Origin of the sequence: Kitasatospora sp. NPDC004723 (assembly GCF_040609255.1) — a bacterium.
Classification (GTDB): domain Bacteria; phylum Actinomycetota; class Actinomycetes; order Streptomycetales; family Streptomycetaceae; genus Kitasatospora.
The window spans coordinates 286,232-342,160 of sequence record NZ_JBEXJT010000004.1; the positions used below are offsets into that span (position 1 = coordinate 286,232).

The following is a 55,929-nucleotide window of genomic DNA, read 5'->3' on the forward strand; positions in this document are numbered from 1 at the left end:
GCTGCCGCTCGACGTGCTCACCCGACTGGCCGTCCGAGGCCGCAGCCACCCCGTCCTGGTACCCCGGATCGCGGCCGCCTCCCCCGCCGAGGTCGCACAGCTGGCCGCCTCCCCGATACCGGCCGTCCGGATGCTGGTCGCCGAGCGCCGCGACCTGCCGCCCGCCGTCCGCGATGCCCTCGCCGCCGACCCCGACGCCAAGGTCCTGAAGGCGATCGCCCCGCACCCCGGTCTGCCCGAGCCGCTGCTGCGCGCCATGCTCGCCCGGCACGGCGTCCGCGTCGCCGCCCGGATGGCCACCAACCCGGACGCCTCACCGGCCCTGCTCACCGACCTGGCCCACCACCGCCCGCCCGTCCGGACGGCCCTGCGCGCCATCGCCTCCCACCCCGCAGCACCGCTGCCCGCCCTGACCGCCTGCCTGGAGGACCGACAGGCCCGCCCGATCGCCGCCGCCCACCCCTCCCTCCCGCCCACCCTCCTCACCGAACTGATCGGCGACCCCGTCCCCCACGTCGCCGAAGTCGCCGCCGCCAACCCCGCCCTCCCGATCCCCCTCGCCCGCGCCCTCCTCACCCAGCTGACACCCCCCACCTGACCAGCCCGGTCATCGACCCGCCCGGTCGCTACTGCTGACGCGCCCAGGCGTGCCACGGCGGTCGAGGTCAAGCCCAGGCCTGCCGCGATCTCGGCGGCCTCACGCGCTCGGCGGCCGCGAGGAGCGGGTCACCGTGGGGGTGGCTCAGGCTGAGGCGGGTGAGGGCGGCGGCGAGGCGGGCGAGGTCGTGCGGTGGGGTCAGGGCGGCGAGGGCGGTGGGGGTGTGGGGCAGGCCGAGGTCGGCGGCGGCGCGCAGGGTGCGGGCGTCGAAGGAGGGACGCAGGGTGGGCCAGACGGCCTGGGCCTCGCGGCAGAAGATGCCCGCGCCGACCGGGCCGATCCGGGGGAACTCGCGGAGCAGTTCGGCGATGCGGTCCGGGTCGCCGCCGGCCTCGTCGCGCAGGCGGCGGAGGTCTCCGTGCCAGCGGCCGAGGAGCAGTTCGGCGCCGTGGCCGAGGGCGGTGGCAGTGCTCTCGTCGTAGCGGACGTAGTGGGCGCGGCCGAGGGCGTCGATCCGGTCCTGCCGGCGGGAGGCGGCCATCGCCTTCGGGGTTCGCAGGCCGGCCGCGGAGAGTTCCCGCGCAGCCGCGACCGCGAGGGCGGCGCCGATCCGCACCGAGCTGAGCGTGGTGAGGACCAGCAGCCGGTAGAGCGGCGACGGTGTGTCGCGGAGCCTGATGCCCGCCTCGTCGGCGTAGGTACGGCCGAAGCGTTTCAGCAGGGCGGCGACCGTCTCCTCGTGGCCCACGGCGGTCTCCTTTCCTCGCCCGTGCGGCGCCTGCCCCGGTTGCCGGCCGTCATGCGCGGGGAGGGAGGCGGTATGGACGACACCGACCGCCCGGCCACCGAGGTGGTGCGGCCGCAGTGGGCCGGCCTCGACCGGCTGGGGACGCTGGAGCTGCTGCGGCTGCTGAACGCCGAGGACCGTACGGTCGCCGGGGCGGTGGCCGGGCAGCTGCCGCGGATCGCCGTCGTGGTGGACGCGGTCGCGGAGCGGATGGCCCGGGGCGGGCGGCTGGTCTACGCGGGCGCCGGGACGGCGGGGCGGCTCGGGGTGCTGGACGCGAGCGAGTGCCCGCCGACCTTCAACACCGCCCCGGGTCAGGTGGTGGGCGTGATCGCAGGCGGCGCGCAGGCGCTGGTGCGCGCCGTGGAGGGCGCGGAGGACCGTCCGGAGCTGGCGACCGCCGACCTGGCGGCGCTGGCGCTGACCGCCGAGGACACCGTGGTGGGCGTCTCCGCCTCCGGTCGCACCCCGTACACGGTGGCGGCGGTGCGCAGCGCCCGCGCCGCCGGGGCGCTGGCCGTCGGACTGGCGGGGACCGCCGGGTCGCCGCTGGTCGCAGCCGCCGAGCTGGGCATCGAGGTGGTGACGGGGCCGGAGGTGGTGGCGGGTTCGACCCGGCTCAAGGCGGGCACGGCGCAGAAGCTGGTGCTGAACCTGCTCTCCACGGCGGTGATGGTCCGGCTCGGCAAGACGTACGGAAATCTGATGGTCGACGTCCGGGCGGGCAACGCCAAACTGCGCGACCGGGCGCGGCGGATCGTCACCGGGATCACCGGCGCGGACGAGGAGACGGCACGACGGGCGCTGGCAGCCACCGGCGGCGAGGTGAAGGACGCCGTGCTGGTCGTCCTCGCCGGGGTGGACGCCCCGGCCGCCGCCCGGCTGCTCGCCGCGGCGGACGGCCGGCTGCGCGAGGCGCTGGAGCTGGCGCGCGGCGGCGCCGACCGGGGCGGCGTCAGCCGAGGCTGAGACCGCTCCGGTCGACCACCTCGCCGAAACGGGGCAGCGAGAGGGCGACGGACGCCCGGTGCTCCTCCTCGGTCAGGGCCGTCATGGCCGGCTCGACGAACACCGCCGCGTAGCCGTGGTCGGCGGCCGACCGGGCGGTGGACTCGACGCCGAGGTTGGTGGCGATGCCGCCGAACACCAGGGTGTCGACGCCGCGCGCCTGGAGCAGCTCGTGCAGGCCGGTGCGGTGGAAACCGCCGATGGTGCGCTTGACGACGACCTCGTCGGCGAGGGCGGCGACCTCGGGCAGCAGGTCGCTCCCGGGCGGCTGCTCGGCGACGCCGGGGCGCTCGACGCGGATCGCGATCACCGGAGCGCCGGCGGCCCGGAAGGCCGTCGCGAGGTCGAGCGCCGTGGCGACCACCTCACTGCCGGGGCGAGGGGCGAGCGGCAGAGCGGCGATCCGCTCCATGAGGTCGACCAGGACGAGGGCGGTGCGGGCGGGGTCGAGAGTTCTCATGGACGGTCAACTTAGCGAATCGGTCCGGGACCCGGCCTCCCCGGCACCCGCGGTCTCGCGGGCGATCTCGGCCCGGAAGCCCTCGATCAGCACCCGCAGCCCGTACTCGAAGTCCGCGTCGTGGTCCGTCATGCGCAGGACGTCGGCGGCCTCGCGCAGCAGCGGAAGCCCGCGCAGCACCTCGTCCGGGAAGGGCGCGCCGTCCCGCTGTTCGGCGTCCTGCCGCCACGCCTGCTCCTCGGTGACCCAGCCCATGATGTAGCGGTCGATGGTCAGCAGCAGCCGCAGCGCGGTGCGCGGACGCAGACCGGCCGCGCAGAGCGCGCTCAACTGCGCTTCGACGGCGGGCAGTTCGTCGGCCGTGGGCAGGGTGCCGGCGTGCACCCGGGCGCCGTCGCGGTGGGCGAGCAGGGCGGCGCGCTTGGCCCGGGCGTCGGCGGCGAGCCAGTCCGGCCAGTGCGCGGGGTCGGGTTCGCGGTCCGGCGGCAGGGCCTCGGCCAGCATGGCCTCCGCCATCAGGTCGAGCAGTTCCCGCTTGTTCTTGACGTGCCAGTACAGGGCCGGGGACTGCACGCCGAGCTCGCGGGCCAGGCGGCGGGTGGTGAGTCCGTCGATGCCGACCTCGTCGAGCAGCCGCAGGGCGGTGCGCACCACCGTGTCCCGTGTCAGCGCCATCGTGCACCGCCCTTCCGCCGCCGGGGGCCGGCCCCCGGTTATTGCCTTGGCACCTCACTTTATCGCTGCTAAGTTCCGGCTCGGACTTTATCAGCGATAAGGAACCGTCACCGCGTCTCCGCGCCTCCCCGGAAGGGACCCACACACTCATGACGACCACCGGTACGGGCCCGGGCCGCCCGTGGTCCCGGCTGCTGCCGAACACCGCGCCCTGGCGGTCCTCCCCGGACTTCCGCCTGGTCTGGACGTCCGGCGCCGTCACCATGCTGGGCTCGGTGTTCACCCTCACCGCGATCCCGCTGCAGATCGCCGACGCCACCGGCTCGCCACTCGCGGTGGGCGCCGTCGGCGCGGTGGAACTGGTGCCGACGGTCCTGCTCGGCCTGTACGGCGGGGTGCTCGCCGACCGGCTCGACCGCCGGACGGTGGCCCTGGCCACGGAGATCGCGCTCGCCGTGCTCTGCGCGCTGCTGCTGCTCAACGCGCTGACCGGCGAGCCGATGACCTGGCCGCTCTATGCGGCGGCGGGCTGCGCCGCCGCGCTCCAGGGGATCCAGCAGCCCTCGCTGGAGGCGATGGTCCCCCGGCTGGTGCCGCACGACCAGCTGCTCGCGGCCGGAGCGCTGCTCTCACTGCGCTGGACCGTGGTCGGGCTGGCCGCGCCCGCCGCCGCGGGGGTGGTGATCGCGACCGCCGGGGTGCGCACCGCCTACCTCGTCGACCTGGCCACCTTCCTCCTTTCGATCGCGCTGCTCGCCCGGCTCCGCCCGCTGCGCCCGGCCCGGGAGGAGCAGGCCCCGGCGCTGCGCGAGCTCACCGAGGGCGCCCGCTACGTGGCCCGGCGGCCGGACCTGGTCGGCACCTGCCTGGCCGACCTCGCGGCCACCGCCTTCGCCCTGCCGACCGCGCTCTTCCCCTTCCTCGCCGACGAGCTGGACGCGCGCTGGGCGCTCGGCCTGCTCTACTCGGCCTCGGCGGCGGGCGGGCTGCTGGCCGCCGCGACCAGCGGCTGGACCGGGCGGGTGCACCGGCACGGGCGGTTCGTCCTGCTGTCCTGCGCGGCGGTCGGCGCGGCGACGGCGACGGCCGCGCTCGGCTCCGGCGTGTGGGCGGTGCTGCTCTGCCTGGCCGTCGCGGGAGCCGCGCACTGGGTGGGCGACACCTTCCGCGGCGCGATCTGGAACCGGTCCGTCCCGGACGGGCTGCGCGGGCGCGCGGCCGGGCTGGAGCTGCTGGTCGGCGCCGCCGGACCGGCTCTCGGCGACCTCCGGGCGGGCGGCCTGGCCGCCCGCTACGGCATCCGGGCCGCGCTGCGCACCGGCGGCCTGGCCTGCCTGGTGAGCGGCGGGGTGCTGGCCGCCGCGCTGCCGGCGCTGTGGCGGTACGACGACCGCACCGACCCGCACGTCGCCGAGGTGCGCGCGGAACGGGCAACGGCACCGGATCCGACCTGATCCCCCGACGCCGTTCGCGGCGCCGGGGGAGGCGCCGAAGGCGGCGGTCAGACCTCCTGGGTCTCCAGCCAGTGCAGCAGCACGGTGCGCTCGGTCTCGGTGCCGGCCCGGCTGGCCGGGTCGAGCGCCCAGGCGCGGATCCGGCGCAGGGTCTCCAGGTCGAGGTCCAGGTAGAGCCGCCAGTGCGCGTGGTGGCACTCGACGTCGCGGGGCTCGCCGCACTCCCGGCAGTGGGTGAAGAAGGCATCGACCAGACGGTGCACGATCGTCTCGACGGGCATGGGCGGCGTGGGTCCTCACTCGTTCGGCTACCGGGTCTGCTGGTGGGCCCGCCGGTCTTCGTGAACCGGCGGACCCGCATTCCAGGGTGCGGAACCCAACGGGGCGGGCGGCAGGGACCAACGTCACCTCCCCGGAGACCCCAGGTCCGCCCGACCTGCCGGGGCGGCACCCCCGCGGCACCCCGGCAGGTCGGAAGCGGGCCCGCGGCCCGGCCCCGGGACACGCCCGCCGTGACCGCCTCCTTCCCCCACCCGACGGCGGTGGCCACCCGTCGGGGACCTGAGCCGGGACGGGACGGCGAGCGCGGCCGACCGGGACGTGCCCGGGACACCCGGGACCCGACCGCCTCCCGGCCCGGGCGGAAACCCGGACCGGAAGGCGGCCGTCGCCCCAGGCGGACGGGACATCGGGCGGCCGACCTTGGGAGTCACGCCCGGTCGGCGCACCGGGCGGCCGTACCGGCCCCCGACCTCAGGGAACCCCCTCATGACCGCAGAGTCCGTCCCGTCCGCCGTCCTCCTCGACGCCGTCCGCCGCTCCCTCTGCCTGCCCGACCTGCTCCGCGCCCAGGCCGCCACCCGGCCCGACGCCACCGCCGTGACCGGCGAGGCCGGCCGGCTCACCTTCGGCGAACTGCGCACGGCCGCCGACGCCCTCGCCGCCCGGCTGCACCGGCTGGGGGTGGCCGCCGACGACTGCGTCGGCCTGTACACCGAACCGTCCCTGGAGCTGATGACCGGGGCCTGGGGCATCCTGCACGCGGGTGCCGCGTATCTGCCGCTCTCGCCCGAGTACCCGCAGGAGCGGGTGCGCCGGATGATCGAGTCCAGCGGGACCAAGGTGATCGTCGCCCAGGAGCACCTGCGGGTCCGGCTGGCCGAACTGGTCCCGCCGGGCACCCGGATCGTCACCCCGGCCGACGCCGCCGAGGACGCGGAGCACCCCGGTGCGCCCCCGATCCCGCACCAGAGCCAGGGTCCCGCCGCACCGGAGCCGGAGTCCCTCGCCTACGTCATCTACACCTCCGGCAGCACCGGCCGCCCCAAGGGCGTGATGATCGAGCATCGCAGCATCGTGTCGCAGCTGCGCTGGCTGGCCGACGCCGGGCACCTCGGCCCGGACGCCACCGTGCTGCAGAAGACACCGATGAGCTTCGACGCGGCGCAGTGGGAGATCCTGGCGCCCGCCGCCGGGGCGCACGTGGTGATGGGCGCGCCGGGCGTCTACCGGGATCCGGAGGCGCTGATCGACACCGTCCTCGCGCACGGGGTGACCACCCTCCAGTGCGTGCCCACCCTGCTGCAGGCGCTGCTGGACACCGAGCGGCTGGCGGACTGCACCGGTCTGCGCGGGCTGTACTCGGGCGGCGAGCCGCTGTCGGTGCGCCTGGCGCGGGCGCTGACGGCCGCGCTGCCGGGTGCGGCGCTGGTCAACCTCTACGGCCCGACCGAGTGCACCATCAACGCGACCGCCCACCGGGTCGACCCCGAAGCGCCGGGCGACCCGGGCGGCTCGGTGCCGATCGGCGTGCCGGTCGACCGCACCCGCTGCTTCGTACTGGACGGGGAGCTGGCGCCGGTGGAGGCCGGGGCCACCGGCGAGCTGTACATCGGCGGCGTCCAGCTGGCCCGGGGCTACCTCAACCGGCCGGATCTGACGGCCGAGCGGTTCGTCGCCTCGCCCCACCTGCCGGGCGAGCGGCTGTACCGCACCGGCGACCTGGCCCAGTGGAACACGGACGGCACGCTGCGGTGCGCCGGCCGGGTGGACAACCAGGTCAAGCTGCGCGGCTACCGGGTGGAGCTGGACGAGATCGCGCTCGCGATCGAGGAGCACACCTGGGTGCGGCGGGCGGCGGCCGTGGTCACGGACGACGCGCGGACCGGGCACCGGAACCTGGTGGCCTGCGTGGAGCTGAATCCCAAGGAGGCCGCCCTGATGGACCAGGGCAACCACGGCGGCCACCACCAGTCCAAGGCGAGCCGGCTCCAGGTGCGGGCGCAGCTGTCCAATCCGGGCGTGCGCACCCCGGCCGAGCTGGCCGGGCGGCCGGTGGTGGAGCTGCCGGGGCGCCGGGAGACCGGGCGGCAGCGGCGGGAGACCTTCGCCCGCAAGACCTACCGCTTCTTCGAGGGCGGCCCGGTGACGGCGGACGACCTGCTGGCGCTGCTGGCCGCCCCGCACCCGGCCCCGCCCGCAGTGCCCGCCGCACCCCGGGAGGCTCCCGTCACGCTCGCCGAACTCGGCCCGGTGCTGCGGTGGTTCGGGCAGTTCCACAGCGAGGAGCGACTGCTGCCGAAGTACGCCTACGCCTCCCCCGGCGCGCTGTACGCCACCCAGCTGTACCTGGAGACGGACGGCTCGCACGGCGCGCCGGCGGGCGTGTACTACCACCACCCGGTGGAGCACACCCTGGTCCGGGTCGGCGAGGCCGACCCCGCGGGGCCGCCGCTGGCGGTGCACTTCCTGGGCCGGCGTGGCGCGATCGAGCCGGTGTACCGCAACAACATCCGGGAGGTGCTGGAGTTCGAGACCGGCCACATGCTGGGCGTGCTGGAGGAGGTGCTGCCGGAGTACGGGCTGGCGGTGCGTCCGCTGGGCCACGAGCCGGCCGTCCGGCGACGGCTGGACGTCGCCGAGGAGGACTTCTACCTGGGCAGCTTCACCGTCGCCACGGACGACGGGCGACCGCGCCGGGACGACACCGAGCTGTTCGTCCAGACCCATCCGGGCGGGGTCGAGGGCCTGCCGGCGGGCCTGTACCGGTACGAGGGCGGCGAGCTGGTCCGGGTCTCGGACGAGATCGTGGAGTCCCGGCACGTCATCGCGATCAACCAGCAGGTGTACCGGCGGGCGGGTTTCGGCATCACCGCAGTGAGCCGGGCCGCCGAGCCGTGGCTGGAGTACATCGGCCTCGGCGCCCGGCTGCACCACCTGCAGCGCAACGGTCTCGGCTTCGGCTTCATGTCCTCGGGCTACAGCTCGCGCAGCGGCCACCCGCTGCCGTCCGCCCGGCGGATCGAGACGGTCCTGACCGGCTGCGGGATCCCGGCCGGGCCGTCGTACTTCTTCCTCGGCGGCCGGGTGAGCGAGGAGCAGATCCGCAGCGAGGGCATGCGCGAGGACGCCGTGCACATGAAGGGCCCGGCGGAGCTGATCAGGGACGAGCTGGCGGCGGTGCTGCCGGACTACATGATCCCCAACCGGGTGCTGGTGCTGGACCGGCTGCCGCTGACCGCCAACGGCAAGGTGGACGCCAAGGCGCTGGCCGCCGCCGAGCAGGTCCGCGACGCCGGCACGGGCGCGCCGTTCACGGCGCCGTCGACGCCGACGGAGCGCCGGCTGGCCGGGGTGTGGGCGGCCGCGCTGAAGTACGAGGCCGTCTCGACGGCGGACGAGTTCTTCGCGGCGGGCGGCAACTCACTGATCGCGGTGGCGCTGGTCAACCGGGTGAACCGGGAGTTCGGCACCCGGCTGCCGCTGCAGGTGCTGTTCGAGTGCCCGAAGCTGGCGGACCTGGCGGCGCGGATCGACGCGGCCCGGGCCGCCGGCGGGGCGGGCGGCGGCGGGCCGGTGTCCCGGCTGGTGCCGCTGGCCCGCGACGGCGCCGGGGAACCGGTGTTCTGCTGGCCGGGGCTGGGCGGCTACCCGATGAACCTTCGCCCGCTCGCCGGACGCTCGGGCCGGCCGTTCTTCGGGGTGCAGTCGTACGGGATCAACCCCGGAGAGACGCCGTACCCGACGATCCGGGAGACGGCCGCCGCCGACCTGGCGGAGATCCGGCGGATCCGGCCGCACGGCCCGTACACCCTGTGGGGGTACTCGTTCGGCGCCCGGGTGGCCTTCGAGACGGCCTGGCAGCTGGAGCGGGCCGGGGAGCGGGTGGCCGACGTCATGCTGATCTGCCCGGGCAACCCGGAGCTGCGGCGGGCCGACGGGGAGCGGTACGGGCGCGAGTCCTCCTACCGCAACCCGGCGTACCTGACGATCCTGTACTCGGTGTTCGCGGGGTCGATCGGCGGGCCGGAGCTGGCGCGGTGCCTGGCCGAGGTGCGCGACGAGGACGGCTTCGCCGGCTTCGTCCACGGGCTGCTGCCCGACCTCGACGGGGAGCTGATCCGCCGGATCGCCCGGATCGTCGGCGAGACGTACGAGTTCGAGTACAGCTTCCGGGAGCTGGCCGAGCGGCGGCTGTCGGCCCCGGTGACCGTCTTCAAGGCCACCGGTGACGACTACTCGTTCATCGAGGGCATCGAGGGCATCGAGGGCGCCGACGGCATCGGCGGCAACGGGGGCGGCGGCGAGGGCCGCGCCGGCCGACCGGTGGCCGCGCCGCGCACGCTGCGGCTGGCCGGCGACCACTACGGCGTGCTGCGGGAGCCCGGGGTGGCGGAGCTGGCCGCCGCGCTCGCCGCCGCGACGCACGGCTGAACCCGACCGGCCGTCACCACCCGCGCCGTCAACGCCTCCCGGGGCCCGGTCACCGGCTGTCGGTGTCCGGGCCCCGGGCCGGCCGCCGGTTCCAGTCGGCCGCGAGGCCGGCCAGCCAGCGCGCTGCGGAGTCCAGGGCGGCCGGGCGGACGGTGTAGCGCACCTCGCGCCCGGCCCGGTGCCCGGCGACCAGGCCGGCGGCGTCCAGCACCGCGAGGTGCTTGACCACGGCCTGCCGGGAGACCGGCAGCCGCCCGGCGAGGGTGGTCGCGGTGGCCTCGCCCTGGGCGGCGAGCAGATCGAGCAGCCGGCGGCGGGTCGGGTCGGCGAGGGCGCCGAGCACGCCGTCGACCGCCGCGTCGCCGTGGCCGCGGTCCACCGTCGCGGTGTCGTTCATGGGGCTGCTCCTCGGCCGTCGCCAGCGATTGCAACCTCATGGTTGCACGTGGCCGGGAGCAGCGGCAATCCGACGGCCGGCCGCCCCGGGGTCAGCCCCACCACTGCTCGGGGACGGCGGCCGGCTCGCGCTCGGCCCCCTCCGCCGCGACCACGGCCCGGGCGGGGCCGCCGGTGACGACCAGTCCGTCGGGGCCCGCCTCCGCCACCCGGTAGCCGGACTCGCGCAGCACCGCGGCGACGGCACCGGTGACCGCCGCCCGGATGCCCCGGGCGGGCGGCGGGTCGCCGGCCGCGCCGTCCACGGACGGCCAGCCGATCACCACCCCCTGCGACTCCCGGTCGATCCGCAGGCCCGAGGGCCCGCTCCCGGTGTCGAAGCCGGCCCTGGCCAGGTCGGCCGTCACGTCCTCGAAGAGTTCCGCGTGTTCCACCATTGGCGCAGCGTAGGCCCGGCCCCGCACCCTCCCCGGGTGCGGCGCGCGCCGAAACGCTTCACCGTGCCGCCAACAGCACCCGAGCGCAGCATCGGGGCCGCGGCGGGGGCCGGAACGGTGTGCCGCACCCCCCGGACGGGCCGACACGAGCGGCCGGACGGGCCGATGGACGTGCACAGTCGGCGTGCTCCCGACAGCATGACAGAGTAAGCGCTCCATCACTTTGAGCAACGGGGCGGCGGGTCGCCGGATCCGCGCGCCGGCCTGCCCGGCACCCCCGTATCGAGAGGTCCGATGATCACATCACTCCATCGGCCGGCCGTTTCGCGGCCGGGCGTCCAGGACGTGCCGCGGCGGACGCCGGGGAGCCCGTCGTGAGAGCCGACCGCAAGCCGGGCCCGGAGCCGGCCACCAGCACCCGCGCGGAGCCCGCCAACAAGGTCGAGGCCCTCGCCGACTGGACCGACGGACGGCTCGGCATCTACGCCCTGTCCAAGTCCAACCTGCGCAAGATCTTCCCGGACCACTGGTCCTTCATGCTGGGCGAGATCTGCCTCTACACCTTCATCATCATCATCCTGACCGGCGTCTGGCTGACCCTCTTCTTCGTCCCGTCCATGGGCGAGGTCGTCTACGACGGCAGCTACGTGCCGCTCAAGGGCATCCGGATGTCGGAGGCCTACGCCTCGACGCTGGGCATCAGCTTCGAGATCCGCGGCGGCCTGCTGATCCGCCAGATCCACCACTGGTCCGCGATCGTCTTCGTGGCCGCCATGTTCACGCACATGTTCCGGGTCTTCTTCACCGGCGCGTTCCGCAAGCCCCGCGAGATCAACTGGCTGTTCGGCGCGGGCCTGCTGATCCTCGGCATGTTCGACGGCTTCATGGGCTACTCGCTGCCCGACGACCTGCTCTCCGGCACCGGCATCCGGTTCATGGAGGGCGCGGTCCTCGCCGTGCCGATCGTCGGAAGCTACATCGAGATGTTCATGTTCGGAGGCCAGTTCCCGGGCTCCATCATCATTCCGCGGCTCTTCACCGTGCACGTCCTGCTGATCCCGGGCATCATGCTGGGCCTGCTGGTGGCCCACCTGATCCTGGTCTTCTACCACAAGCACACCCAGTTCGCCGGGCCCGGCCGGACCAACGAGAACGTGGTCGGCATGCCGCTGATGCCGGTCTACATGGCCAAGGCGGGCGGCTTCTTCTTCCTGGTGTTCGGCGTGGTCGCGGCGATGGCCGCGATCGCCACCGTCAACCCGATCTGGCTGTACGGCCCCTACCGGCCCGACCAGGTGTCCACCGACGCCCAGCCCGACTGGTACATGGGCTTCTCCGAGGGCCTGATCCGCATCATGCCGGGCTGGGAGATCGGCCTCTGGGGCCACACGCTCGTGATGGGCGTGTTCGTCCCGCTGATGATCTTCCCGCTGATCCTGGTGGCGATCTGGGCCTACCCGTTCCTGGAGGGCTGGATCACCGGGGACAGGCGCGAGCACCACATCGCCGACCGGCCGCGCAACGCGCCGGTGCGCACCGCCTTCGGTGCCGCCTGGATCGCCCTCTACCTGATCCTGCTCGCCGCCGGCGGCAACGACCTGCTCGCCACCCACTTCCACCTGTCCATCAACGCCATCACCAACGCGGCCCGGATCGGCTTCTTCGTCGGGCCGGTGATCGTCTTCGTGATCACCAAGCGCTGGTGCCTGGGCCTGCAGCGGCGGGACCGGGAGAAGGTGCTGCACGGGCGCGAGACCGGCGTCATCCAGCGGCTGCAGCACGGCGAGTTCGTCGAGATCCACGCGCCGCTGCCGCAGGACCGGCTCTACACGCTCACCTCGCACGACCAGCCGCAGCCGGTCGTCCTGCCGCCCGCGGTGGACGAGAACGGGGTACCCCGGAAGCTGTCCGTCTGGAAGCGCGCCCGGGCCAAGCTCTCCCGCGGCTTCTACGGCGAGGGCGCCCAGATCGCCAAGCCGACCGCCGAGGAGCACGAGAAGATCAGCAGCGGCCACGGCCACCACTGAGACCCGCGCACCGCGCGTACGGGCCCGCCGCGCACCCGAGGGGTGTGCGGCGGGCCCGTACGCGGCCGGTGGCGGGCCGTCAGGCGCGCAGCGCGGCCGGGAGGACGGCGAGCAGCGCCGCGGCGAACGCCACCGCCAGGCAGACCGCCGCCCAGCGGGCGCAGACCCGGCGGCACTCGGCGCGGTAGCGGGCGGCCAGCTCGCGGCAACGGCCGACGGCCCGGTCGACGACCTCCTCGGCGTACCGCAGCCGGTCGTCGGCGTAGGCGCGCTCCACCGCCTCGCGGTCGTCCTCGGGGAGCCACGAGAAGCGGTCGGCGAAGGCCCGGGCGTCCCGCTCGGCCGCCGCGACCTCCGCCTCCCAGGCGAGGTAGCCCTCCAACCTCGCGATCTCCGCCCCGGTGTCCGCCACCGAGCGGACGTTCCGCGCCTTCGGCGGACGCTGCCTGCCACCCATGACCGCTCCCTCTGCCGTGCCGTCCCCGGCTGTCCCGACCTCCACCCCCGGCGGATCGCTCCGCAAGCACGCCATCACTACCAGTGACCGTCCGCGATCCGGCCGCCGACTCGCCGGACCGCCGCGCACCGCCCCCGGGAGCCGCCCGGCCGGCAGGCGGCGCGCACCCGACCGCGCGCGCCGGGGCCGCTCCGGCGCACCGCGGCAGGCACACCCGGCCGACGGCTCCCCCGCGCCACCGTGGACACGCTCCGCACACGCCCGTGTACCATCGGCGATCGAGGCGGCGCCCCTGCCCGGCGCCGGAGCGGCCCGCCGTCCCCGGCCCCGTCCGGGACGCGAACCAGGAGGTCAGCCATGCCCGACGCCGGTCGGTTCAGCGAGTTGGGCGAGCAGGGCTCGCGCGCGGTGATGGAGGCGGCGGCCGTCCTGGAGCGCGAGCTGGCCGCTGGACTCGCCGACGCCAGGGCGGCGACGGAGCGGCTGACCGGCGAGCACCGCGTCGACCAGGAGGAGTTCGACCGGTTGGTGCGCCGGGTCTCGGAGAACACCCACCAGCTCATCGACGCGGTCAGCGAGCGGGTGCTCGCCAACACCACCGGTGAGGTCTCCGAGCACACCCAGCGGCTCACGGCCAACGCCCATGACGTCCTCGACCTGCTGCTCGGCCTCGGCTCGCTCGTCCCCGGCCTCGCCAACCGCGGGCTGCAGGACGCCTTCGGACCGCAGCGCACCGCACGGCCGGGCGACGGCGCCGGCCCGGCACCCGGCGCGGCGCCCGGCGAGCGGCCGGACGAGCGGCCGCGGGGGTGAGCGCCCCGGCCGCGTCCCCCGCCCTCGGCGCGCCGCTGGTCGAACACGTCCTGGCCCGCTACCGCGAGCGGACCGTCGCCGAACTCCTGCGCCACATCCCCGAGCAGAGCCCGCCGTACCTCTACGACCTGGCCGCCGACTACCCGACCCGCCCCTGCAAGGGCCTGCGCGGGGCACTCTGCCTGGCCACCTGCGCGGCCTTCGGCGGGCGCTCCGAACGGGCCCTCAACCCGGCCGTCACCGTGGAGCTGTTCCACAACGCCTTCCTCGTCCACGACGACATCCAGGACGGCAGCGAGCTGCGCCGGGGCGCACCCACCCTGCCCGCCCGGTACGGGGTCGAGGTCGCGCTGAACGTCGGCAACGCGATCAACCTGCTCGGGCTGCGCCGGGTGATGGCCAACCGGCGGGGGCTCGGCGGGGAGCTGGCCTGGCGGCTGTTCGAGGAGACCGAGCTGATGTGCCGCCAGTCGCTCGAGGGCCAGGCGCTGGAGATCGGCTGGATCCGGGACAACGCCTGCGAGTTGACCGCCACCGACTACTACCGGATGTGCCTGAAGAAGACCTCCTGGTACACCTTCCTCTACCCGTGCCGCTCCGGCCTGCTGGTCGCCGAGGGCGCGGGCGCCGACGCGACCCGGCTGGACCGGTTCGGCTGGTACCTGGGCGCCGCCTTCCAGATCCAGGACGACGTGCTCAACCTGACCGGGGCGGCCGAGGAGTACGGCAAGGAGATCGCCGGGGACCTGTGGGAGGGCAAGCGCACCCTGATGCTGATCCACCTCCTGGAGCGCGCCACCCCCGCCGAACGGGCCCGGGTGGTGCGCCATCTGAGCCTCACCCGGGCGCAGCGCGGCCCCGGGGCGGCGGCGGAGGTGGCCTGGCTGCTCGACCGGATGGCGGCGTACGACTGCGTGGCGAGCGCCCGGGAGGCGGCGGCCGGGCTGGTGGCGGCCGCCGGACGGGAGGTCGGTGCGGTACTGGCGGGGGCGCCCGAGCCGCCCGACGAGGAGGCGGCGCAGGCCCTGGCGTTCCTCGCCGCGCTGCCGGACTTCGTGGTGGCCCGCGGCCGTTGACCCTCCGTCCACTCCCCGCCCCGGACGATGTCACCCCCGTTGCGTAGGATCCGCGACACCGGTCCCGGAGGCAGGGAACCGGCCGCGCGGCGCTCCGCGTCACCGGGGGTGACGTCGCACAGGTCGAGCTGGGGGTGGGGTGGCCGATGTCCTTACGGTCAGGTCTGCGGGAACTCGAACGGCTCGCCGGGCGGTTGCCGGCCGGCGCCGAGCTGTACCGGCTGCGCCCCGACGGCCGCGTGCTGCTCGCGGACCGGGACGGCGCCCGGGAGTTGGGACCGCGGTCGGCGCACGGTCCGGCCGGGGAAGAACTGCTCCGGTTCATCGACGAGGGCCAGTTCGCCCACTACCTGGTCGGCGACGCCAAGACCTCGCCGGAGCGGCCGTCGAACGCCACCTACAAGCTCGGCATCGTCGCGCCGCGCAGCGCCTTCACCCCCCACGCGCACGGCGGCGAGCACCTGGTGCTCAGCCTCGGCCACGCCGCCTGCGGCCTCTACGACGCCGAGCGGCGCCGGGTGGTGGACGTCCCGCTGACGCCGGGGCTGCTGATCCGGATACCCGAGCTGATGCCGCACTCCTTCGCCAACCGGGGCCGCGAACCGCTCAACATCCTGGCCGCCAACACCGGGTACGGCATCGACCACGAGGACTACGCGATCACCGCGGCCGAGGCCGAGCGCCGCGCGGAGGCCGAACTCGCCGAGGCGCTGCGGGCGGTGAAGCGCGGTCAGCGGATCGGGCCGGTCGGCCGGCGGGAGCGGATGGCCGCGGGGCTGCGCAGGCTGGCGGCGGCGCTGGAGGAATCGGGCCGATGATCTGTCCGCACTGCGAGGCCCGGTTACGCGGCCGTGAACGCACCGGGCGGGTCTGCGGACGCTGCCGGAAGCCGTTCGCGCTGGAGCCGAAATCCACCCGGGGCCTGCACGACCTGCGGCTGCGGCGCACGGTGGAGCGGCTGGGCGACGGCGGCCGGGTCGTCCTGACGGTGGAGCAGCTGCGCTGGGCCTTCCACGAGCGGCGGCCGCCCGGGCCGGTGCCCCGCGAGAACCCGCCCGCGCGACCGAATCCGCCGAGGTTCGACCATCCGGTCGTCATCGCCGTCAACTTCGTCGTGGCTGCGGCGGCGATGACCGGTGTCTGCTACCTGCTCACCCTGTCGATCGGCCTGATCGTCTTCACGCTCCCCCTCGCCGCCATCGGCCTCATGGTGCTCCACGGGGCGGTGACCGAGCTGGTCCGGTGGTCCCGGCGGCACGGGCTGAGATCCGCCCACGAGCAGGCCGAACGGGCCTGGCAGGAACGGCGCAAACGCCTCAAGCAGGAGCAGGCCCAGTGGACCTCACCGCTCGGCAACGACTCCGCCTGGAACGCGGACATGTTCCGCAGCTCGGTCGTCGAGCGCTGGATCGCGGTCCACGGCGCGCTCCCGGAGGGCGTGGTCGAGGAGTCCGCCGTGCGGCCGGCCGAGCTGGACGGCCCGGCGGCGCTCGGCGTGCTCTGCCCGGATCGGACGGTCACCGCGTTCCTGCACGCCAACGGATTCCCCGCGCGGTACCGGGCGGTGCTTGTCGCCACGCCGGCCGAACTGCCGAAGGGCCTGCCGGTGATCGTCCTGCACGACGCCTCGCCGGCGGGCTGCCTGCTGGCCGGTGAGGCCCGCGCCGCGCGGCCGGACAGCCCGGTGGTGGACGCCGGGCTGTCGGCACGCACCGTCCTCGCGGCGGGCGCGCGGGCCGTCCAGCTGTACGAGCATCAGCTGCGCGAGCCGCTGAGGCGGCAACTGCGGCGCCTTCCCGCACTCACCGGGGCGGAGCGCGCCTGGTTCGCCCGGGGCCTGTGGAGCCCGCTCGCCGCCCTACCGCCCAGGCGCGTCCTGGCGACGGCCGAGCGGGCCGCCGACCGGGCGCTGCGCCGCGATGTCGGATTCCTCAGCTGGCCGGTACCGGAGGTGCCGCAATGATCTGCCCGCACTGCTCGAAGGACCTGCTCCAGCGCCAGCGCCCCCGGCACCGCTGCTCGTACTGCCGCAAGGAGTTCGCGCTCGACCCGAAGAGCGACGGCGTCGGCCTGCACGACCTGCGGATCCGCAAGGTGATCGCGAAGCTCACGGACGAGGGCCGGCTGACCGTCACCAGTGGACAGCTCAACTACGCCCTGCAGCACCGCGGGCGGCCCCCGGTGAAGTTCCGCGGCAGCCGGAGCGACGCGGCTGCGCTGTTCACCTTCGCGGTGATCGGCCTGGTGGTGTCCCTCGTCCTGAGCGGGACCGGTTTCGGCCGGTGGATCCTGCTGGCCGCGCTCGTCATGATCGGCTTCGGCATCCGCACCTGGGTCCTGGCCGACTCCCCCGTGCCGGACACCTCGGTGCACTCGCGCTGGACCGAGGAGCAGTTCCGCCGCACCGTGCTGGACCGCTGGCGGGCCGTCTACGGCGCCCTGCCGGCCGGGCTGGTGGAGGACGGGCTGGTGCAGCCCGGACCGCTGCCCGCCGACCCAGCGTTCGTCGTGCTCTGCCCGGACCGGACGGTCGGCGCGTTCCTGCACGCCAACCGCTACCACGAGCGCCACCGCGCGCTGGTCGTCACCGATCCGCGCGCCGTCCCGGCGGGCCTGCCGCTGGTGGTCCTGCACGACGCCTCGCCCTACGGCCACCTGCGGGTCGCCGAGGCCCGGGCCGGACGGCCCGGACTGCGGGTGCTGGACGCCGGGCTCTCGGTGCGCACCGTGCTGACCGACGAGCACAGGTACACGCTGCTGCGCGACATCCACCGCTCGGCGGAGCTGCCGGCCCGGCTGGAACGGGAGCTGCCCGAGCTGACCGGCAGCCAGCGCGACTGGTTCGCGGAGGGCTGGTGGACCCCGTTGGCGTCGCTGCCGCCCAAGCGGCTGCTGGCGCTCGCCGAGCGGGCCGCCGAGCGGATCACCGCGCCCCCGGCGCCCCGGGACCCGGCCGTCCCCCGGAGCGGACCGCTGCGCTCCCCGGCGGCGGGGCGGCCGGAGACCCCGGTCGAGACCCGTCGGCGGGCGCTCGCCGTGGGCTTCATGACCTGGCCCGAGCCCGGGCCGGACGGCACGACCGAGGACGGCGGCCGCCCCGGCGGCACCGACCTCCGCAAGGGTCCCGCGTGACGGCGGGGACGACGAGAGGCAGGAACCCCATGACGCTGCGTCCGCTGCTGGACGGCGCGCTGACCGTCGCCGCCGCCCGGGCCGGGGCGCCCGGCGGGCTGCGGTACACCGAGCGCCAGCTCTACTACGAGCTGTGCCGGGTGCTCCAGCCGCTGCACGCCGGACCGCGCCGGATCCCGTACACGCTGGCGCCGCCCGTGCGGTACGCCCGGTTCGCCGCCGCGCTGGCCGCGCGCCGCGAGGAGCTGCCCGGCCTGCTGCCGGCGCCGCCCGCACCGCGTCCGGCCGGTCCGGGGGCGGCCCGTCCGGGGGCGGCCGACGCGGCGGAGCCCGACCTCTACGACTACGGGCTGCCCCGGCTGCTGGTCTGCCAGAGCCGGGAGATCACCGCGATGCTGCTCGCCAACGACCTGCACCTGGAGGCCGCCTGCCCGATCGTCGCGGCCGGTGACCTCCCGCTGGACGCACGGCTGGTGGCCGCGCTGGAGCGGGCCGGGGGCGCCGTCGTGCACGTGCTGCACGACGCCAGTCCGTCGGGGCTGGCCTGCTTCGAGGAGGTCCGGGCCGCGAACCGGGAGGGCGGGACGGCGGGCGCGCCGCAGGGCGTCCGGGTGCGCTCGATGGGCCTGGTGCCGCGGCACGCCGCCACCCTGCACCTCACCTCCGGACGCGGCCCGCACGGCTACCGGGGGCCGCTGCCTGCCGGGCTGCGCCCCGAGGAGCGGGCCTGGCTCGGCAGCGGGCGGACCATCGAACTGGCCGCCGTCGCCCCGGCCCGGCTGCTGCACACGGTGATCCGCCAGGTCCGCGGCGACGGCACGGCCGGACCGCGCCGCACCCCGCTGCGCCGGCGCGTGCGCACCGCGCGCGGCAGCGGCTTCCTCAGCTGGCCGACCGGCTGAACCCGCACCCCCTCCCCGTCCCGTCCCGATCCGTGAGGACCCCGCACCCATGAGCAACGCACGCCACCTCGGCTACCGCGACGAACTGCTGGCGGACGGCCAAGTGCACCGCCGGTACGAGGACGGCCGCAGCGAGTGGCGCCGGCGCGGCACCGACCGGCAGATCCACTGGCACGACAGCCTCGGCCGCTCCGGCACCGACGAACCCCTCGGCCGCGACCTGGTCAAGCGGCGGCACGCGGACGGCGCCACCGAGTACGGCCGTGACATCGGCTACGGGCGCACCGTGTGGGGCGGCGGGCTGGTCACCCTGAACCGCAGCTCCTTCGGCGGGCGGCTGGGCGTGGTGGTCGGCGCGCTCGGCGTGGCCGGGGTCGCCGCGATCACCGCCGCGCAGCTGCCGCCGGACGAGCTGTCGGAGGCGGAGGAGGAGGAACTGCGCGCCGAGGCCCGGCGGCAGGCCGCCGGCGGCGGGGGCGGTGACGGGGGCGGCGACGTCTCCACCGGCGACGACGGCGACGACGGCCACCACGTGGATCCGGCCGCCGACGACGGGGCCGCCGACGACTTCGGCGACTGGAACGACTCCGACGACGGCTGGGACGGCGACGACTTCGGCTGAGCCACCCCGCCGCCCCGCGCGGCCCCCTGCACCACCCCGGCCCCGCCCCGGCGGGCCGCCACTCGATCGAAAGGCACCGCACCACCATGCCCCGCTGCTGCGCCTGCGCCGGTCCGGACGCCGACCGGGCCCGCACCCACCTCGCCGCCCTCACCGGCTCCCCCGCCCCCGACGGCGCGCAGGCCGCCCTGCTGCACGCCGAACCCGGCTTCGCCACCGGCCCGTTCACCGTCGACGGCACCACCGCCGTCGGCGAGGTCACCCTGCACAACCGCCCCGAGCTGCTCGCCGCCCTCGCCGCGGCCGGCTCCCCCGCGCCCGCCGACTGCCCCGACGGCGAGCTGCTGCTGCGGCTGTGGCGGCGGCTCGGCGCGGACGGCCTGCGGCGGGCCGACGGCATGTTCGCACTCGCCGTCGTCGACGGCACCGACCTCGTCCTGATCCGCGACCACGCCGGCACCCGCACCCTGTTCTACGCCCGCGCCGACGACTGCTGGGCCGCCTCCACCTCGCTGCGCGCCCTGCGCCGCTGGCCCGCGCTCGGCACCGGCCTCAACCTGGCCGCCGTCCGCTCCTTCCTCACCTTCGCCTACCTGCCCGGCGAGGAGACCCTGCTGCGCGGCGTCCACGAGGCGCTGCCCGGCCGCGCGCTGCGTCTGGCCGCCGACGGTTCCGCCCGTCAGGAGCCGTTCTGGGAGCCCGCCGAGCGCCTGCCCGAGGGCGAGGCGCCGCCGGCCGAGGCGTACGCCCGGGAGCTGCGCGGGCTGCTCGAACAGGCCACCGCCCGGCGGCTGCCGGACGACGGGCCGGTCGGGGTGCTGCTGTCCGGCGGTGTCGACAGCTCGCTGGTCACCGCGCTCGCCGCCCGGCTGCACGACCACCCGGTGCACACCTACTCGATCAGCTTCGGCGACCGGCTGCCCAACGAGCTGGGGTACTCCGGACTGGTCGCCGACCACTGCGGCACCCGGCACCGGATCCTCACCGTCTCCGGCGAGGAGGTCGCCGCCCGGCTCGCCGACACCGTCGCCCTGCTCGACAGCCCGGTCGGCGACCCGCTGACCGTCCCCAACCTGATGCTCGCCGAGGCCGTCGCCGCCGACGGGATCACCGTCTCGCTCAACGGCGAGGGCGGCGACCCGGTGTACGGCGGGCCGAAGAACCTGCCGATGCTGGTCCACGAGATGCACCGGGACGACCCGTCCCCCGAGGCACGGGCCGAGGCCTACCTGCGGTCCTACCGCAAGTGCTACGAGGACCTGCCCCGGCTGCTCACCGCCGACGCCCTGCACGCCCTGGCCGGCGAACCGCGGCCGCACCGCTTCGTCGCCCCCTACCTGGCCCCCGGGCCGATGCGGGCGCTGCTCAACCAGCTGCTGCACTGCAACCTGCGCACCAAGGGCGCGCACCACATCCTCACCAAGGTCGAGCGGCTCACCGCCTCGCGCGGGGTGCAGGGCCGCTCACCGCTGTTCGACCGGCAGGTCGTCGACCACGCCTTCGCCACCCCGCCGACCCTCAAACTGCGCGGCACGGTGGAGAAGTGGGTGCTCAAGGAGGCCGTGCGGGACCTGCTGCCCGCGGCCGCCGTCGACCGGCCCAAGAGCGGCATGCGGGTCCCGGTCCAGCAGTGGCTGCACGGCCCGCTGCGCGAACTCTCCGGCGAGCTGCTGCTCGGACGCACCGCCCGCGAACGCGGGCTGGTCCGCCCGGACACCGTACGCACCTGGATGCGCCGCGAGGGCACCCTGCTGCCCCGTCAGGGCGGCAAGCTCTGGCTGGTACTCACCCTGGAACTCTGGCTGCGCTCCTACGATCTGTGACCCGCTCGCCCACGTCCCCTGCTGCCCCGGCCCGGGAGGCCCCGCCATGGCACCGTCCACCGCTTCCGCCACCGACCTCGCCACTGATTCCGCCACTGATTCCGCCACCGCCGACTCCGCCGCCGCACCCGAGCTCCACCTGACCGACCCGCGCACCGGCCACACCCGGGGCACGCTCGTCCCCGCGCGCGCCGGGCAGGTCGCCACGACCGTCACCCGCGCCCGGGCCGCTGCCGCGCGCTGGCGCGCGCTCACCCCGCGCGAGCGCGAGCGCCGCCTGGACGCGCTCGCCGACCTGATCGAGCGCCACCTCACCGAGTACACCGTGCTGGAGCAGGCCGGCACCGGGAAGCCCGAGGCGGAGGCCACCGCCGAGATACGCGAGGTCGCCGACCTGTTCCGGTTCTACGCGGGCGCCGCGCGCACCGGCACCGCGCCGGCCGCCGGCCGCTACCTGCCCGGCCACGAGAGCTGGGTGCGCTGGGAGCCGGTCGGCGTGGTCGCCGCCGTCGTGCCGTGGAACTACCCGCTGCTGATGGCCGCCTGGCGCGGCGCCCCGGCGCTCGCCGCCGGGAACGCCGTCGTGGTCAAGCCCGCCGAGACCACCCCCGACTCCGCGACGCTGCTCGCCGCCCACGCCGCCGAGGCGCTCGGCGAGGACGTGCTCACCGCCCTGCCCGGGGACCGCGACACCGGCCGGCTGCTGGTCGCGGCCGAGGTGGACCTGATCGCCTTCACCGGCAGTGCGACCGCGGGCGCCGACATCGCCGCCCGGGCCGGGCACCGCCGGGTCAGCCTGGAACTCGGCGGCAACGGCCCGGTGCTGGTGCTGCCGGACGCCCCCGCGCACACCTGGTCCGCGCTCGCGGCGGCGTGCACCTACAACGCCGGGCAGAGCTGCGCCGCGCCCGCCCGGGTGATCACCCTCACCTCGAACTACGAGCGGACCGTCGAGGCCCTCGCCGCCGCGCTCGGCGAGCACGAGGCCGGCCGGGACTTCGGCCCGCTCAACAACCCCGACCAGGCCGCCCGCCACGACCGGATCCTCGCCGCCTCGGGCGCCGGGCGCTCGCTGCCCGCGCCCGGCCGGAGCGACGGCCTCTGGCGCCCGGCCCGGCTGCTCGCCGACCTCCCGGACGACGACCCGGCGGTGGTCGAGGAGGTGTTCGGCCCGCTGCTCACCGTCCAGCACGCCCCCACCGTCGACGCCGCGCTCGCCCTCGCCAACGCCGTGCCGCAGGCGCTCGGCGCGAGCGTCTGGACCGCCGACCTGTCCGCCGCTCTGGACCTCACCGCCCGGCTGGACGCCGGCGAGACCTGGATCAACTGCCACCTCGTCCAGACCGCCGAACTCCCGCACGGCGGCCGCGGCGCCTCCGGCCAGGGCACCGACCTCTCGGTGCTGGCCCTGCACGAGTACCAGCGCCCCAAGACGGTGACCGCCCGGCTCTGAACGCCGGCGGTGGCGGGTGCGCACCCGCCACCGCCGGGCCCGTCCGGGCCTGGCGCCGGATCAGACGGTCACCCAGTCGCCCCACGGGCCGGGGATCGGGCGGGTCTTGTACCAGCGTCGGCCGTCCACGCCCATGACCGAGATGGTCACCGAGGTCGGCGAGGGCGAGATGGCGATGTACGGGGTGTCGAGCGCCCACTTGCCACCGAAGTTCTGCCAGCTGCTCAGCCCACCCCCCGGGTAGGTCCAGCGCGTCCAGACCGCCCCGTCCGTACCGATCACGAACAGCTGGCGGGTCCCGTCGGCCAGGTTCCACCAGGTCTCGCCGTGGTTGGGGTCGGCCTGGTCGCAGATGAAGGCGCCGCCGAAGATGCCATCGGTACAGACCGTGATCGGCGCGGCCTGCGCCGTCGGCGCCACACCCGCGATCGCGCCCGCGACCGCGGCCGCCACCAGCAGCCCCTTGAACCGGTTCTTCATGATGTTCCCTCCCCTTGGTCGTTCTACCGAGAAGACGCGGAAAGACACCGCCGGCCGCGGAGTCCGCTCCCCCGCCGGCGCGTCCGTCCATGGTCGCAGGGGTTGACATGTCGTGGACAGACCAGCTTTCTGGGGTGCCGGATCACCCCGAATGAGAGTCAGGACTCCGCTTTCCCGGACTCGAGGGCCGGGGCCGTCGGGCGGGAACGACGGCGCCCCCGCCCCCTCCGGAGAGGGGACGGGGGCGCGTGTGCGCGGTTGGTACTACCGGCCGGTGGAGGCGTGCACCCGGTCGGCGGGGTCGTCGTCCTCGACCGGCTCCGGCTTGCCGGACGGGTGCGGCACCCGGACGGAGCCCGGGACGCTCCGGCCCTTGCGGGCGGCCTCGGCGAGGGCGAGCTGCCGGTCGGCCTCGGCCTGGATGGCGTCCTTGTCACCGATCTCGGCGTCCGGCAGCGCGTCCGGCAGGATGTCCTCCAGCAGGCGCAGCGGCCGGTAGGCGAGGCCGAGCAGGCCCCAGACGAAGAGCACCAGGCCGACCACCACGAGCAGCAGTCCGGCGCCGCGGCCCGGCCCGGTGCCGAGCACCAGGCCGACCGAGTCGGCCAGCGCGCCGCCGGGGCGCATCATCGGCTCGAAGACGTGGTCGGAGAGCGGGCCCGCGGTGAGGAAGCCGAGCGGCATCATCGACATGGCGAGCATCTGGTTGGTCGCCAGGACGCGGCCCTGGAGCTCCATCCCGACCTTGGTCTGGATCAGCGCCATCCAGTGCGAGTTGAGGATCATCATGGCCGACCAGAGGACGAAGAGTCCGCAGGCGGTCAGCACGGTCTCGGGCCGGCTGCCGGCCAGCACGGCGGCGAGGCCGACCACCGAGGTGAAGCCGATCATGCCGATGGTGCGGCGGCGGGTACCGCCCCAGAGCCCCATGACCAGGGCGCCGACCATGGCCCCGAGGCCGCCGAGCGCGGTGATGACGCTGAGCTGCAGGGGCGTGCCGCTGGCCAGCACCATCGGGGTGATCAGCACGGTGGCGACGGCGAACAGGTAGTTGAACACCACGAAGAAGACCACCATCGCGACCAGGCTGTGCCGGCGCGCGATGTACCGCCAGCCGGTGACGACCTCGCGCCAGAGCGGCTCCTCCTGCTTGTCGAACATGGCGTCCGGGAAGCGGACCAGCAGCAGGCAGGTGACACCGGTGAGGAAGGTGACCATGTCGAACAGCACGACGCCGTGCAGGCCGATCAGCGTGACCAGCACGCCGCCCGCGAGGATGGCCATCATGTCGCCCGCGCCGGTGCCGAGCTGGGCGAGGCCGTTGGCCTGGCCCAGGTAGCGCTTGGGCACGAGCTGGGTGATCGAGGCGAGGTAGGCGGGCCGTTGGAAGGCTCCACAGGTGGAGCCGATGCAGGCCACCACGTAGATGTGCCAGATCTCGAGCAGGTCGGCCCAGAGCAGCAGACCGAGGCCGAGCATGCCGGCGGCGGCCACGGTGTCCGTGATGATCATGATCTTGCGCCGGTCGACCCGGTCGGCGAGCGCGCCGGCGACCGGTAGCAGCAGGACGGCCGGCAGCACCGCGATGAACGAGATCATCGCGAAGTCGAAGGCCGAGTTGGTCTGCTGGTAGACCCAGACGCCGAGCGCGAAGGTCGACAGACTGGTGCCGATCATCGAGACGAACTGGCCGATCGCCACCTTGGCGAAGATCCCCAGCTCGGCCCGGGCGGCCGGGCGCTTGACCGCGGCCGGGGTGGATATCTCCCCGGTGGCGGCGAACTCCGCCAGCACCCGGGCGAGTTCGTCGGCCTGGTGCTTGAGGAAGTAGTGCCCGGCGCGCGGCACGACGGCGAGCTCGACGGTGTCGCCGAAGTGCTCCCACTCGGCGTACCGCTCCTCGTAGAGCAGGGTGGCGCGGTCCTTCTCGCCGACCACGCACAGGATCGGGGCGTCGATCTTCTCCGGCCGCGCGTCCCCGTAGGCGCGGGTGTAGAAGTCCTCGGCCTGCCGCACGTCGTGGCGCAGCGCCCGGACCAGGAAGTCCTGCTCGGCCTGGTCGTAGACGTCGGTGAAGCCGCCCATGGCGCGCAGGTACTCCAGGTAGCCGCGGTTGGACAGCACCCGGTCGCCCGGCATCCGGCGGGCCATCCACTCGGCGAAGCGTCCGGGCAGCCGGGCGGCCGGGAAGGTGCCGCCGAGCGCGAGGCCGCGCAGGTCGACGCCGGCCGCCTCCAGCCGGGCGCCGAGGGCGGTGGCGAGCGCGCCGCCCAGGCAGTGGCCGTAGAGCAGGACCGGGCCGTCGACCTTCTCCAGCACCTGGGCGGTCAGCTCGTCGGCGAGCCCGTCCAGCTCGGCGAGCTCGTCGTCGGGGCGGCTCGGGTCGTGGCCGGGCAGTTCGACGGCGTACAGCCGGTGGCCGGCGGGCAGCGCGTCGGCGAGCGGCTGGAAGGTGATCGGGCTGCCGCCGCCGTAGGGGACGCAGACCACGTTGATCCCGGCCGGGGCGTTGCCGCGGGTGAGCTTGTGCAGCAGGCTGCGCGGGCCCTCGTCGGCGGTGCCGCCGGCCCGGGCGTCGATCAGCGCGGCCAGCTCGTGCACGGTGGGGTGCTGGAAGAGGTCGATGACCGACAGGCCGTCACCGATCAGGCGCACGGCCTTCACGGCGGAGAAGGAGTCGCCGCCGAGCGCGAAGAAGTCGTCGGCCGCGCCGATCTCCTCGGCCTCCAGCACCTTGCGGTAGACCTCGGCCACCGCGTGCTCGGTGTCGGTGGTCAGCTCGCCGCCGCCGGAGACCGGCTGGGCGGCGACCGGCTCGGGCAGCGCGGCCCGGTCGACCTTGCCGTTGGCGTTCAGCGGCAGGGCGTCCAGGACGACCAGGGCGGCCGGGACCATGTAGTCGGGCAGCCGGGTGCGCAGCGCGGCGCGCAGCTCGCCCGGGTCGGGCGCGGCGGCCGGGTCGGCGGGCACCAGGTAGCCGACCAGGGAGCGGGCGGCGCCCTCGCCGCGGGCGACCACGACGGCCTCGCGCACCTCGGGGCGGGCGGTCAGCTCGGCCTCGACCTCGCCGATCTCGACCCGGAAGCCGCGGATCTTGACCTGGTGGTCGATCCGGCCGAGGAACTCGATCGCGCCGTCGGGGCGGCGGCGGGCCAGGTCGCCGGTGCGGTAGGCGCGGTGGCCGTCCACCTCCAGGAAGCGCTCGGCGGTGAGGTCGTCGCGGCCGAGGTAGCCGCGGGCGACGCCGCCGCCGGAGACATACAGCTCGCCGGGGACGCCGAGCGGGACGGGGCGCCGGTGGGCGTCCAGCAGGTGGGCGCGGACGTTGCCGAACGGCCGGCCGAGCGGCGCGGTGGCCGCGTCGCCGAGGTCGGCGGGCACCGGCATGCCGAGCATCGAGACGGTGGTCTCGGTGGGCCCGTAGTGGTTGTGCAGCGGCAGGTCGGGCCGGGCGGCGCGGATCCGGGCCACCAGGTCGGGCCGCAGCGCCTCGCCGGCGCAGATCAGCAGCCGGGCGGGGAGGATCGCGCCGAGGCCGGTGCCGTGCGCGGCCAGGCCCTCCAGGTGGCTGGGGACCAGCTTCATGGCGTCGATCCGGTGCTCGGCCGCGTAGGCGGCGAAGGCGTCCGGGTCGGTGGCCTGGTCGCGGGTCAGCAGGTGCAGGCAGCCGCCGCCGGTGAGCGCGCCGAACACGTTGGTGGTGCCCAGGTCGGCGGCGAAGGTGGAGACCAGCGCCCAGTTCCAGCCCTGCTGGTCGCCGCCGATCCGCTCGCGCAGGCCGTGCAGGTAGTTGCGGTAGTTGCGGTGCTCGACGGCGACGCCCTTGGGCGCGCCGGTGGAGCCGGAGGTGAAGATGAGGTAGCAGAGGTGCTCGGGGCGGACGTCCGCCTCGGGCGCGTCGGCGCGCTCCTCGCCGTCCGCGACGACCACCGGCAGGTCGGCGGTGAGCCGCTCGCGCAGGTCGTCGGTGGTGACGACGGCGGCGGCCCCGGCGGCGTCGAGCAGCGCGTGGATGCGCCCGTCCGGGTAGACCGGGTCGAGCGGCAGGTAGGCGCCGCCGGCCTTGAGGATGCCGAGCATGCCGACCACCAGGGCGGCGGAGCGCTCGACCAGCAGGCCGACCGGGCGGTCCGGGCCGACGCCGTGCTCGCGCAGCCGGTGGGCCAGCGCGTTGGCGCGCCGGTCGAGTTCGGCGTAGCTGAGGACGCCGTCGGCGCCGCGCACGGCGGGCGCGTCGGGGGTGCGGCGGGCCTGCTCCTCGACCAGGCCGTGCAGGGTGCCGTCTAGGTCCCAGGTGCGCAGGGTCTCGTCGTCCCAGGCGGTGAGCTGCCGCTGCTCGGACGGGGTGAGCAGGGCCAGCTCGGCGAGCGGGCGGTCGGGGCCGGCGGCCATCGCGTCGAGCACTGTGGTGAGGTGGCCGAAGACCCGCCGGACGGTGGCCTCGTCGTACAGCTCGGTGCGCCAGACGAGGTCGGCGGCGAGGTCGCCGCCGGTGTCGACGACGGCCACCGACAGGTCGAACTTGGCGGTGTCGGTGCCGATCGGCTGCCAGTCGACGCTGTGGCCGGGCAGCTCGGGGCGGGCCTCGGCCTGGTTGTGGACGTTCAGCAGGACCTGGAACAGCGGGGTGTGGGCGAGTTCGCGCTCCAGGCCGAGGGCGTCGATCAGCCGCTCGAACGGCAGGTCCTGGTGGCCGTAGGCGCCCAGGGTGGCGTCCTTGACGCGCTCCAGGAGCTCACGGACCGTCGGGTCGCCGGAGAGGTCGGTGCGCATCGCCAGGGTGTTGACGAAGCAGCCGACCAGCGGCTCGGTCTCGCTGCGGGTGCGCCCGGCGATCGGGGTGCCGACGGTGACGTCCTCGCTGCCGGTGTAGCGGCCGAGGACGGTCTGCAGGGCGGCCAGCAGCACCATGTAGACGGTGCTGCCGGTCTGTTCGGCGAGGGCGCGGATGCGGCGGCTGCGCTCGGCGCCGAGCTCCGCGGTGAACCGGGCGCCGGTGGTGCCGGCGACGGCCGGCCGCGGCCGGTCGGCGGGCACCGTGACGGTGGCGGTGGCGCCGCGCAGGCGCTCCTGCCACCAGGCCTGCTGGCGGTCGAGTTCGGCGGCGAGCTCGGTCTGCTGCCAGTGCGCGACGTCCGCGTACTGGACGGGCAGCGGCGTGAACGCCGGGGCGGCGCCGGTGCGGCGGGCGCCGTAGGCGGTGGCGAGGTCGCCGAAGAGCACGCCGATCGACCAGCCGTCGGCCGCGATGTGGTGCAGCACCAGGCTGAGCACGGCGCCGTCGCCGGTGCGCAGCAGGGCGGCGCGCAGCGGCAGGTCGGCGGCGAGGTCGAACGGACGGCGGGCCTCGGTCTCCAGCCGGGCCTCGATCTGCTCGGCGGGGACGTCGGCGGTGGTGAGGGTGAACCGGTCGGCGGGCAGCGCCTCGGGGCGCACCTCGCCGTCGACCTCCGGGTAGACGGTGCGCAGCACCTCGTGCCGGGCGAGGACGTCGGTGAGGGCGGCGGCGAGGGCGGCCTCGTCGGGCTCGCCCTCGATGCGCAGGGCGAGCGGGATGTGGTAGGCGGCGCTGTCCGGCTCGTACTGGGCCAGGAACCACATCCGGCGCTGGGCCGAGGAGAGCGGCGCCGGGGTTCCCTCGGGGCGCGGGGCGATGGTGCGGCGGTCGGTGCCGCCGCCGGCCGCGGCCGCCTCCTTGGCGGCCTTGGCCTTGGCGAGGCGGCGGCGCAGCAGTTCCTGCCGTCTGGCGGCCGGATCCGGTTCCGGGACGGTCCCGGCGGTGGGCTGGTCGGTCATGCGGGCTCCCCCGTTCGGGCGCCGGTGTCTCCGGCGGCCGGGCGTGCGTTGGTGGTTCCGGGCTCTCCGGTGTTGCCGGTGGTTCCGGATGCGGTGCGGTGGCTCACTGGGCGCTCCCGGCGGTGGCGTCGAGGCCGAGGTCGTCGCCGAGGTCGTCGAGGTCGTCGATCTCCTCCAGCAGGCGCTCCTCGACGCGGCGGGCCAGGGCGGCCAGGGTCCGGTCCTCGAAGACGACGCGCAGGGGCAGTTCGGTTTCGAAGGTGTCCCGGATCCTGGCGAGCAGCCGGGTGGCGAGCAGCGAGTGGCCGCCGAGCGCGAAGAAGTCGTCGTGCCGGGAGACCCGTTCGACCTTGAGGACCTCGATCCACAGGTCGGCGAGCAGTTCCTCGCAGTCGCCCTCGGGCGGGGCGCCGGCGCCGCCGAGCTGAGGCACCGGCAGCGAGGCGCGGTCGACCTTGCCGGCGGGGGTCAGCGGCAGCGCGTCGAGCAGGACCAGGCCGGCGGGCACCATGTAGTCGGGCAGCCGCTCGATCAGGGCGCTGCGCAGCGCGTCCTCGGTGAGGCCCGGGGCGACGGCGTAGCCGGCCAGGGCCGCTCCGGCCGGGGTCTCGACGAGCCGGGCGGCGCCCGCGGTGACGCCGGGGACGGCGGTGATCGCGGCCTCGATCTCGCCCAGCTCGATGCGGAAGCCGCGGAGCTTGACCTGGGCGTCGACGCGGCCGTGGTACTCCAGGCGGCCGTCGGCGCGGCGGCAGGCGAGGTCGCCGGTGCGGTACATCCGCGCGCCGTCGGTGCGGCCGGGTTCGGCGGTGAACCGTTCGGCGGTCAGGTCGGACCGGCCGTGGTAGCCGAGCGCGACGCCGTCGCCGGCGATGCACAGTTCGCCGATGCCGTTGACCGGCACGGGCTGCCCGGCGGTGCCGAGCAGGTGCAGCCGGGTGTTGGCGATGGGCGCGCCGAGGGCCACCACGCCGCTGTGGGCGGCGATGTCGGGGGTGACCCGCTGGACGGTGGACCAGACGGTGGTCTCGGTCGGGCCGTACATGTTCCACAGCGTGCCGACCCGGTCGAGCAGGGCGCGGGCGAGGTCGGCGGTGAGCGCCTCGCCGCCGCACAGGGCGGTCAGCCCGGGGCGGCCGGCCCAGTCGGCCTCCAGCAGCATCCGCCAGGTGGCGGGGGTGGCCTGGACGTGGGTGACGCCCTGCTTGTCGATCCAGGCGCCGAGCGCGGTCCCGTCCGTGGCGGTGGCGCGGTCGGCGATCTCCAGCCGGGCGCCGGTGACCAGCGGCAGCCACAGCTCCAGGCCGGCGATGTCGAAGGTGACGGTGGTGACGGCGGCCATCACGTCCCGCTCGGTGAGGCCGGGTTCGCGGCCCATCGAGGTCAGGAAGTTGACGATCGCGCGGTGCGGCACGGCGACGCCCTTGGGCGCGCCGGTGGAGCCGGAGGTGTACAGCAGGTAGGCCGGGTCCTCCGGGCCGACGGTGACGGCGGGCGCCTCGGCGGGGGCGGCCGCGTGCTCGGGGCCGTCCACCAGGACGCTCTCGCGGCCGTGCAGCAGCTCGTCGCCGGCGGTGGCGGTGTCGGCGACCAGCAGGGTGACGCCGGCGTCGTCGAGCACGCCGCGGTTGCGGGCGAGCGGCTGGTCGACGTCGAGCGGCAGGTAGGCGGCGCCGCTGCGCAGCACGCCGAGCAGGGCGACGGGCAGCAGCCGGCCGCGCCGGACGGCGACGGCGACCAGGCTGCCGCGGCCCGCGCCGCGGGCGGCCAGCAGGTGGGCCAGCCGGTCGGCGGCGGCGTCGAGTTCGGCGTAGCTCAGGGTGCCGTCGGCGGCGGACACCGCGGGCGCGTCCGGGGTGCGGGCGGCCCGGGCGGCGACCAGCTCGTGCAGCCGGGCGTCGGGGACCGGCGCCTCGGTGCGGTTGACCGGCTCGTCGGCGGCGAGTTCGGCGGCGGAGAGCATGACCAGTTCGCCGAGCGGGCGGTCGGGTTCGGCGACGGCGGCGGCGAGCAGCGCGACCAGGTGGTCGAGCGCGGCGCGCACCGACCGCTCGTCGTAGCGGGCGGTCCGGTACTCGGCGGACAGCAGCGGGCCGTCGGTCGGGAACTCCAGGAACAGCGAGAGGTCGGTCTTCGCGGTGCTGTTGCACACCTCGGCGACGAACGTCAGGCTCAGGCCGGGCAGTTCGACGCCGGCCACCGGGTGGTTCTGGACGGCCAGCAGCACCTGGGAGATCGGCGAGGCGGTGAGGCCGGCCGAGCCGCCGGAGGCGCGGGCGTGCTCGACGAACGGGAAGCCGCTGTGCTCGGCGGCCTCCAGGACGGCCGGGCGGACCCGGGCGAGCAGTTCGCGGAAGCTGTCGGTGCCGGCCACGTCGAAGCGCAGCGCGACGGTGTTGATCAGCGAGCCGAGCACCGTCTCCAGCTCGGGCACCGGGCGGACGGCGAAGGGGCTGAGCACGGCGACGTCGGTGCGTCCGGTGTAGCGGTGCAGCACCCCGCCGAGCGCGGCGAGCACCGCCATGTAGAGGCTGGCGCCCTCCTGGGCGGCCCACTTCTCGACGCCGGTGACCAGGCCGGCGTCGAGCCGGCGGGCGATCCGGCGGCCTGCGACGTCCTGCGGGTTGGGGTGCGGGCGGTCGCCGGGCAGGTGCTGGTCGCTCTCGATGCCGCGCAGCCGCTCGCCCCAGCGCTCGGCGGCCTCGCGGCCGGCCGCGACGTTGAGCTCCTCCCAGCGGGCGACGTCGGACAGCTGGAGGTCGGGCTCGGGCAGTTCGCCGTCCCGGTAGGCACGGGCGAGCTCGGCGAGGAACAGCCCGGCGGCCCAGCCGTCCATCGCGGCGTGGTGCACGGTGAACAGCAGCTCGTGCCGGTCCTCGCCGGTGCGGATGGCGAGGGCGCGCAGCAGCCGGCCGTTGAACAGGTCGAGCGGGCGGCCGGCCTCGGCGCGCAGCGCGGCGTCGAGCGCCTCCTCGTCGGGCTGCGCGCCGTCGGCCCCGGTGAGGTCGAGCAGCGGCACCTCGACCGCGTACGGCGGGCGGACGTCGGCGTCGACCGGGTCGTGCTCGGTCGGGATCGCGGCTCCGCGCAGCGCGGTGCGCAGCGCCTCGTGGCGGCGGACGACCTCGGTCAGCGCGCGGCCGAGCGCCTCGCGGTCGAGGGCGCCCTCGGCGCGGATCCGCAGCGGCACGTTGTAGAGCGGGCTGTCGTGCTGCATGGACTCGTGCAGCCACAGTTCGCGCTGGAAGTCGGTGGCGCGGGCGGGCAGGTCGGCCCGGCGGCGGGGCGGCTCGACGGAGGCCCGTCCGCCGCCGCCGTTGGCGACCCGGACGGCCAGGGAGGCGATGGTCGGGGCGGCGAAGAACTCGGCGAGCGGGACCCGGGTGCCGAATTCGCGCTCGATCCGGGCCAGCAGGCCGGCGGCGAGCAGCGAGTGGCCGCCGAGGTCGAGGAAGACGTCGTGGACGCCGACCTCGGGGACGCCGAGCAGGCCCTGCCAGAGTTCGGCGATCCGGCTCTCGACGGGGGTGCGGGGGGCGACGAACAGCTCGTGCCCGGCGCGGCTGCGGGCGACCGGGGGCAGCGCCTTGCGGTCGGTCTTGCCGTTGGGGGTGAGCGGCATCTCCGCCAGGACGGCGACGGCCAGCGGCACCATGTAGCCGGGCAGCGAGGCGGCGCAGTGGGCGCGCAGTTCGGCGGGCGTCGGCTCGGCGGCGCCGGCGGCGGGCTGGACGAAGGCGGCCAGGTAGTCGCCGGCCTCGTCGCGCTGGACGACCGCGGCGGCGGACTCGACGGCCGGGTGGGTGGCGAGCACGGCCTCGATCTCGCCGAGCTCGACGCGGAAGCCGCGGACCTTCACCTGGTGGTCGACGCGCCCGTGGTACTCCAGGTCGCCGTCGGGCAGCCGGCGGACCAGGTCGCCGGTGCGGTAGCAGCGCAGGCCGTCGACGTGGACGAAGCGCTCCTCGGTGAGGTCGGGGCGGCCGTGGTAGCCGCGGGCCAGGCCCTCGCCGGAGAGGTACAGCTCGCCGATGCCGCCGTCGGGCACGGGTATCCGGTGCTCGTCCAGGACGTGGCCGAGGGTGCCGTCGAGCGGGCGGCCGATGACCGGCTCGCCGGCCCCGTCGCGGGAGACCAGCGACCAGGTGGAGTAGACGGTGTCCTCGGTGGGCCCGTACAGGTTGTAGAGGCGCTCGACCAGGGGCTGGGCGTAGACCTTGTCGGCCAGGTGACGGGGGAGGGCCTCGCCGGCCAGGTTGACCACGCGCACGGTGCCCGGCAGACCCCCGCCGCCGGGAAGGCCGTCGCCGCGCAGCAGCGCCGCCATGGCGCTGGGCACGGTGTTGACCAGGGTGACCTCGTCCCGGGCGGGCAGCTCGGGCAGGGCGAGGACGTTCTCCGCGACGATGATCGTGCCGCCGACGGAGAGCGGGAGGAACAGCTCGTACACCGAGATGTCGAAGCACACGGAGGTGCCGAAGAGCACGCCGGCGAGGTCGGCGGCGGTGTAGGTGCCAGCCGCCCAGCGGAGCATCGCGTTGACGCCGCGCTGGGTGACCGAGACGCCCTTGGGGCGGCCGGTGGAGCCGGAGGTGTAGAGCACGTAGGCGAGCGCGTCGGTGGTGGCGTCACCGGTGGTGGGGCGCGCGGCGGCCGGGTCGAGCGGAGCGGCGGGGCTCTCGCCGTCGACGTACAGGAGGGTGGCGCCGGCCCCGTTCAGCAGGTGCTCGTGGGCGCGGTCGGTGACCACGACGGGGGCCTGCGCGTCGCCGACCACCAGTTCGAGGCGGTCGCGTGGGTACGCCGGGTCGAGCGGTACGTAGGCGCCGCCGGCCCGCAGCACCGCCAGCAGGCTGACCACGAGGTCCGCCGTTCGCGGTAGGCAGACGCCGACCAGTGTCTCGGCGCGCACGCCGGCGGCGGCCAGCCGTCCCGCCATCGCGTCGGCCGCGGCGTCCAGTTCCCGGTAGGTCAGCCGGCGCGTGCCGTCGATCACGGCGGTGGCGTCCGGTGTCCGTCTGACCTGCGCGGTAACCAGTGCGGCCAGCGGCGCGGCCGGATCCAGCGGGGGAAATCCCGTCGAACTCATCACTCTCTCCCGAGGGGTGCTGCTGCATCGACTTGTGGTCGGCGAGAAATGGGCGGTGTGCCCTGGGAGATGGTGGGGTAAAGATCTACGAATCACCAGCACATTTCCGTCACTCGTTCGATATGCCGGAAAGATCACCCCCGACACGCCCGCCAGCGGTGCTCAAGTGTGACGGTTCGTTGGCGATTTCGTACACATTGTCAGGCGCCTTGGCAGGGCCAGTGCGGACCGATACGGTCTCTTTCGACACCCCGTCAGCTACGGGCACGCATGCCCTGACGTCGGTGCAAGCGGATTTCCGCCTTCCGAATTGTCGGAGGACGGTCAACTTCAGGCCATTCCGCCGCGCCGGCGGAAGAGCTCAGGGAGGGCCCCCCGGAAGGCCTCGGCGGGACCGCTGCGGTCCACCCCGCCGGACCGCGCCCGCACCGCTTCGGAGCCGGCCCCGCGAGGCGCCAGAATGGACCCATGTCCCGACGCCGATCCGCCGAACGCGCCACCGCCCCCGCGCCGCGCCTGCTGCCCTCCTCGCCCTGCCCCTGCGGCCTGCCCGCCAGCTACGCCGAGTGCTGCGGCCGGCTGCACCGCGGCCAGAACGCCGCGACCACCGCCGAGACCCTGATGCGCTCGCGCTACAGCGCCTTCGCCGCCCGCGACGAGACCTATCTGCTGCGCACCTGGCACCCGGACACCAGGCCGGACTCGGTCGACTTCGACCCGGGGCTGCGCTGGCTGCGGCTGGAGGTGCTCTCCACCACCGAGGGCGGACCGTTCCACGCCGAGGGCACGGTGGCCTTCCGGGCGCACTACGCGGACGGGCGGGAGGAGGGCGTCCTCACCGAGCACAGCCGGTTCGTCCGGCACGAGGGCGCCTGGGTGTACCTGGACGCCCTCTCGCTCGACTGAGCCACCCCCTCCCCCGCCCGCCGGCCCCGGCTACAGGTAGTCGTCCAGCCGGGCCAGCGCGAAGCCCTGCGCGGTCACCTCGTCGACCACCTTGCGCAGCAGGTCGGGCATGGTGCCGTTCCACAGGTCGGTGCCGCGGAAGTGGGTGAGGATGATGTCACCCGGGTGGAGCCGCTGGTCCTCGTAGCGGTACTCCATGTGGTCCGGGAACGCCTCCTCGTTCCACAGCGGCACCGCCTGGACGCCGCAGGACCCGGCCGCCCGCAGGGTGTCCTCGTTGTACTCGCCGTACGGCGGGCGGAACAGCCGCGGTCGGGTGCCGATCTGCTCCTCCAGCTGGTCCTGCTGGCGGCAGATCTCCTCGTGCTGGGTGCCGTAGTCGAGCACCTTGAGGTTGCGGTGGTTGATGGTGTGGTTGTTCACCGCGTCGCCCTGGGCGGCCAGCCTGCGGAAGTAGCCGTAGTCGGAGCGGGCCAGGTAGTCCGCGACGAAGGTGGACAGCGGGACGCCCAGTTCGGCGGCCATCCGGCTGAACTCCGGGTCCTTCTCGGCGCCGTCGTCGACGGTGAGGAAGACGATCCGCTCCTCGGTGGGCACCCGGTAGACCACCGGCGGCAGCCCCTCCGCGAGCTTCACCCCCTGGGTGGCGAACAGCGCCGGGCGGCTCGCCGGGGGCGGCGGGGCGGGCAGCGGCGGCCGCGCCAGGCCCCACCGCGCGGCCGTCTCCAGCGCCGTCCTGGCGGCCCGCGCCTTGCGGGCCACGGCTTCGCCGCCGGCCTCCTCCTCGGCGCGGGCCGGGCCCGGCAGCACCAGCGGCGCCGCGGCCGCGCGCGGCCCGCCCCGGTCCGCCGACGTGCCCTCCGCGTTTGCCGCCGCGCCCGCCGCCGCGCCCGCTGCCGTGCTCGTCGGCGCGCTCGCCGCGGTCCGCTCGGCCGAGGGCGCCGCGCCGCCCCCGCCCGGAGCGCCGCACCCCGCGACCGCGGCGGCCAGGCACACCGCCGCGACCAGCCCGTTGCGCCCCCGCCGCGCCTGCCGCCCCGCCGATCCCCCACCAGTACGACTATCTGATGGTCTATCCATAGCCCCACTGCTCCCCCGCCACGCCGACCGCCCAATCCCCCCGTCACCCACCCGGCTCACCAGGGCGTGGACGATCGAGAGGATGATCGAAAAGGGCTCGCAACAGGGTCGGCGGGCGACCGATAATGCGCGCATGACGATCAGCACGCAGCGCAGCACGACCGAACTCTGGGCGATCGCGCCCGCCGATGTCGGGTCCGCCGAGGCCCTGGCGCTGCTGCGGGACTACTACGTCGACGTCGCCACCAGCTACTACCGGCTGCACCTCGGGCGGGACGGCACCCCCGAGGAGATCGAGACCGGCCTCGCCGGCTCCCCCAGCGACGACCTCGCCCCGCCCACCGGGGTCTTCCTGCTCGGCCGCTACGCCGACGAGCCCGCCGCCTGCGCCGGACTGCGCGTCATCGACGCCACCACCGTCGAGCTGACCCGGGTCTACGTCCGGCCGGTCCGACGCGGCACCGGCGGCGGCGCCCGGCTGATGGCGGCCATCGACGAGGCGGCGCGGGCGCTCGGCGCCGAACGGATCGTCCTGGACACCCGGCTCGACCTGGTGGAGGCCCGCACCCTGTACACCCGGCACGGCTACCGGGAGATCCCCGCCTACACCGACCGCCCGTACGCCGAGATCTGGTACGCCAAGGACCTCACCCGTGCAGACCGTTGAGCTGCTCTGCGACCCGCCGCTGGACCGCGCCGTGCGCGCGGTCTGGCGGCAGCTCGCCGACGGCGGCGTGGACAGCCTCGCCCACAACCCGCACCCCGGCCACCGCCCCCACCTCACCCTGGCCGCCTGCGCGGGGATGCCCGCCGAGGCGGTCGAGCGGCTCGACGAACTCCTCGCGGACGCCCTGCCGCTGACCGTCCGCCTGACCGGCCTGCTCTCCTTCGCCGCCCGCAGCCGCCGCCGGGTGCTCAGCTGGTCGGTCGTCCCGACCCTCGAGCTGCTGCAACTGCACCACCGGGTCTGGCAGGCCCTGGAACACGCCGAGGAGCCCGACCCCCACTACGTCCCCGGCCGCTGGTCCCCCCACCTCAGCCTCACCCGCCGCCTCCCCCCGGACGACGTCACCCTCGCCCACACCCTCCTCGGCCGCCACCCCGACCTCACCGGCACCTTCGACACGGCCCGCACCTTCGACTCCGACACCCAGCAGACCCGCCCCCTGGGCGCCTGACCCGCCGCCGCGCCGAACAGCACGCTGGGCCTCGGTCGGCACAACGCGCGCAGGAACATCCGGAACATGATGAACGCTCGGCCCACGGGCCGACACCGGCACGAGCGAGCATGCCGCCACATCACGGCGGGGTCAGCAGCCGGGGCCGATCGGCGCAGACGCTGTCAGGGCGAGCGCCGCGATCCGCAGCTCGGCGTCCCTCGACAAGTCTCGCCGCCAGTCTGCGCAGGCCGTGGCGCCGCGCCAGGCCCCGGTCGGGCAGCTCGATCCCGGACTCGGCGAGTGCTTGCTCGAAGGCGCTGCGGATTTCGTGGTCGCCGGCGTCGCGCGGCCGGCCGGCGAGCTCGCACAGCGTCGGTGTGTCGAATCCGGCCGCGAGCGCGTCAGCAGCGGTCATCGGCAGGTCCTCCGGGCGGACTTCATCCGCTTGATAGCGGCACGCCACCTCACCCGGAATCGTGAGCCCGCGCTGCGTCGGGGCTTCCGCTTCCGGTGTCGTTCCTGCCGTTCCCATGAGTTCTACGATGGCAGCACCGTTGCCAGGAAAGCCTGCCAGGGGTGGCCCGCCGCACTCGGAGCTGGGGGGGCGTCACCCGGTGCCGGTCGGTTGTGCGTGGGTGGGAGCGCCGGCCGGCTGCTCCGCCGAGGTGAGCGTGGCGATGGTGATCGCGGCCGTCTTGCGACGGGGCCGACGTGGGGCTATCCGCGCAGGGCTGCCGCCAGTTCGACGGTGTCGGGTGGGGTGGCTCCGGGGCGGGTGACGGTGAGGGTGGCGGCGGTGGTGGCGCGGGTGAGGGCGGTGGGGAGGTCGGCGCCGGTGTGGCGGGCGTGCAGGAGGGCGGCCGTGAAGGCGTCGCCGGCGCCGACGGTGTCGGCGACCCGGACCGGGCGGGCGGCGGCCTCGATGCGGCGGCCGTCGGCGGTGAGCGCGAAGGCGCCGGCCGGGCCGCGGGTGACCGCGACGGTGGCCGGGCCGAGGCCGAGCCAGTGGTGGGCGGCCTCCTCCGGGGTGCGGTCGGGGTAGAGCCAGGCGAGGTCCTCGTCGCTGGCCTTGACCAGGTCGCTGAGCGCCACGCAGCGCTCGACCCGGCGGACGGCCTCGGCGTGCTCGCCCATCAGCGCGGGCCGCACGTTCGGGTCGTAGCTGACGGTGGCCCGGCCGTGCCACCGCTCGACCAGCGCGAGCACGGCCGCCGCGCCGGGCGGGGTCACGGCCGCGATCGAGCCGATGTGCAGGTGCCCCGGCGGGACGGGGAGGTCGCCGGCCGGGAGGGTCCAGCCGATGTCGAAGGTGTAGTGCGCCCGGCCCTCGGCGTCCAGCCGCACCACCGCCGACGGGGTGCGCGGGCCGGTGGCGGCGGCGGACGGCTCGCGCAGCAGGGTCACCCCGGCCGACTCCAGGTGGGCGCGGATCAGCCGGCCGTAGGGGTCGTCGGCGAGCTCGGTGAGCAGCCCGACCGGCTCCCCCAGCCGGGCCAGTCCGTACGCGACGTTGGCCGGGCTGCCGCCCGGGTGGACGGTGTCGGGCGCGCCGTCGGTGCGGACGACGTCGGCGACGCACTCGCCGATCACCACGAAGTGCGGGCTGGTCACGGGGCTTGCTCCTGCCGGTCCGGTGGGCCGGCGGGGCTGCGGTCGGCCGGCGCGGCTGCCCAGCCTACGAGGCGGCGGGCGCGGCGGGTAAGGCGTGCGGGCACGAGTACGGCCGCCGGTCCTGGCCAGGCGCTCCGGCGGCCGTGGCCCCGCCCGTCAGGGGGCGGAGCTCTTCGACGATATGACACTGCGCAGCCGCTCGGCTACCGAAGTGCTCCATCCGGGCGACGCCGCGTGTCGCATCGATTGTCGGAGCCCTCTGCTACGGTCCGTGCCCAGTAGATCGCTCACCGGAACCGGGGCCCGCTCCGGCGCCGGGGAGCGGGTCCGTTCGACAGGAGAGCTTCGACACGAGAGAGGTGATCGCCTTGTCCTGGCGCCGTTCCGTCCTCACCGCCGCGCTCGCGCTGGCCGTGCTCCCGCTCGGGCCCGCCCCGGCGGCGGGCGTGCCGACGGCGGGCAGCGGAGACCCCGTGTTCCCCTCGCTCGGCACCACCGCCTACGACGCGCTCGCCTACGACCTCGCGTTCGACTACCGCCCCGCCGACCGCAAGGTCGACGGCACCACCGTGCTGACCGCCCGGGTGCTGAAGCGGTCGACGGGCCTGGAGCTGGACGCGCTCGGCCTGGACGTGCACGCCGTGCGGGTCGACGGCCGCCCGGCCGGCTTCCGGGCGCACGAGGAGAAACTGACCGTGCTGCCGACCCGACCGGTGCGGGCGGGCGCCGTGCTGCGGGTGGAGGTCGTGTACACCGCCGACCCGCGCGCGGCACTGCCGCACACCGGGTGGGTGGTGACTCCGGACGGTTTCGCGGTGGCCGGGCAGCCGGACGGCGCGCACACCGTCTTCCCGTGCAACGACCGGCCTGGCGACAAGGCCCGCTTCGCCATCGCCGTCACCGCGCCCGACGAGCTGTACGGCGCGGCCAACGGCCTGCTCACCGCCACCGAGCCGCACCCCGACGGCACGACCACCCGGCGCTACGTCTCGCGCGAGCCGATGGCGACCGAGCTGGTCCAGGCCTCGGTGGGCCGCTACACGGTCCGGGAGCGTCGGGGCCCGGACGGCCTGCCGCTGCGCGACGTCGTGCCCACCGCGCGGGCCGCCGACCTGGAACCGGCTCTCGCCCTGACGCCCGGCCAGCTGGCCTGGGCCGAGCAGCACCTCGGACGGTTCCCGTTCGAGACCTACGGGCTGCTGCCCGTCGACACCGACGATCCGGCGGCGTTCGGCTTCACCGGGCTGGAGACGCAGACGCTGACGCTCTACAAGCCGGACTTCCTGCGCCGGGCGGAGCCGCTGATCGGCTCGCACATGATGCACGAGCTGGTGCACTCCTGGTTCGGCAACAGCGTCACCCCGGGCAGCTGGGCCGACCTCTGGCTGAACGAGGGCCATGCCGACTTCTACGGGCTGATGTACCACTACGAGCGCGGCTGGCCGGACTCCGGCGGCTTCACCACGCTCACCGACCGGATGCGCGCCGTCTACGCCCGGGGCGACCAGTGGCGCCACGACTCCGGTCCGGTGGCGGCGCCGACCGCCGCGACGCTGTTCGACAGCCAGCGCTACACCGGGGGCGCGCTGGTGCTGTTCGCCCTGCGGGAGCGGGTCGGGCCGGAGGTGTTCGACCGGATCGAGCAGGCCTTCCTGCGGCGCCACGGCCACGGCACCGCCACCACCGCCGACTTCCTGCGCACGGCCGACGAGGTGTCCGGGCAGCCACTGAGCGCTTTCCTCCACCCGTGGCTCTACGGCGAACGGACCCCGCCGATGCCCGGTCACCCCGACTGGACGGTGGACCAGGTGGATCCCGGCGTCGCCCGGGAGACGGGAGGTGTGCCGCACGGGTCGGGGACGCTCTGAGCGGTTCGGGGAGGCGGCGACGCGGGGCGGCGGCGTGGGGCGGCGGGCGGCGTGGGGCGGGCGGACCGCCCGGTCAGGCGCGCCCTGCCGGTGCCCCCGGGCGCCCTTCGCGCGCCCTTGGCGGGCCGTGGTGGGGGGCGGATCGTGGTGGCCACGGCCCGCCCGCCGCCCGGCCGAGTCCCGGCCGGCTCGCGGGCCGTCCAGCATCCGCCTCCGGCTGCACCCGGCTGCCCCTGGCCGTTCCCGGCCCGCTCCCGCCCTGCACCGCGACGCACCGTCCCGCCATCCCGCCGCCCCGGCACCCCTGTGGAACCCCGGCCGGACCCTGCGGCAGAGTGGACGGGAAACCGGACCGCCGAGCGGGGCAACCCGGAGCGGACCCCAACGCGTTCAGCAGCCGTGAGAACGACAGCGAGGACCCGGCGGCCACGGCCGACCGGCAGGACCGCCGCCGACGTGGCGGCACGGGTGACGGAAACGGCGGCGGGAACGGCATGGCGGGGGCAGCGGGATGAGGAACGCGACACCGGACTTCGAAGAGTTCGTTGCCGCCCGCAGCCCCCGGCTGCTCCGGATGGCCTGGCTGCTGACCGGCGACCCGCACCTGGCCGAGGACCTGTTGCAGACGGCGCTCGCCAGGGTGTGGCCGCGCTGGGAGCAGATCTCCATCGACCGGCCCGAGGCGTACGTGCGCCGGGTGCTGGTGAACTCGCACGTCTCGTGGTGGCGCCGTCGCTGGCACGGGGAGCTGCCGCACGAGCAGCTGCCCGAGCCGCCGGCGGCCGCGGACCCCTTCGACGACGTGGTGATGGGCCAGGTGGTGGCGGCCGCCGTCCGGGCGCTGCCGCCCCGGCAGCGGGCCGTGGTGGTGCTGCGCTTCTTCGAGGACCTCAGCGTGGAGGACACCGCCGAGGCGCTGGGCTGTACCACGGGCACCGTCAAGAGCCAGACGCACCGCGCCCTGCAGGCGCTGCGCGGTCGGCTGCCCGCCCGGGAGCTGCTCATGAACGGAGGTGGTCGTCGTGACGGATCCTGAGTTCACCGCTGCGGACGCCGGGGAGCGGGAGACGGCCGAGGACCGCGAGGTGGCGGACGAGCTGCGGGTCCTGCTCCAGCTGGCCGCCCCCCCGCTGCCCTCGCCCGAGGACCGGATGGAGCGCGTGCTGGCCCGGGTGCTCCGGACCCGCCGCCGCCGTCGCCGCGCCGCCCTCGCGGGCGGACTGGCCGTCGGACTGACCGCCGCCGTACTGGCCGCGGCGCCCGCGCTGGCGCCCGGACCGCCGGCCACCGCGCTCGGCCCGGCCGCCTCCGGCCCGCCCGCCGACGCGTCGCCGAGCGCCTCGCCGGAGAGCGGGGCCGCCGACCAGCGGACGGTCCGCTTCCGCGGGCTGGACGACATCGCCGTCGACGTTCCGGAGGGCTGGTACGACCTCACGGTCCTGCCCGCCCCCAACCATCAGGAGCCCGTCGGCTACCTCGCCTCCCAGCAGCTGTCCGACGAGTCCGCCTGCCCGACCCGCGTCGGCCTGCAGGACTCGGTCTGCGTCTCCGCGGGCGGGCTGTCCAACGGCGGCGTGGTGCTCGCCCTCCGGCTGGTGCGCGATCCGGGCGCCGTCGGCAAGTACGGGGGCGAGGAACTGCTGCACCCCGTGCTGAACGACGAGGACTGCGGGGTGATGGGCGGCACTCAGCGGGTGATCGGCTTCCGGAAGCTCGTGCTGGGCGGACGGCCGGAGGTGGTCCAGCTGACGGGCTGTCTGCGCCGTCCGTCGAAGGAGACGCTCGCGACGCTGGACACGATGGTCGCCTCGGTCCGCCCGGCCGGACAGGCTCCGGACGGCCCGCTCACCCCGTCCGCCCCGACCACCCTGTCCGCCCCGACCACCCCGGCCGACCGCACGAAGTGACCACCCACGAGACGTGACCGTGGGGGCGCGCCGCCGACCCCGGCGCGCCCCTGAACCGCGGCCGGGCCGTGACCCGGGTGGCGGAGCGTCGTTGGAGGGGGCATGAAGAAGCGCAGCATGCTCGCCGTCGCCTCGCTCGCCGTCGGCGTCGTGGCCTCCCTGACCGCCCCCAGCGCCCACGCCGCCGGCCTCGTCGGCCAGGGCGACCTGACCGGACCGCTGCAGAGCGGTCCGCTCGCCTCGGTGCCGAACGCCCTGCCGGGGCAGGTCGGGGACGCCACCGGGGTGGTCGGCCAGACCACCGGCCACGTCACGGGCGAGGCGCCGGGGCTGGTCGGCCTGCCGGTCTGACCGACGGGTGCGCCTCGGCGCATCGCTCAGCCGAGCGGGGTGCCGAGGTCCTGGGTCCAGTAGGAGCCGCCGGGGCCGGTGGCCACGCCGATGCCGACGTCCTTGAACGCGCAGTCCAGCATGTTCGACTGGTGGATGCCGCCGTCCATCCAGCGGGAGAAGACCACGGCCGGGGCGCTCGGTCCCCGGTCGAGGTTCTCGCCCCACTGCGACCAGCGGTAGCCGGCCGCGGTCAGCCGGGTGTCCGTCCGGCTGCCGTCGGGAGCGGCGTGGTCGAAGAAGTTGCGGGCGGCCATGTCCTCGGAGTGCTTCTGGGCGGCGGCGTGCAGCTTCGGGTCGATCCGCAGCGGGGCGCAGCCCCGCCGGGCCCGCTCGGCGTTGACCAGGTCGACCAGCTGGCGCTCCGGATTGGCCGGGACGGCCGGGGCCGTGCTCGGCCGGGTACTGCTCGCGGTGGGCGTGAGCGCCGGACCGGTCGTCGCCGCCGGTGGATCCGCCGGGGCGGGCACGGCAGTGGCCGACAGGGGTGCGCTCGGGCTCGGCGCGGCGGGTGCCGGGGGCGGCAGTGCCGGGGCCGACGGGGTTGATGCTGTCCGGTCCGGGGCGTCCAGGGCGGTGGCCGGGGTGGTCGCTTCCGGGGCGGGGTCGCCCGGTCCGGAGTGCTGGGGCCAGACCATCGCGAGCGTCGCCGCCGCGAGCACGGCCGCCGTCCCGCCCGCCAGCACGGTCTTCCGGCGGGCGTACCCGGCCCAGCCGCCGGTTCCTCCGGCCGGGTCGGTGGGCGGTGCGCCGGGCGGCGTGCCCCCCGCGGTACCCGTCCCACCTGTGGCACCCGTGGCACCCGTCGCCTGGAAGACCAGCCCGTGCGGGCCGTTCAGCGGCACCGGAACGAGCGCCAGCCCGGCCAGCAGCCCCTCCGCCGGGACGAGGTCGCGCCCCAGCCCGTCGCAGGCGGCGCAGCCACGGATGTGCCGGGCTATCCGCTTGCGCCAGACCGAGTTCGGCGTGCCGTCCCAGCCCGCCGTCAGCTCGGCGAGTTCCGGGCAGCGCGGGTAGGCGGAGAGCGCGCGGACCACCACCCGGCCGGCCTCCAGCTGCTTCTTCATCCGCTGGACGCGCACGGCGGCGTGCTGCGGCGTCAGGTCGAGCGCCTCGGCGAGTTCGGCGCGGGTGAGTTCACCGCCCGCCTCCAGCCACCAGAGGGCGAGCAGGTCCCGGTCGTCCGGGTCCAGCCAGCGGGTGGCCTCGGCGACCTCGCGGCGCTGGCCGGAGAGGCCGAGCCGGAGGATGGTCAGGTCGGTGAAGTCCGCGCGCGGGTCGGCCAGTTCCCAGCTCTCGTCCAGGCCTCCGACGGCGGCCTGCTGCTGACCGGTCGAGCGGCTGCGGACCTGGTTCATGGTGATCGCGACCAGCCAGGACCGGAACGCCTCCGGGTCGCGCAGGCCCGCCAGGCCGTCCAGGGCCCGGATCATCGTCTCCTGGGCGACGTCGTCCACGTCGGCGTGGCCGTTCAGCGCCCGGCCGGCGACGTTGTAGACCAGCGGGAACCAGGCGGCGACCAGCGCCTCGCGCGCCTGCGGGTCGCCCGCCTGGGCCGCGAGCACCAGGGTCGTCCCGGTCCTGCTCTGCACGTCTACGTTCATGGGTCCGCACTCCGTCTTGCTGTCGTCCGTCCGCCGCTGCCTCCTCGGAGACTTCTGGAGAGTGCTCAGATAACAACAATTCACGCTGATTCGGAAAATCGGAGGCCCGCTGCCGTCCGGCGGGCCCGGACGGCAGCGAGGAGGCGGCCCGAAAGGACGGCCAGGACGGGCGGTCAGGACGGCGCGGCGAAGACCTGCGTCCACCAGGGGCCGCCCGACCCGGTCCGGACGCCGACGCCTATCTGCTTGAAGGAGCAGTTGAGGATGTTGGCGCGGTGGCCTGGGCTGTTCATCCAGGACTCCATCACCGCCGCCGGGTCCTTCTGGCCGCGCGCGATGTTCTCGCCCCAGGTGCTCCAGCGGTAGCCGGCCGCCTCGATGCGGTGGTCGGCGTGGTAGCCCTCGGGGCTGGCGTGGTCGAAGAAGCTCCGGTCGGCCATGTCGTCGCTGTGCACCTGGGCGGCGGTGGTCAGCCGGGCGTCGACGGTGAGCGGTCCGCAGCCGGCCTGCGAGCGCTGGACGTTGACCAGGTCCACCACCTGCTGGGCGAAGGAGCCATTGGACGAGCCGCCGGGCTTGGTGGTGGCGTTCGGACGCGGCGCGGTCGCGGAGGGCTTGGCACCGGCGGTCGCGGTGGCGGTGGCGGTGGCAGGGGCGTCGGGGGTGGCGGGGGCCGACGCCGGAGCGCTCGGCTGCTGCGGGTCGGTGCCCCCGCCGGTGGCGGCTGCCGCGCCACCGGGTGCCGTGCTCGCGGCGGAGGTGTGCGGCGCGGCGGAGGCGGTGCCGGGCCCGCCGGAAGCGGACCGGCCCGGGGTGCTGGCCGCCGGGGCGGCGGAGGTCACGGGGCTCGTGGGTGAGGTCCCGGCCATCGGGGCCTGGTCGGTCGCGACCGGGGCCGCCGCCGGGGCGGCGGCGCCCGCCCCGGGTACCTGGATACCGTTCCGGTCGCCGGCCTCCGCGGCGACCAAGGGCTCGTGGGAGACCGCCCGGGCGGCGGTGTCGTTCCCCTCCTCGCCCCGGTACACCGCGTACCCGGCGCCGGTCAGTGCGGCGATCACGCCCGTCCCGGCCACGGCCGCGACGACGGCCACCACCGGTCCGACCCCGCCGCGGCGGCGCCGCCGGCCGTGGCCGCTTCGCCGTTCCGCCGCGCGCCGCGCGGAACGCCCGCCGGGGCCGGGACGCCCGGTCGCGGGGAGGATGGTGGTCCGGTCTTCGCTGTTCACCTGCGCACGCTTCCTGTGTTCGGGTCCGTCGGGTCCGGCGGGAGGGTCCGCCGGACGGGTGCCGACACAGGGGAGACCGTCGGGAGATCACCGAATAACGGAAAAGTGCGAACTGATTTCCGAACAGGACGGCGGAGCAGCAGGACGGCGCAGGACGGAGTGACGCAGCGGCGCAGCACCGTCAGGCGTCGGCCGGGGGCATGTCGTAGGTGACGAACCGGGTGCGCGTGGCGACCTGGTCGTACTTGCTGCGGGCGCGGTAGTTGTCCTCCGAGGTGATCCAGCGGACGGCGTTCCAGCCGCGCTCGGCGGCGATCCCGCGCAGCCGGGCGAGCAGCAGGTCGACCGCGCCGCCGCCCCGCGCCTCGGGAGCGACGAACAGATCGTCGAGGAATCCGGCGACCGCGCCGTGCAGCGGGCGCACGAAGGGCCGGTAGTGGGCGAGGCCGACCGGGGTGCCGTCGGCGTCGCGAACCAGCAGGCCGTCCAGCTCGTGGGCCGGGTCCGTGAGCCACGACCAGACCAGTTCGGCCTTCTCGTCGGGGATCGGCACCCGGTAGAAGGCGCAGTAGCCGCGGAACAGCTCGCGCCAGGCGGCGAAGTCGGCCTCGGTCGGCGCGTCGACGCTCCAGCGGTCGGCGGTGACCGGGGCGGCAACGGCCGGTTCGGTGACGACCGGTTCGGTGACGAGCGGTTCGGTGGCGGCGGTGTCCGAGGTCATGCGGGGCTCCCTCTGGGTGGGTGGGTGGCGGGTGGGCCGGGATGCGCGCCAGCATGACGGCCCGTCGGCTCGGGCACCGATCGACAGCGTGGCCAAGAACGCCGCACCGCCACGCCAATCCGTCGGCTGGACCAGCCGCGCCCGGACCGGCTGCGACCGGCCCGGGTGTGGCCGGCCCCGCTGCCCGCCGCGCATCGGCGGCCCGGATCGCCGATCCTGGACGCCCGGCCGGCGATGCCCCCGCCCCCGGAACCCCGCCCTCCCGAGGAGGCCCGCGATGCTGCTCCGCCGCCTGGCCCTGACCTCCCGCGCCGTGGCGGCCGAGCCCGGCCGCCGGGCCAAGACCGGGCTGCTCGCCGACTGTCTGCGCGCGCTCGGCCCGGACGAGGCGCCGTCGGCGGTCACGCTGCTGTCCGGCGAGTCGCAGCGGCTGCGCACCGGCCTCGGCCCCGCCGCCCTGCGCGACCTCCCGCCGCCCGCCGCCGAACCCGGGCTGGGCGTGCGGGAGACGGAGCGGACGCTGGAGGCGATCGCCGCCGTGCACGGCGCGGGCGCCCGCGCGGAGCGGCACCGCCTGCTGACCGGGCTGTTCGAGCGGGCCACCGACGCGGAGCAGGCGTTCCTGCGCGCCGTCCTGCTCGGCGATCTGCGCCAGGGGGCGCTGGACGCGGTGGTCGCGGACGCCGTCGCGCAGGCCGCCGGGGTACCGGCGACGGCGGTGCGCCGGGCGCTGATGTTCCGCGGCTCGGCCCGGGCGGTCGCCGAGGCCGCGCTGACCGGCGGGCGGGCGGCGCTGGACGCGTTCCGCCTGGAGGTGGGCCGGCCGGTGCGGCCGATGCTGGCGGCCTCGGCGCCGGACGTCGCTACGGCGCTGGAGCGGTTCGCCGGGCCGGTGGCACTGGAGTGGAAGCTGGACGGCATCCGGGTGCAGGTGCACCGGGACGGCCGGGACGTCGGCGTCTTCACCCGGTCGCTGGACGACATCACCGCCCGGGTGCCCGAGGTGGTGGAGGCCGCGCTGGCGCTGCCGGTGCGGGCGGCGGTGCTGGACGGCGAGGCCCTCGCGCTCGGGCCGGACGGCCGGCCGCGGCCCTTCCAGGAGACCGCCGCCCGCACCGCGGCCCGCCGGGACCCGGAGCGGCTGCGCGCCGAGGTCCCGCTCGGCGTGCACTTCTTCGACCTGCTGCACCGGGACGGCGAGGACCTGGTGGACCGCCCCGGGCGGGAGCGGTGGGCCGCGCTCGCCGGGGCCGTCCCGGCCGGGCTGCGGGTGGCGCACACCGAGACCGGGGACCCTGCCGAGGCACTCGCCTTCTTCGAGCGGGCCCTCGCGCACGGCCACGAAGGGGTGCTGGTGAAGGACCCGGCGGCGGGCTACCGGGCCGGGCGGCGCGGCGCCGGCTGGGTCAAGGTCAAACCTCGGCACACCCTGGACCTGGTGGTACTGGCCGCCGAGTGGGGCAGCGGACGGCGCCGGGGCTTCCTCAGCAATCTGCACCTGGGCGCGCGGGCGGGCGGCGAACCGGGGCTGGGCCCGTGGGTGATGCTCGGCAAGACCTTCAAGGGGCTCACCGACGAGACGCTCGCCTGGCAGACCCGGGAGCTGCTGGCCCGCGAGGTCGAACGGGACGCCTGGACCGTCCGGGTACGGCCCGAGCTGGTCGTCGAGATCGCCTTCGACGGGGTCCAGCGCAGCCCGCGCTACCCGGCGGGGCTGGCGCTGCGGTTCGCCCGGGTGGTGCGCTACCGGGGCGACAAGAGCGCGGCGGAGGCGGACACCGTCGCCACCGTCCGGGAGATCGCCGTCGCGGAGGGCCTCGGCTGAGCTCCCGGACCCACCGGCACTTACCTGGAACAACCAACTGATGGCATATCAAACTCCGTTTTTGGCAAACCGGTTCACGACCGGAGGCATATCGGCCATTCTCCGCGAAGTGGCCGTCCACTCTTCGTGTGCGACGAGAGCCGGGGTTAGCTTGGCCATGACAGCGGAGGGCGACCCGGCCCCGGCGCGCCGGTGCCACACCACGGAGAGGTGTCCGACATGCAGGTGAACGTCGACCGGGACCGCTGCTGCAGCTCCGGCCAGTGCGTCATGACGGCTCCCGAGGTCTTCGAACAGGACGAGCGGGACGGCCTGGTGAACGTCCGCCCGGCCGCCCTCCCCACCGCGTTCCTCGCCGACGTTCGCCTCGCCGCCGACCTCTGCCCCGGCGGTGCGATCAGCGTCACCGAGACCGACACCCGCACCGACACCACCACCGAGACCGGGGCCGACGGGCCCGGCACCACCGACTGACGACCACCGCCCGGACCCCGCCGCCCTCCCGCCGTCTCCCACCGCCTGCCACGGCTCTCACCCGTCACGCGAGGAGACCACCCTTGAGCATGTCCACCGTCCCCGTCACCCCGATCCCCGCCCGGCACGACACGGCCTGCCCGTTCGCGCCGCCGCCCGCGTACACCGAGGCCGCGAGCACCGGCCCGGTCAGCCGCGCGGAACTCCCCGACGGCAGCCCCTGCTGGCTGGTGACGGGCTACCAGGAGGTCCGCACGGTGCTGTCGGACCGCCGGTTCAGCGCCGACGCCCGGCGGCCCGCGTTCCCGTTCCTGAGCGAGGGGCGGCGCGCGCTGGTCGCCGCCAACCCGTCCTTCCTGCGCCTCGACGACCCCGAGCACGCCCGGCTGCGCCGCATGGTCACCGGCGAGTTCCTGGTCAAGCGGGTGGAGGAGATGCGCCCCGACGTCCAGCAGATCGTGGACGAGGCGCTCGACCGGATGACGGCCGGGGGCGGCCCGGCCGACCTGGTCTCCGCGTTCGCGCTGCCGGTGCCCTCGCTGGTGATCTGCCTGCTGCTCGGCGTCCCGTACGAGGACCGGGAGGCGTTCCAGGAGAACAGCCGGCTGCTGCTCACCACCAGCGCCGACGACCGGGACATCACCCGGGCGCAGGGCAATCTGCTGGACTACCTGACCCGGCTCGCCGAGCGGAAGCGCTCCGAGCCCGGCGAGGACATCGTCAGCCGGCTGGCGGCGCGCGACGACCTCACCGTGCGGCAGGTCGCGTCGACCGGGGTGCTGCTGCTGGTCGCCGGGCACGAGACCACCGCCAACATGATCGCGCTCTCCACCGCGCTGCTGCTGCGCCGCCCCGAGCAGGCCGCCCGGCTCGCCGACCCGGCGGCCGTGCCCGGCGCGGTCGAGGAGCTGCTGCGGCTGCTCACCATCGTGCACACCGGGGTACCGCGGCAGGCGCTGGAGGACGTCGAGCTGGGCGGCACCCTGATCCGCGCCGGGGACGGGGTGATGGCGATGCTGTCGACGGCCAACCGGGACGACGCCCTGTTCGGCGCCGAGGGCCGGCTGGGCGTCGACGAGGTCGACCTCGACCGGGAGGCGCGCCGGCACCTCGCCTTCGGCTTCGGGGTGCACCAGTGCCTGGGGCAGCCGCTGGCCCGGGCGGAGCTGCAGATCGCGCTCGCCACGCTGTTCCGGCGGCTGCCGGGGCTGCGCCTGGCGGTGCCGGAGGAGGCGCTGGAGTTCCGTACGGAGGCGCTGATCTACGGGCTGAGGTCGCTGCCGGTCACCTGGTGACACCGGGTGGAGCCTGAACCGGGCCTCAGCCGGGCCTGGGTCGGGCCTGGGCCGGACGGGGGTCGGCACCCGCCCGGTTGGCCCTCCCCGGGGTGCGGAGGCAGGCTGGAGGTGCGAAACAGCGAACCGGCCCGGCGGCCGCCCGGCACCACGGTGTGCCGAGGCGGGTCCGGTCGCCCCGGCCGGCCGAGGAGACGGAGCCCGCGATGACCGACATGAGCGCACGCTCCGAGGTGAGCACCGACCGGGACGAGGACGTCCGCGCGGCCGACCCCGAGGAAGGCATCACCTCGATGCAGAACCAGCACGCACAGGACACCTCGCAGGCGGAGGGCGAGCCCCAGGAGGAGCCGAGGGCGGGCTCCTGACCCGCTCCGACCGCTCCGGCACACCAGTTGCCACAAGGCCGCCCGAGTCCCGGGCGGCCTTCGCGACCGCCGGTGTCGCTGCCCGAGCGGCGGCGGACCGGCGAGGGAGGATGGGCGCATGACCGAACAGCAGCAGGGCACGGCAGGACAGGGCCCGGCGGGCGGGACGGGCGGGACGGCGGGGCGGGCGGCGCCTCCGCTGGATCCCCGGTCCTCGTGGGCCACCTGGACCACCCAGTCGATCATCAGCGGGCCCGGCGGGGTCACCACCGTCGAGGTCGGCCCGATCTCGGGCGACCTCACCGTGCACACCACCTGGGTGGACGGCGAGGTACAGCTGACCGTGCAGTACACCGGCGCGCTGGACTGGTACTCGGTGGCGGGCAGCCCGGTGCCGGCGGCCGACGAGAACACGGCGCGGGCCGTCCACCAGGCGATGGTGAACGCCGTGAAGGCGGGGCGGGGCGCAGCGGCCCCGCAGACACCGGCCGGCTGACCCGGCCAGGCACCGCCCGGCACCGCCCGGTGTCCCCGGGTGGTGCCGGGCCGCCGCGGGTACGCCCGTCAGTCGCCGCGTTGCGGCTCCGGGGCGGGAGCCGCGGCCACCCAGTACCCCGGGTCGGCCGGCGGGCGCTCGCGCAGGTCCTTGCGGACCGCGCGGGCCACCTTGCGGGTGTCGCGCAGGTTGACCGTGGCGCCGATGCCCGCGCCGACCAGCAGCGGGGTCAGCGACGGCAGGCGACGCAGCGAGCTGCGGGTCAGCCGGCGGCGCACCTGCTGGCGCACCTCGCTGCCGAGCGCCATCGCGGTCAGACCGGCCGGTTTGGCGAGCAGCGTGGGATCGATGCCGCGCCGGTCGGCCCAGGCCCCGACGTAGGCACCGGCGCGCTGGGCGGCGGTCCCCTGGACGGCAAAGCCGTAGACCTCGTGCAGTTCGGCGATCAGCTTGATCTCGACGGCCGCGACGGCGATCGTCTCGGCGGCGATCTCCACCGGCATCGCGGGCGGCACCGGGAGCATCGCGGCGGCGCCCACACCGGCGCCGAGTGCGCTGGAGGCCCGGCTCGCTCCGGTGATCAGCAGGTCGGCGAGCTTCTCGGGGTCGGCGGCCCCGGGGTGCTGGGCGCGCAGCGTGGCGAGGTTGCGGACCGGGATGCGCGGGGCGGTCCGGAGCAGCTGCTCGGTGAGGGCCCGGCCGCCGTACGCGGCGCCCTTGGCGGCGGTCCGGCTCCCGGTGCCGAGCCGGCGGGCGATGGCGGTGACCAGCCGGGCGCCGCGACGTCGGCCGCGTTCGACGGCCGCCCGGTACTCGGCGAGCCCGCCGGGGCCGCCCTCGGCGGGCTCGCCGGGTGCGGGGCGTTCGAGTTCCTCGACCAGGCCGGCCAGCTCGTCGGCGACGCGGTCGGGGGTGGGCTCGGGCTGCGCGGGCCGTCCCGGCTTCCTGAAGAGTGCCATGGTGTGGCGGTACCCGGCGGGGTGCGGCGACACGCCCCGGGGGTTGTCCCGGTCCTGCGACAGGACGACGACGGCCGCGTTCCGGTGGCCCGGGCCGTCAGGCCGGGGCCGTCAGGCCGGGGCCGTCAGCCCGGGGCCGTCAGCCCGGGCCGGGCCGGTTCACTCGGTGATCTCCACGCCCCGCCAGAACGCCACCCGGCCGCGGATGTGCTCGGCCGCGGGATCGGGGTCGGCGTAGTACCAGGCCGCGTCCGGGTTGGTCGCGCCGTCGACCTGCAGCGAGTAGTACTCGGCGGTGCCCTTCCACCCGCAGACCGTGGTGGTGTCCGACGGGCGCAGGTACTCGGTGCGCACGGAGTCGGCCGGAAAGTAGTGGTTGCCCTCGACGACGACGGTGTCCTCGCTCTCGGCGACGACGGTGCCCTGCCAGCGTGCTGTGGTCATGTCCGGAGTCTGCCCCACGGGGACGGCGGTGTCACCGGGTCGAAGCCAGGCCGGAGCCGCGGCGGGACCGGGGCGGAGCCGCGGCGGGCGTCAGGGCAGCGGCTGGGCGTGCACCGGGCAGTGCGGTGTCTGGTGGCCGCCGGTGGCGAGCATCCGGACCTCGCCCGCGTCGCTGATCTCGGCCCGCACGATGCCGCTGGGGTCCTCGTACACCGGGTGGCCGCCGGGCCCGGTGGCACTGGTGCGGGCGACCACGACCACGTCCTGCGGGGCCTGGGTGCCGGGGGTGCCCGGGAAGGTGAGTGCGTAACGGGTGACGGGACTCATCACCGACCTCCTGGTGCCTGTTCGACCCGGTCGCTAGGCGGCGGCCCTGGCCGGACGGGCGGAGGAGCCGCGGACCTCCAGCTCCGCGAGCAGCTGGGCGGTGGCCTCCGTGACGGCGTCCACGGCCCGGTCGAAGGCCTCGCGGTTGTGCGCGGCCGGCGCCCGGAAGCCGGACACCTTCCGCACGTACTGGAGCGCGGCCGCGTGGTAGTCCTCCGCCGTGGCGTCGGGCGTCACGGGTGGTCTCAGCGTCTTGATACTGCGGCACATGACCCCAGTCTCCCGCGCTGACGTCCGGGAGGCGACCCCCGTCCGTCACCGGACCGTCCACCGCCCCACACGGGCACGTCATCCGGTCGCACAGGAATTCGGATTAGGATTTCGGCCGGACAATCCCGACTCCTCCCGTTTCTCTCCCGGAGTACCCCCTTGCCTCTCGCGCTGGTCGCCCTGGCCGTCACCGCGTTCGCCATCGGAACCACCGAGTTCGCCGCCATGGGGCTGCTCCCCCAGGTGGCGGACGGCCTGGACGTCTCGATCCCCCAGGCCGGCTGGCTGATCTCGGCGTACGCGCTCGGCGTGGTGATCGGGGCGCCGCTGCTCACCGCGCTCGCCGCCGGACGGCCGCGCAAGGCGGTGCTGGTCGCACTGGCCGCCTTCTTCGCCTTCGGGAACCTGCTCTGCGCGCTCGCCCCCGACTTCTGGACACTGGCCGCCGCCCGGCTGGTCAGCGGGCTGCCGCACGGAGCGTTCTTCGGCGCCGGGGCGGTGGCGGCGGCCGAGCTGGTGGCCCCGGACCGGCGGGCCCGGGCGGTCGCGGTGATGTTCTCCGGGCTGACCCTCGCCAACGTGGTCGGGGTGCCCGCCGCGACACTGCTCGGCCAGCACCTGGGGTGGCGGGCGACCATGCTGGTGGTGGTCGCGATCGGCGCGGCCGGGGCGGTGGCGATCGCCCGGCTCGTCCCGGACCTGCCCTCCCCCGCGCAGGCGGGCCTGCGGCACGAGCTGGGCGCGTTCCGCAGCGGGCAGCTCTGGCTGGCGCTGGCCACCGTGGTCTTCGGCTGCGGCGGCTTCTTCGCCTGCTACTCCTACATCACCCCGCTGCTCACCGAGGTCTCCGGGTACGCGACCGGCTCGGTGACCCTGGTGCTGGCGCTGTTCGGGGTGGGGATGACGATCGGCAACCTGCTCGGCGGGTACGCGGCCGACCGCGCGCTGCGACCGACCGTGTGCGCCGCGTTCCTGCTGCTCGCCGCCGTGCTGGCGCTGTTCGCGGTGACCGCGCGCACCGAGTGGTCGGCGGCGGTGACGGTGGTGCTGGTCGGGCTCTTCGGGTTCGCGATCGTGCCGGCGGTGCAGACGCTCGTGATGCGCGAGGCGCACGGCGCTCCGACGCTGGCCTCGGCGACCGTGCAGGGCGCGTTCAACCTGGCGAACGCCCAGGGCGCGTTCTTCGGCGGACTGGCGCTGGACGCGGGGCTGGGCTGGACCTCGCCACCGCTGGTCGGCTCGGGCCTGGCGGCCTCGGGCGCGGTGATCGCGGTGGCGGCCTGGGCCGCCGACCGGCGGCGGCGCGGGCGGACGCCGACGGTCGTGGTCGCCACCGGAAGCGGAAGCGGTGCGGGCCGTGGCAGCGGCGCGGGCGGCGCCGCGGCCCTGGTGCCCGGGCCCGCGCCGGCCGCGGACGACCGGGTCGGCGCGGGCCGCTGAGGCACCGGCTCAGGCGGAGGCGGCCGGCGGCAGCGGGCGCAGCTCGCGGTGGCCGTCGGCGAGCAGCAGGTAGCCCTCCGCGTTGAACTTGATGCCGGCCCGCTCCTCCTCGGTCAGCTCGCGGCGGACCTTGGCCGGCACCCCGGCGACCAGCGAGCCGGGCGGGACCTCCATGCCCTGCGGCACCACGGCGCCCGCGGCGACCAGCGAGCCCGCGCCGATCCGGGCGCCGTTGAGCACGGTGGCGTTCATCCCGACCAGCACGTCGTCCTCGATCACGCAGCCGTGCAGCACGGCGTTGTGGCCGACCGAGACCCGCTCCCCCATCACCAACGGGAAGCCCAGGTCGGCGTGGAGGGTGCAGTTGTCCTGGACGTTGCTGCCCGCGCCGACCGTGATCGCCTCGGCGTCCCCGCGCAGCACCGCGCCGTACCAGACGCTCGCCCCCGCGCCGACCGTCACGCTGCCCACCACGACCGCGTTCGGTGCGACGAAGGCGCCCGGGTCGACGGCGGGCACCCGGCCCCCGACTTCGGCGATCAGCGGCTCTGCCATCTCTCGTCCTCCTCGTGACGACGGCCCATCAGGTGCGGGCCATGATGGCATCCCCGCCCGGCCGGTCCGGGAGCCGGGTGGCCCCGGTCAGCCGGTGCAGGTCGCGGCGTCGACCAGCTTCCCGTAGGCCTCCCCGGTGGCCCGGGGCAGCTGCTCGCCGTCGCCGTTGATCGAGACCGCGAACTGCCGGCGGAGGTCGGCGGGTGGAGAACACGGCGGTGAAGTAGCCGTAGATGCTTCCGGTGTGGCCCCAGAGCGTGCCGCCGCAGGGCGTGGTCGCCCGCTCCAGGCCGAGGCCGTACCTCCCGCCGCTCTGCGGGGTGACCGTCGTCATCTCCGCGAGCTGCGGCCGGGGCAGCAGCCGCCCGCCGAGCAGGGCCGCGATGAAGGTGTCGAGGTCGGCGGTGGTGGAGATCCCGGCGCCGGCCGCGTCCGCCATGCTCGGGTCCAGCCGCGTGACGTCCGTGGGACCACCGGGGTGCGCGAGGTAGCCGTGCGCGTGCGGACCCGCGATGCCCGTCTCGTGGACGGGCATGGAGGTGCCGGTCAGGCCCAGCGGGCGGATGATCCGGCGCTCCACCTCCTGCTGCCAGCTGCGGCCGGTGGCCCGCTGGACGATCTGTCCGACCACGACGTAGTTGGTGTTGGAGTAGTGGAACTCCTGGCCGGGCGCGAAGTACGGCGGGTGGGCGTTGGCGAGGGCGATCAGCTGCTGCGGCGTCCAGCGGGTCCAGCGGCCGGTGTCCAGCCACTCCTGGACCTCGACGGGGTCCTTCCCGGGGCCGAGGGCCGGATCGTCGGCGAA

49 protein-coding genes (2 of these 49 only partly in view) are annotated in these 55,929 nt (G+C 75.5%); 27 read left to right on the forward strand and 22 right to left on the reverse strand.

Going from position 1 to position 55,929, the window contains the following annotated elements:
* Window positions 1–598, forward strand: the final stretch of a protein-coding gene (locus tag ABZW10_RS07555) for a hypothetical protein (RefSeq protein WP_355361360.1). It extends 941 nt beyond the left edge of the window; the window shows 598 of its 1,539 coding nt (coding positions 942–1,539); the start codon falls outside the window, past its left edge; its stop codon occupies window positions 596–598.
* Between the two features lie 67 nt (window positions 599–665).
* Here the strand turns inward: ABZW10_RS07555 and ABZW10_RS07560 are convergent, their stop codons facing one another.
* A complete protein-coding gene (locus ABZW10_RS07560; RefSeq protein ID WP_355361362.1) occupies window positions 666–1,346 on the reverse strand; it encodes an endonuclease in 681 nt (226 codons plus the stop codon).
* A 72-nt stretch (window positions 1,347–1,418) separates the two neighbouring features.
* Between ABZW10_RS07560 and murQ the strand changes: the two genes are divergently transcribed.
* Entirely contained in the window at window positions 1,419–2,354 is a 936-nt protein-coding gene (gene murQ, locus ABZW10_RS07565; RefSeq protein WP_355361364.1) for an N-acetylmuramic acid 6-phosphate etherase, read from the forward strand.
* Here murQ and ABZW10_RS07570 read toward each other — a convergent pair.
* Window positions 2,341–2,853, reverse strand: a complete 513-nt coding sequence (locus tag ABZW10_RS07570) for an isochorismatase family protein (protein ID WP_355361366.1) — start codon at window positions 2,851–2,853, stop codon at window positions 2,341–2,343. The two genes, murQ and ABZW10_RS07570, sit on opposite strands and share 14 nt — an antisense overlap.
* Window positions 2,854–2,859: 6 nt before the next feature.
* Entirely contained in the window at window positions 2,860–3,528 is a 669-nt protein-coding gene (locus tag ABZW10_RS07575) for a TetR/AcrR family transcriptional regulator C-terminal domain-containing protein (protein WP_355361368.1), read from the reverse strand.
* 149 nt (window positions 3,529–3,677) lie between these two features.
* Between ABZW10_RS07575 and ABZW10_RS07580 the strand changes: the two genes are divergently transcribed.
* Entirely contained in the window at window positions 3,678–4,982 is a 1,305-nt protein-coding gene (locus ABZW10_RS07580) for an MFS transporter (RefSeq protein WP_355361370.1), read from the forward strand.
* Between the two features lie 47 nt (window positions 4,983–5,029).
* Here ABZW10_RS07580 and ABZW10_RS07585 read toward each other — a convergent pair whose 3' ends face one another.
* Window positions 5,030–5,263 (reverse strand): hypothetical protein, encoded by a 234-nt coding sequence (locus tag ABZW10_RS07585; RefSeq protein ID WP_355361372.1) that lies wholly within the window; start codon window positions 5,261–5,263, stop codon window positions 5,030–5,032.
* 487 nt (window positions 5,264–5,750) lie between these two features.
* Here ABZW10_RS07585 and ABZW10_RS07590 point away from each other — a divergent pair, with 487 nt between their 5' ends.
* Window positions 5,751–9,695 (forward strand): amino acid adenylation domain-containing protein, encoded by a 3,945-nt coding sequence (locus ABZW10_RS07590; protein ID WP_355361374.1) that lies wholly within the window; start codon window positions 5,751–5,753, stop codon window positions 9,693–9,695.
* Between the two features lie 49 nt (window positions 9,696–9,744).
* Here ABZW10_RS07590 and ABZW10_RS07595 read toward each other — a convergent pair whose 3' ends face one another.
* A complete protein-coding gene (locus tag ABZW10_RS07595; RefSeq protein WP_355361376.1) occupies window positions 9,745–10,092 on the reverse strand; it encodes a metalloregulator ArsR/SmtB family transcription factor in 348 nt (115 codons plus the stop codon).
* 91 nt (window positions 10,093–10,183) lie between these two features.
* Window positions 10,184–10,528, reverse strand: coding sequence for a hypothetical protein (locus tag ABZW10_RS07600; RefSeq protein ID WP_355361378.1), 345 nt, complete (start codon window positions 10,526–10,528; stop codon window positions 10,184–10,186).
* Window positions 10,529–10,902: 374 nt separating this feature from the next.
* Between ABZW10_RS07600 and ABZW10_RS07605 the strand changes: the two genes are divergently transcribed.
* Complete coding sequence (locus tag ABZW10_RS07605) at window positions 10,903–12,555, forward strand: ubiquinol-cytochrome c reductase cytochrome b subunit (RefSeq protein ID WP_355361380.1); 1,653 nt, start codon at window positions 10,903–10,905, stop codon at window positions 12,553–12,555.
* 79 nt (window positions 12,556–12,634) lie between these two features.
* Here the strand turns inward: ABZW10_RS07605 and ABZW10_RS07610 are convergent, their stop codons facing one another.
* Complete coding sequence (locus tag ABZW10_RS07610; protein WP_355361382.1) at window positions 12,635–13,012, reverse strand: hypothetical protein; 378 nt, start codon at window positions 13,010–13,012, stop codon at window positions 12,635–12,637.
* Window positions 13,013–13,369: 357 nt separating this feature from the next.
* Here ABZW10_RS07610 and ABZW10_RS07615 point away from each other — a divergent pair, with 357 nt between their 5' ends.
* From ABZW10_RS07615 to ABZW10_RS07655, 9 genes are all read left to right on the forward strand, one after another.
* Window positions 13,370–13,825 carry a hypothetical protein gene (locus ABZW10_RS07615; RefSeq protein WP_355361384.1) on the forward strand — a complete coding sequence of 152 codons (456 nt, stop codon included), beginning with the start codon at window positions 13,370–13,372 and terminating at the stop codon, window positions 13,823–13,825.
* A complete protein-coding gene (locus ABZW10_RS07620) occupies window positions 13,822–14,901 on the forward strand; it encodes a polyprenyl synthetase family protein (protein ID WP_355361386.1) in 1,080 nt (359 codons plus the stop codon). The genes ABZW10_RS07615 and ABZW10_RS07620 overlap by 4 nt, the downstream gene beginning before the upstream one ends.
* 146 nt (window positions 14,902–15,047) lie before the next feature.
* Entirely contained in the window at window positions 15,048–15,719 is a 672-nt protein-coding gene (locus ABZW10_RS07625) for a cupin domain-containing protein (protein ID WP_355361388.1), read from the forward strand.
* Window positions 15,716–16,864, forward strand: coding sequence for a hypothetical protein (locus ABZW10_RS07630; protein ID WP_355361390.1), 1,149 nt, complete (start codon window positions 15,716–15,718; stop codon window positions 16,862–16,864). The genes ABZW10_RS07625 and ABZW10_RS07630 overlap by 4 nt, the downstream gene beginning before the upstream one ends.
* Window positions 16,861–18,033, forward strand: a complete 1,173-nt coding sequence (locus tag ABZW10_RS07635; protein ID WP_355361392.1) for a hypothetical protein — start codon at window positions 16,861–16,863, stop codon at window positions 18,031–18,033. The genes ABZW10_RS07630 and ABZW10_RS07635 overlap by 4 nt, the downstream gene beginning before the upstream one ends.
* Before the next feature lie 29 nt (window positions 18,034–18,062).
* The gene (locus ABZW10_RS07640; protein WP_355361394.1) at window positions 18,063–18,935 is read left to right on the forward strand and encodes a hypothetical protein; all 873 of its coding nucleotides are present in this window, start codon (window positions 18,063–18,065) and stop codon (window positions 18,933–18,935) included.
* A 49-nt stretch (window positions 18,936–18,984) separates the two neighbouring features.
* Entirely contained in the window at window positions 18,985–19,557 is a 573-nt protein-coding gene (locus ABZW10_RS07645; protein WP_355361396.1) for a hypothetical protein, read from the forward strand.
* 86 nt (window positions 19,558–19,643) lie between these two features.
* Window positions 19,644–21,380: an asparagine synthase C-terminal domain-containing protein gene (locus ABZW10_RS07650; RefSeq protein WP_355361398.1), complete on the forward strand. Its 1,737-nt coding sequence runs from the start codon at window positions 19,644–19,646 to the stop codon at window positions 21,378–21,380.
* 46 nt (window positions 21,381–21,426) lie between these two features.
* Window positions 21,427–22,833, forward strand: coding sequence for an aldehyde dehydrogenase family protein (locus ABZW10_RS07655; RefSeq protein ID WP_355361400.1), 1,407 nt, complete (start codon window positions 21,427–21,429; stop codon window positions 22,831–22,833).
* Window positions 22,834–22,893: 60 nt separating this feature from the next.
* On the opposite strand, the gene ABZW10_RS07660 is transcribed toward ABZW10_RS07655, so the two are convergent.
* From ABZW10_RS07660 to ABZW10_RS07670, 3 genes are all read right to left on the reverse strand, one after another.
* Window positions 22,894–23,313 carry a hypothetical protein gene (locus ABZW10_RS07660; protein WP_355361402.1) on the reverse strand — a complete coding sequence of 140 codons (420 nt, stop codon included), beginning with the start codon at window positions 23,311–23,313 and terminating at the stop codon, window positions 22,894–22,896.
* A 264-nt stretch (window positions 23,314–23,577) separates the two neighbouring features.
* Window positions 23,578–29,109: an amino acid adenylation domain-containing protein gene (locus tag ABZW10_RS07665; protein WP_355361404.1), complete on the reverse strand. Its 5,532-nt coding sequence runs from the start codon at window positions 29,107–29,109 to the stop codon at window positions 23,578–23,580.
* Between the two features lie 103 nt (window positions 29,110–29,212).
* Window positions 29,213–34,198 carry an amino acid adenylation domain-containing protein gene (locus ABZW10_RS07670; RefSeq protein WP_355361406.1) on the reverse strand — a complete coding sequence of 1,662 codons (4,986 nt, stop codon included), beginning with the start codon at window positions 34,196–34,198 and terminating at the stop codon, window positions 29,213–29,215.
* A gap of 468 nt (window positions 34,199–34,666) precedes the next feature.
* Here ABZW10_RS07670 and ABZW10_RS07675 point away from each other — a divergent pair, with 468 nt between their 5' ends.
* A complete protein-coding gene (locus tag ABZW10_RS07675; protein ID WP_355361408.1) occupies window positions 34,667–35,104 on the forward strand; it encodes a YchJ family metal-binding protein in 438 nt (145 codons plus the stop codon).
* Window positions 35,105–35,134: 30 nt separating this feature from the next.
* Here the strand turns inward: ABZW10_RS07675 and ABZW10_RS07680 are convergent, their stop codons facing one another.
* Entirely contained in the window at window positions 35,135–36,100 is a 966-nt protein-coding gene (locus ABZW10_RS07680; RefSeq protein WP_355361410.1) for a polysaccharide deacetylase family protein, read from the reverse strand.
* Between the two features lie 217 nt (window positions 36,101–36,317).
* Here ABZW10_RS07680 and ABZW10_RS07685 point away from each other — a divergent pair, with 217 nt between their 5' ends.
* Both ABZW10_RS07685 and ABZW10_RS07690 read left to right on the forward strand, forming a co-directional pair.
* Complete coding sequence (locus ABZW10_RS07685) at window positions 36,318–36,851, forward strand: GNAT family N-acetyltransferase (RefSeq protein WP_355361412.1); 534 nt, start codon at window positions 36,318–36,320, stop codon at window positions 36,849–36,851.
* A complete protein-coding gene (locus tag ABZW10_RS07690) occupies window positions 36,838–37,362 on the forward strand; it encodes a 2'-5' RNA ligase family protein (protein ID WP_355361414.1) in 525 nt (174 codons plus the stop codon). The genes ABZW10_RS07685 and ABZW10_RS07690 overlap by 14 nt, the downstream gene beginning before the upstream one ends.
* Window positions 37,363–37,483: 121 nt before the next feature.
* On the opposite strand, the gene ABZW10_RS07695 is transcribed toward ABZW10_RS07690, so the two are convergent.
* Window positions 37,484–37,876, reverse strand: coding sequence for a hypothetical protein (locus ABZW10_RS07695; protein WP_355361416.1), 393 nt, complete (start codon window positions 37,874–37,876; stop codon window positions 37,484–37,486).
* Window positions 37,877–38,061: 185 nt separating this feature from the next.
* A complete protein-coding gene (locus ABZW10_RS07700) occupies window positions 38,062–38,955 on the reverse strand; it encodes a carbohydrate kinase (RefSeq protein ID WP_355361418.1) in 894 nt (297 codons plus the stop codon).
* Window positions 38,956–39,323: 368 nt separating this feature from the next.
* On the opposite strand from ABZW10_RS07700, the gene ABZW10_RS07705 reads away from it, so the two are divergent.
* From ABZW10_RS07705 to ABZW10_RS07720, 4 genes are all read left to right on the forward strand, one after another.
* The gene (locus tag ABZW10_RS07705) at window positions 39,324–40,823 is read left to right on the forward strand and encodes a M1 family metallopeptidase (RefSeq protein WP_355361420.1); all 1,500 of its coding nucleotides are present in this window, start codon (window positions 39,324–39,326) and stop codon (window positions 40,821–40,823) included.
* A 511-nt stretch (window positions 40,824–41,334) separates the two neighbouring features.
* Window positions 41,335–41,859, forward strand: a complete 525-nt coding sequence (locus ABZW10_RS07710; protein ID WP_355361422.1) for a SigE family RNA polymerase sigma factor — start codon at window positions 41,335–41,337, stop codon at window positions 41,857–41,859.
* Complete coding sequence (locus ABZW10_RS07715; RefSeq protein WP_355361424.1) at window positions 41,846–42,730, forward strand: hypothetical protein; 885 nt, start codon at window positions 41,846–41,848, stop codon at window positions 42,728–42,730. Before ABZW10_RS07710 ends, ABZW10_RS07715 begins: the two co-directional genes overlap by 14 nt.
* Before the next feature lie 102 nt (window positions 42,731–42,832).
* Window positions 42,833–43,081, forward strand: a complete 249-nt coding sequence (locus ABZW10_RS07720) for a hypothetical protein (RefSeq protein WP_355361426.1) — start codon at window positions 42,833–42,835, stop codon at window positions 43,079–43,081.
* A gap of 26 nt (window positions 43,082–43,107) precedes the next feature.
* Here the strand turns inward: ABZW10_RS07720 and ABZW10_RS07725 are convergent, their stop codons facing one another.
* The 3 genes from ABZW10_RS07725 to ABZW10_RS07735 all read right to left on the reverse strand — a co-directional run bounded on the left by ABZW10_RS07725 (window position 43,108) and on the right by ABZW10_RS07735 (window position 46,671).
* Window positions 43,108–44,724 (reverse strand): sigma-70 family RNA polymerase sigma factor, encoded by a 1,617-nt coding sequence (locus ABZW10_RS07725; RefSeq protein ID WP_355361428.1) that lies wholly within the window; start codon window positions 44,722–44,724, stop codon window positions 43,108–43,110.
* A gap of 173 nt (window positions 44,725–44,897) precedes the next feature.
* Window positions 44,898–45,950: a CAP domain-containing protein gene (locus tag ABZW10_RS07730; protein WP_355361430.1), complete on the reverse strand. Its 1,053-nt coding sequence runs from the start codon at window positions 45,948–45,950 to the stop codon at window positions 44,898–44,900.
* A gap of 181 nt (window positions 45,951–46,131) precedes the next feature.
* Window positions 46,132–46,671, reverse strand: coding sequence for a GNAT family N-acetyltransferase (locus ABZW10_RS07735; RefSeq protein WP_355361432.1), 540 nt, complete (start codon window positions 46,669–46,671; stop codon window positions 46,132–46,134).
* A gap of 277 nt (window positions 46,672–46,948) precedes the next feature.
* Here ABZW10_RS07735 and ABZW10_RS07740 point away from each other — a divergent pair, with 277 nt between their 5' ends.
* The 5 genes from ABZW10_RS07740 (at window position 46,949) to ABZW10_RS07760 (ending at window position 51,129) form a co-directional block, all read left to right on the forward strand.
* On the forward strand, window positions 46,949–48,496 hold the full coding sequence (locus ABZW10_RS07740; protein ID WP_355361434.1) for an ATP-dependent DNA ligase: 1,548 nt from the start codon (window positions 46,949–46,951) through the stop codon (window positions 48,494–48,496).
* A gap of 219 nt (window positions 48,497–48,715) precedes the next feature.
* Window positions 48,716–48,970 (forward strand): ferredoxin, encoded by a 255-nt coding sequence (locus ABZW10_RS07745; RefSeq protein ID WP_355361436.1) that lies wholly within the window; start codon window positions 48,716–48,718, stop codon window positions 48,968–48,970.
* Between the two features lie 89 nt (window positions 48,971–49,059).
* A complete protein-coding gene (locus ABZW10_RS07750; RefSeq protein WP_355361547.1) occupies window positions 49,060–50,265 on the forward strand; it encodes a cytochrome P450 in 1,206 nt (401 codons plus the stop codon).
* Between the two features lie 206 nt (window positions 50,266–50,471).
* A complete protein-coding gene (locus ABZW10_RS07755) occupies window positions 50,472–50,633 on the forward strand; it encodes a hypothetical protein (RefSeq protein WP_355361438.1) in 162 nt (53 codons plus the stop codon).
* A gap of 118 nt (window positions 50,634–50,751) precedes the next feature.
* Window positions 50,752–51,129, forward strand: coding sequence for a hypothetical protein (locus tag ABZW10_RS07760; RefSeq protein ID WP_355361440.1), 378 nt, complete (start codon window positions 50,752–50,754; stop codon window positions 51,127–51,129).
* A gap of 68 nt (window positions 51,130–51,197) precedes the next feature.
* Here the strand turns inward: ABZW10_RS07760 and ABZW10_RS07765 are convergent, their stop codons facing one another.
* The 4 genes from ABZW10_RS07765 to ABZW10_RS07780 form a co-directional block, all read right to left on the reverse strand.
* Window positions 51,198–52,088, reverse strand: coding sequence for a hypothetical protein (locus tag ABZW10_RS07765; RefSeq protein ID WP_355361442.1), 891 nt, complete (start codon window positions 52,086–52,088; stop codon window positions 51,198–51,200).
* 159 nt (window positions 52,089–52,247) lie between these two features.
* Entirely contained in the window at window positions 52,248–52,532 is a 285-nt protein-coding gene (locus ABZW10_RS07770; RefSeq protein WP_355361444.1) for a DUF427 domain-containing protein, read from the reverse strand.
* A gap of 90 nt (window positions 52,533–52,622) precedes the next feature.
* Window positions 52,623–52,859 (reverse strand): DUF6296 family protein, encoded by a 237-nt coding sequence (locus ABZW10_RS07775; protein WP_355361446.1) that lies wholly within the window; start codon window positions 52,857–52,859, stop codon window positions 52,623–52,625.
* Between the two features lie 33 nt (window positions 52,860–52,892).
* On the reverse strand, window positions 52,893–53,129 hold the full coding sequence (locus ABZW10_RS07780) for a DUF2277 domain-containing protein (protein WP_355361448.1): 237 nt from the start codon (window positions 53,127–53,129) through the stop codon (window positions 52,893–52,895).
* Window positions 53,130–53,288: 159 nt separating this feature from the next.
* Between ABZW10_RS07780 and ABZW10_RS07785 the strand changes: the two genes are divergently transcribed.
* Window positions 53,289–54,569 carry an MFS transporter gene (locus ABZW10_RS07785; protein WP_355361450.1) on the forward strand — a complete coding sequence of 427 codons (1,281 nt, stop codon included), beginning with the start codon at window positions 53,289–53,291 and terminating at the stop codon, window positions 54,567–54,569.
* Between the two features lie 9 nt (window positions 54,570–54,578).
* On the opposite strand, the gene ABZW10_RS07790 is transcribed toward ABZW10_RS07785, so the two are convergent.
* Together ABZW10_RS07790 and ABZW10_RS07795 are read right to left on the reverse strand one after the other, a co-directional pair.
* On the reverse strand, window positions 54,579–55,124 hold the full coding sequence (locus tag ABZW10_RS07790) for a gamma carbonic anhydrase family protein (RefSeq protein WP_355361452.1): 546 nt from the start codon (window positions 55,122–55,124) through the stop codon (window positions 54,579–54,581).
* Between the two features lie 28 nt (window positions 55,125–55,152).
* A protein-coding gene (locus tag ABZW10_RS07795; protein WP_355361454.1) for a serine hydrolase domain-containing protein crosses the window boundary here: on the reverse strand, window positions 55,153–55,929 show its 3' portion. The gene runs 486 nt beyond the window's last position; only the last 777 of its 1,263 coding nucleotides appear in the window; the start codon falls outside the window, past its right edge — the gene reads right to left on this strand; its stop codon occupies window positions 55,153–55,155.

Bases quoted from the DNA above. Each gene is read 5' to 3' on its own strand.
- ABZW10_RS07645 (WP_355361396.1), top strand. From the start codon at position 18,985: ATGAGCAACGCACGCCACCTCGGCTACCGCGACGAACTGCTGGCGGAC.
- ABZW10_RS07580 (WP_355361370.1), top strand. From the start codon at position 3,678: ATGACGACCACCGGTACGGGCCCGGGCCGCCCGTGGTCCCGGCTGCTG.
- ABZW10_RS07615 (WP_355361384.1), top strand. From the start codon at position 13,370: ATGCCCGACGCCGGTCGGTTCAGCGAGTTGGGCGAGCAGGGCTCGCGC.
- ABZW10_RS07735 (WP_355361432.1), bottom strand. From the start codon at position 46,671: ATGACCTCGGACACCGCCGCCACCGAACCGCTCGTCACCGAACCGGTC.
- ABZW10_RS07635 (WP_355361392.1), top strand. From the start codon at position 16,861: ATGATCTGCCCGCACTGCTCGAAGGACCTGCTCCAGCGCCAGCGCCCC.
- ABZW10_RS07780 (WP_355361448.1), bottom strand. From the start codon at position 53,129: ATGTGCCGCAGTATCAAGACGCTGAGACCACCCGTGACGCCCGACGCC.
- ABZW10_RS07755 (WP_355361438.1), top strand. From the start codon at position 50,472: ATGACCGACATGAGCGCACGCTCCGAGGTGAGCACCGACCGGGACGAG.
- ABZW10_RS07775 (WP_355361446.1), bottom strand. From the start codon at position 52,859: ATGAGTCCCGTCACCCGTTACGCACTCACCTTCCCGGGCACCCCCGGC.
- ABZW10_RS07740 (WP_355361434.1), top strand. From the start codon at position 46,949: ATGCTGCTCCGCCGCCTGGCCCTGACCTCCCGCGCCGTGGCGGCCGAG.
- ABZW10_RS07660 (WP_355361402.1), bottom strand. From the start codon at position 23,313: ATGAAGAACCGGTTCAAGGGGCTGCTGGTGGCGGCCGCGGTCGCGGGC.
- ABZW10_RS07750 (WP_355361547.1), top strand. From the start codon at position 49,060: ATGTCCACCGTCCCCGTCACCCCGATCCCCGCCCGGCACGACACGGCC.
- ABZW10_RS07670 (WP_355361406.1), bottom strand. From the start codon at position 34,198: ATGAGTTCGACGGGATTTCCCCCGCTGGATCCGGCCGCGCCGCTGGCC.
- ABZW10_RS07790 (WP_355361452.1), bottom strand. From the start codon at position 55,124: ATGGCAGAGCCGCTGATCGCCGAAGTCGGGGGCCGGGTGCCCGCCGTC.
- ABZW10_RS07745 (WP_355361436.1), top strand. From the start codon at position 48,716: ATGCAGGTGAACGTCGACCGGGACCGCTGCTGCAGCTCCGGCCAGTGC.
- ABZW10_RS07710 (WP_355361422.1), top strand. From the start codon at position 41,335: ATGAGGAACGCGACACCGGACTTCGAAGAGTTCGTTGCCGCCCGCAGC.
- ABZW10_RS07590 (WP_355361374.1), top strand. From the start codon at position 5,751: ATGACCGCAGAGTCCGTCCCGTCCGCCGTCCTCCTCGACGCCGTCCGC.
- ABZW10_RS07610 (WP_355361382.1), bottom strand. From the start codon at position 13,012: ATGGGTGGCAGGCAGCGTCCGCCGAAGGCGCGGAACGTCCGCTCGGTG.
- ABZW10_RS07685 (WP_355361412.1), top strand. From the start codon at position 36,318: ATGACGATCAGCACGCAGCGCAGCACGACCGAACTCTGGGCGATCGCG.
- ABZW10_RS07585 (WP_355361372.1), bottom strand. From the start codon at position 5,263: ATGCCCGTCGAGACGATCGTGCACCGTCTGGTCGATGCCTTCTTCACC.
- ABZW10_RS07725 (WP_355361428.1), bottom strand. From the start codon at position 44,724: ATGAACGTAGACGTGCAGAGCAGGACCGGGACGACCCTGGTGCTCGCG.
- murQ (WP_355361364.1), top strand. From the start codon at position 1,419: ATGGACGACACCGACCGCCCGGCCACCGAGGTGGTGCGGCCGCAGTGG.
- ABZW10_RS07675 (WP_355361408.1), top strand. From the start codon at position 34,667: ATGTCCCGACGCCGATCCGCCGAACGCGCCACCGCCCCCGCGCCGCGC.
- ABZW10_RS07760 (WP_355361440.1), top strand. From the start codon at position 50,752: ATGACCGAACAGCAGCAGGGCACGGCAGGACAGGGCCCGGCGGGCGGG.
- ABZW10_RS07770 (WP_355361444.1), bottom strand. From the start codon at position 52,532: ATGACCACAGCACGCTGGCAGGGCACCGTCGTCGCCGAGAGCGAGGAC.
- ABZW10_RS07570 (WP_355361366.1), bottom strand. From the start codon at position 2,853: ATGAGAACTCTCGACCCCGCCCGCACCGCCCTCGTCCTGGTCGACCTC.
- ABZW10_RS07665 (WP_355361404.1), bottom strand. From the start codon at position 29,109: ATGACCGACCAGCCCACCGCCGGGACCGTCCCGGAACCGGATCCGGCC.
- ABZW10_RS07655 (WP_355361400.1), top strand. From the start codon at position 21,427: ATGGCACCGTCCACCGCTTCCGCCACCGACCTCGCCACTGATTCCGCC.
- ABZW10_RS07595 (WP_355361376.1), bottom strand. From the start codon at position 10,092: ATGAACGACACCGCGACGGTGGACCGCGGCCACGGCGACGCGGCGGTC.
- ABZW10_RS07720 (WP_355361426.1), top strand. From the start codon at position 42,833: ATGAAGAAGCGCAGCATGCTCGCCGTCGCCTCGCTCGCCGTCGGCGTC.
- ABZW10_RS07765 (WP_355361442.1), bottom strand. From the start codon at position 52,088: ATGGCACTCTTCAGGAAGCCGGGACGGCCCGCGCAGCCCGAGCCCACC.
- ABZW10_RS07600 (WP_355361378.1), bottom strand. From the start codon at position 10,528: ATGGTGGAACACGCGGAACTCTTCGAGGACGTGACGGCCGACCTGGCC.
- ABZW10_RS07640 (WP_355361394.1), top strand. From the start codon at position 18,063: ATGACGCTGCGTCCGCTGCTGGACGGCGCGCTGACCGTCGCCGCCGCC.
- ABZW10_RS07575 (WP_355361368.1), bottom strand. From the start codon at position 3,528: ATGGCGCTGACACGGGACACGGTGGTGCGCACCGCCCTGCGGCTGCTC.
- ABZW10_RS07630 (WP_355361390.1), top strand. From the start codon at position 15,716: ATGATCTGTCCGCACTGCGAGGCCCGGTTACGCGGCCGTGAACGCACC.
- ABZW10_RS07650 (WP_355361398.1), top strand. From the start codon at position 19,644: ATGCCCCGCTGCTGCGCCTGCGCCGGTCCGGACGCCGACCGGGCCCGC.
- ABZW10_RS07625 (WP_355361388.1), top strand. From the start codon at position 15,048: ATGTCCTTACGGTCAGGTCTGCGGGAACTCGAACGGCTCGCCGGGCGG.
- ABZW10_RS07695 (WP_355361416.1), bottom strand. From the start codon at position 37,876: ATGGGAACGGCAGGAACGACACCGGAAGCGGAAGCCCCGACGCAGCGC.